Below are 47,349 nucleotides of genomic sequence, written 5' to 3' on the forward strand. Positions count from 1 at the left end.
GCGAACGCGGCCTCACTCCACGGCCACCAGTCGACGGGGTTTCCGGCGTGGGAGCGCAGATAGGGGCTGAGCGCCCCGGCGAGGCGATTCATTCCGCCGTCGACCCGCTACATCCCGCCTCACGAGTCAGGTCCGCCGTCATAGGCTCACCCTATGCCGGGGCTCGCCGTGACCTATCTCGGAGGACCCACGGTTCTTCTCGACTACGCCGGGGTGCGGTTCATCACCGACCCGACCTTCGACGAACCGCGCTCCTACCCCGACCCCGGCGCAACCACCCTGGTCAAGACCCAGGGACCTGCGATCGCTCTCGCTGACCTCGGGACGGTGGATGTCATCCTCCTCAGCCACCACGAACACGAAGACAATCTCGACACCCTCGGCACTCAACTCGTCGCCTCCGGAGTGCCGACCTTCACCACCCCCTACGCAGCTGCGGGGCTCGCACTCCCCCGCGTGCGTGGGCTCGCGACCTGGGAATCGACCACCCACCCGGGCGGCGTCACCGTCACCGCGGCGCCGGCGTTGCACGGCCCTCCCGGCAGCGACGACGTGGTCGGCCCGGTCACCGGCTTCGTGCTGAGCTCACCCGGACAGCCCACCGTCTACGTGAGCGGCGACAATGCGGCGCTTGATCTGGTGCGCGAAATCGCGGCACGGTTCGACATCGACATCGCGGTGCTCTTCGCCGGCGCCGCACGGGTGCCAGAGATTCCGGCGGCGCTCACCCTCACGAGTCGCGATGCGGCCGAAGCCGCGCAGATTTTGGGTGCCTCGCGAGTGATCGGGGTGCACACCGAAGACTGGGAGCACTTCAGCGAGAGCCGTGCCGACCTCGAAGCAGCCTTCACGGCAGCCGGGATCGCCGACCTGCTGGTGGAGACCCCGCGCGGGATCTCCGTCAACGTCGACTAGGTGTTACCGACGGTTACGCGTTACCCACGACGTCGGGATGCCCGCCGACCCGGTTGTCGGCCTCGAGTGCGTCGATAGCCGCCAACTCTTCGCCTGACAGCTCGAAGCCGAACACGTCGAAGTTCTCTCGGATGCGGTCGACCGAGTTCGACTTCGGAAAGACGATGAGCCCCGACTGGAGGTGCCAGCGAATAACGATCTGCGCCGGAGTGACGCCGTGCGCGGTGGCCGCCGCCGTGATCGGGGCGAGCCCGAACAGGTCGTACTTGCCCTGACCGAGCGGACCCCAGGACTCGATGCGCATGTCGTGCTCAACTCCCCACGCGCGAATCTCGCGCTGCTGGAAGGTCGGGTGCAACTCGATCTGGTTAACCGCCGGCACCGTTTCGGTCTCGGCGAGGAGGCGATCGAGGTGCGGAATCTGAAAGTTGGAGACGCCGATCGAGGTGGTCTTACCGTCATCCCGAATCTGTTCCATCGCCTGCCACGACTCGACGTACAGGTCGCGCGCCGGCGTCGGCCAGTGGATGAGGTAGAGGTCGACCTTGTCGAGTTGCAGCTTCGCGAGGCTCAGGTCGATCGCGTCGTGAGCCGATCGCGTGCCCTGGTCGGGGTTGGCGAGTTTCGTGGTGATGAAGAGCTCGTCGCGGGGAATGCCGGATGCCGCGATGGCGCGCCCGACGCCAACCTCGTTGCCGTAGATCGCGGCGGTGTCGATGTGCCGGTAGCCGGCTTCTAGGGCGTCACTGACGATGCGTTCGGCCTCGTCGGGTTGGACTAGGAACACTCCGAATCCGAGCTGCGGGATGGAGTTGCCGTCATTGAGCGGGATGCGAGGTACCTGGGACACACCGTCAGCCTATGGGTTGACGGGTCCAGGCTCCTGCGCTAACGTACAACCAAATGGTTGTAGATACCGAACTCAGCGACGCAGAGGTGGATGCCGTCTTCCACGCTCTCGCCGACCAAACGCGACGCGACATCCTGCGCCGCACCCTGTCGGGCGAGGCGTCGGTCAGCGAACTCGCTCTCAGCTACGCGATGTCGTTTGCGGCGGTGCAGAAACACGTCGCCGTGCTGGAAGGAGCGGGACTCGTGACCAAAGAAAATCGCGGCCGCACGCGCATCGTGCGCGCCGACCCCGAGACGATCGCACGCGCCCAACGCCTGCTCGACAGCTACGCCGACCTCTGGCGCGACCGGATCGGCCGGCTCGACGCCCTGCTTTCCGAAGACGTTTAGAAAGGAATCACCATGCCCGTCACCTCAGTTAGTACCGACGCCGAGGCGCTCACCCTCACGCTGGTCGCCGAATTCCCGGTTCCGGTCGAGAGGCTGTGGGAGGCCTTCGCCGAACCGCGCAAGCTCGAGCGGTTCTGGGGTCCTCCCGGCTATCCGTCGACGTTCGGCGAGTACGACTTCCGCGCAGGCGGCGCCGCTCACTACCGAATGACGAGCCCGGAGGGCGAAGCGTTCTACGGGCTGTGGAAGTTCGGTGCGATTGACGCGCCCCACGCGATCGACCTCGTCGACTGGTTCGCTGACGCCAACGGAGTGGCCGTGCCCGGCATGCCCGCCTCGCGAATGGCACTGCGGTTCGAGACGACGGCCGACGGATGCCGGCTCACGACGGTCACGAACTTCGACACCGCCGCGGACCTCGAGAAGGTCGTCGCCATGGGAGTCATCGAGGGCTCGACTCAGTCGATGGCGCAGCTCGACACCGTGCTCGCCGACCTGCGCGAGTACGCGCTCGGCAAGGGCACCCAGGTCGAACTGATCGACGACGTGCATGTACGGATCACCCGCGCGTTCGAGGCGCCCCGCCACCTGATCTGGCGTGCGCACACCGAACCTGAACTGATGCGGCAGTGGCTGCTGGGACCCGACGGCTGGCAGATGACGGTGTGCGAAATCTCGACTGCTCCCGGTGGCTCGTACCGCTACGCCTGGACCCCCGGCGATCCCGCCCTCGGACCGGGGTTCGGTTTCGAGGGCGAGAACCTCGTCATCGAACCCGAGCGCCGTCTCGTCTCGACCGAGCGCATGACGGGACTCGACGCCCCTGGCACTGTCAACGACCTGTCATTCGCCGAGGACGGCGGCGTGACCCTCCTCACGCTCTACATCACCTACGCCGACCTGGCCCAGCGGGACATGATCCTCGCCACCGGGATGACCGACGGTATGGAGACCAGTTACCAGCGGCTCGAACGGGAGCTGCTGCCGATCGGCTGAGCCATAAGCTGGTCGGCTCATGCCTCATCCCGACCTGAAGATCACCTACCCGCCGGAGCTGCCCGTCAGCGCCATGCGGGACGAGATCGCGCGCACGATTGCCGCCCATCAGGTGGTGATCGTCGCGGGCGAGACCGGGTCGGGTAAGACGACGCAGTTGCCGAAGATCCTCCTCGATCTGGGCCGCGAGAAAATCGGGCACACGCAGCCCCGCCGCATCGCCGCCCGGAGTGTGGCCGAACGGATCGCGTCCGAACTGGGCGTCGAGCTCGGAGGACTTGTCGGCTACCAGGTGCGGTTCGACGACAGGTCTGCGCGCAACACGGTCGTCAAAGTGATGACCGACGGCGTGCTGCTGGCCGAGTTGCAGCGTGACCGCGACCTCAAGCGTTACGACACGATCATCATCGACGAGGCGCATGAGCGGTCGCTGACGATCGACTTTCTGCTCGGGTATCTCGCGCAACTGCTCCCGCGTCGCCCCGAGCTGAAGTTGGTGATCACCTCAGCGACGATCGACCCCGAGTCGTTCGCCCGCCACTTCGCCTCGGCCGACGGCACCCCCGCCCCGATCATTGAGGTGTCGGGCCGCACCTACCCGGTCGAGATCCGCTACCGACCCCTTACCGTCGACAAGATTCAGGATGACGGAGACGATTTCACCGATCCGGCAACTGATTCGTCGTTCCAGCCTGAATCTCAGCGATCTGGAGTCGACGCCGGCGAACCTAAGGACCTGTTCGACGGGATCCGGGATGCACTCGACGAACTCGAACGCGAAGCGGCCGGCGACGTGCTGGTGTTCCTGTCGGGTGAGGCCGAGATCCGCGACGCGCAGGATGCCCTCTCCTCCCGCCCGCACACCGAGGTTGTTCCCTTGTATGGGCGCTTGACTGCGGCCGAGCAGCATCGGGTCTTCGACACCAAACGGGCTCCCGGCATCCGTCGTCGCATCGTGCTCGCCACCAACGTCGCCGAGACGAGCCTCACGGTGCCGGGGATCAAATACGTGGTGGATGCCGGCTCCGCCCGCATTTCGCGGTACAGCCCGCGCTCAAAGGTGCAACGGCTGCCGATCGAGGCGATCAGCCAGGCCTCAGCAAACCAACGTGCGGGTCGCGCGGGGCGAACGAGTGACGGGATCGCGATTCGGCTGTACTCCGAAGACGACTACACGCGGCGGCCGGCGTTCACCGATCCCGAGATTCTGCGCACCGACCTGGCGGCGGTCATCCTGCAGATGATGGCGCTCGGGCTCGGCGAAATCGAGGCGTTCCCGTTCCTCCAGCCGCCCGACAAGCGCGGAGTGCGCGACGGTCTCGATCTGCTGGCCGAACTCGGCGCCGTTGAGGGTGGTCGGCTGACCAATACCGGCCGGATGCTGACGCAGCTTCCGGTCGACGTGCGGTTCGCACGAATGCTCGTTGCCGCGAAGGGCAACGGCGTCGTGCGCGAGGTGGCCGCAATCGTCGCGGGGCTGTCGATCCAGGATCCGCGTGAACGGCCGCTCGAGAAGCGCGGACATGCCGACCAGTTGCACGCGCGCTTCGTCGACCCGACGAGCGACTTCATCACGCTGCTCAACCTCTGGAATCACCTCGAGAAGGAGCAGAAGGACCGCAGCGGCAGCGCATTCCGCCGGATGTGCAAGGCCGAATACCTCAACTACCTGCGGGTGCGCGAGTGGCAAGACCTGTACAGGCAGATCGTCCGCGCCGCCAAGCCCTTGGGGATTGCGCCGGGCGAACAATCGACGGACGCCGACGGCATCCATCGATCGCTCCTCGCCGGACTGCTCAGCCGCCTCGGGATGCGCGACCGCGAGAAACGCGACTACCTCGGTGCTCGCGGGCAGCGTTTCATCGTGTTCCCGGGATCGGCGCTCGCGAAGAAGACCCCAGAGTTCGTGATGGCGGCCGAGCTGGTCGAGACCTCCCGACTGTTCGCCCGCACCGCCGCCGCAATCGATCCGGTCTGGGCCGAGAAGATCGCCGGCGATCTGGTCAAGCGCTCGTTCTCAGAACCGCACTGGGAGAAGAAGCAGGGTTCGGCCGTGGCCTACGAACGCCTGACCCTGTTCGGGCTGACGATCGTCGCGCGCCGCAAAGTGCAGTTGGGCAGGATCGACCCGGTCGAGGCGCGCGAGCTGTTCCTGCGGTACGCGTTGATCGAGGGCGACTGGCCGTTCTCGATCGCGAAGAACGGACTGTACGACTTTGATCGCGCGAACCGGGCGCTACGAGCCGAGCTCGGTGAGGTCGAAGAGCGCACCCGGCGACGCGACATCTTGGTTGACGACGAAGCGGTGGTCGAGTTCTACGACGCCCGCATCCCAAAACCGATCACCGACGTGCGCGGCTTCGAGCGCTGGTGGAAAGACGCCCGGGCAGAGACTCCCGCACTGCTCACGATGACCCGCTCCGACCTTCTCGAGGTGGACGACGACCCGGTCGCCCGTGATCCCGACGCCTTCCCCGACCGGTTGCACGGCTTCGCCCTGACGTATCGCTTCGAACCCGGCGCTGCCGACGACGGCGTCACCGTCGAGATCCCCGTCGAACGGCTCGCCACCGTCGACGCACAACCGTTCGAGTGGCTCGTGCCGGGTCTGCGCGAAGAACTCGTCACCGCGCTGCTGAGGGCGCTCCCGAAGGCGATTCGCAAGAACGTGGTTCCGGCCGCCGATTGGGCGCGGCGGTTACTCCCCGCACTCGATCGCGAACTGCCTCTGCTGCCCGCGCTCGCCGCCGCGATCCGCGCCGCGACGCACGCGGTCGTCGATCCCGCCGCCTTCGAGCTCGACCGGGTGCCGGCGAACTTGGCGATCACCTACGCCGCCGTCGACGGTCGCGGCACGCGGCTGGGCGCGTCGAAAGATCTCGCCGAGTTGAGAACGCGGTTCGCCGAGAAGACCCGTGCGACGGTCGCGAGAGCCGTCGCCGTCGCAACCCCCGGGCGAGAGCTCGAACGCGCCGGGCTGACCACGTGGGACTTCGATGAACTCCCGGCTGTCGTCGAGGCCGGCGGCGTGCGCGGCTACCCCGCCCTCGTCGACGCGGGGTCGTCGGTCGGCATCCGGGTGTTCGCCACAGAAGACGAGGCACTCGCCACTCATCCTCGCGGGGCGCTGCGACTGCTCGCGCTCACGGTGCCAAGCCCCGTCGGCTATGTGCGCGACCACCTCACCGATGCGGAGAAGCTCGCGCTCGCCGCGAGTCCGTACCCCTCGACCGCTGCGCTCTGGGACGACGCCCTGCTCGCGACCCTCGCAGCTGCGGCGGGAGACCGCGCGCCGCGCGACAAACCGGCATTCGAGAGCCTGAGGGCCGAGGTGTCGGCCGGGCTCGTTGACGCGCTGTTCGAGACCGTCGCCGTGATGGCCAAAGTGCTGACCGCGGCGCGCGAGGTCGATCGGGCGATCGCCTCGGCATCCTCGCTCGCCTTCATCGGGCCGCTCAGCGACGCGCGGGCGCAACTCGCGGCACTCGTGCATCCGGGATTCGCCGGGGTGGCCGGCATCCCGCGCCTCCGGCGGATGCCGATCTATCTGCAGGGAATTCTGCACCGCATCGCACGCCTCACCGACAATCCCGGCCGCGACCGGGCCTGGCAGACCGAGGTCGAGCAGGCGACGACGCTCTACCTCGATCACGGGGGCAAGCTGCCGCTCACGCCCGACGCTCCCGCCCGCCGGGCCGAGGTGCGCTGGATGCTCGAGGAGTTGCGGCTGTCGCTGTTCGCCCAGCACCTCGGCACCGCGGGACCGGTCTCGGTGCAGCGCATCCGCAAGGCCCTCGGCGCCTGACTCGCCGCCTTCGACGGCGGTGACGTTCCACCCCCGAGCCACCCCCGAGCCGGGGGCACTCCCACTGGGAGGCGCGGTGGACGGTCCCGCGTGCCTAACCTGACAGCGGAAAGACCGGGGGGCACTTCCATGCGCAACATCCTGCACCGCACCGTTGCGGCCGTCACAGCACTGATCATCGGCGCGGCCGGCCTCGCCGTCGGCGTCGCACCTGCGGCTGCCGACCCGGGAGGCATCCTCTGGATGGGCGGACCGGGAGTGTCGCCGGCCTCGCCGTACGCATCCGATCACGTCACCCTCTCGGTGAACGTACAGGGCCCGAGCGACAGCCCGTGCTCGCCCGCGAACGCGCCCACCCTCAGCTGGGACGACGGCGACGGCCGCGCCGGAACGCTTCCCCCACCTGGTTTCGACGGGATCTCCCTGGTGTACGTCGGAGACCTCGGCACCTTCCCGGCGGGCGATACGACGGTGACCGTCACGGCGAGCGGTGGGTGCGCGCAACCGGCCGACAGCGGGATTCCGCCGACGGTGGCGGTTTACTCCTTCACGGTGATCGCCGACCCACCCTGGCCGCCCGCGAACGATTCGCTCACGATTTCCGGCACCGTGCGGCAGGTGCACGACGGTGTCGCGACCCCGCTCCGCAATACCACCGTTGGGCTCTACTACGCCGGCGTGGGAGCCGCGGCGAGCGAGCCGCTCGGACCTCTGACGACGACCGATTCCGTGGGCCGCTACACGGTCAGCCTCTACGGCGATGTCGGCGGTCCCGATGTCGTTCTCGCGGTCTTCCCCGCCGACAGCGCGCCCGTCTTCTACCGCGCCGGTGCGACCGCCGCGTCGGGTTCGGCGACGACTGACCTCACCGCGACAGTGCTCTCCGCCGCAACGTGGGACACATCGGCGCTCTACGACGTCTACGTCGACTACGGGTACACGCCGGTCGCCGGCGGCTGGCCGTCGATCCCGACCCAACATCTGACGGCGGGCATCACCGAATACGACGAGCGCTTCGTTGCCAGCGGCGACTTCAGGGACTCGAATTGGAATGGCACGATCACTGTCGACGGACTCCCGCCCGGGTTGGATGCCAGGGTGTTGCAGCCGGGCGGAATCGGCACGCCGTTCATCGTGTGGATCACGGGGACACCCCTGCGTGACGGGACGGCGACGGTGCGACTCTCGGGAGTCGAGGTAACAGGCGCAATCCTGTACACCGACGTCGAGTTCGTCGTCGCCGCGCCGGTGTGCTCTCAGGTCTTCGACTCCTACGACCTCTCATTCCACGACACCGCCACGCGTTGGCTCGGGCTCTGCCGCTACGACGCGACGCTCCGTGACGCGCTCGGTCGCAACACCAGCCGGGCATCGGATGCCGTGGGCGCCTTCGCGGGCATGGGCGAGATCCGCGTCAACGGTGCTCGGGTCTGGGCCGAGGCGGCTTCCGACACCTTCGACGATGACGGAGACCGGTGGAGCTTCATCGACTACGACGTCGACGCCGGCCACGCCGGCCTCGTCGATGTCGCCGTCGTGCGGGCGATCAACGGCTCGACCGCTGTCTGGACCGTCACCGCGTATGTCGCCGGCACGTCGTTTGGCACCGTCGCGACCGACGCGTGGATCGAGCTAAGCGGCACGATCGGCTCGAACGGCTCTCCTGCGTGGTTCGCGGCGGGGCCGGCATCGCTGATCTCGACCGACACGCCTGGCTCTGGGCGCCCGGTCATCGTGCACGGCACCAACGGAACGTTCGCGCACGCCGTGACCGGCGACCCCGATCTCACCGTGGCCGGCGACGGATCGCTGACCTACACGGCGGCCATCGTCGACTACAGCGGATGCGCCTACCGCAGCGTTCTTGACACCGTCACGGCGGGGGCTGCGTACATTCTGGACCCGGCGCACGCGGGCCAGGAGTTCAGTCTCGAGGGCGAGGAGTGCGTGCCGATCTGGGACGGCACCGACGTCGTCGCCCACGTCGGTGACACGATCGACGTGACAGTGCGCGCCATCGCCGACGGACCGTTCTGGGACTTCGGTCTCGGGGGCACGAGCACCGCCGACTTCTCCGACGTGACGGGAGGCCTCAACGCGGAACTCGTCGATCAGGGCAGCTACGGCGTCGGACCCGGAGTGCGCATCTGGGGCACCGTCACAGCGGAAGGCGAGTTCGGCATCCCGATCACCGCGACCGACGGCGTCGTCGCATCCGGCGTCACTGCCTGGGTGCATCTGCTGCCGACCCTCCCGGGAGCCGATCCCGAGAAGAGCATGTCGATCGACCTCGACGCGGAGATCGGCGACATCGTCGCGGGCACCGAGGTGAACGTCAACGGCACCGGCCTCGCCGACCCGAGCACCTGGGACATCGTCGTGCACTCGACACCCCAGCTCATCGGCAGCGGATCGGCGGGAGCCGGAGGCACGATCGCGACGGCCGCGACGATTCCCGCTGGCCTCGAGGCCGGCTGGCACTCCGTGACCTTCACGGGCACCTGGTTCGATGCGACCGCGGCGACTGCGGTGCTCTGGTTCCAACTCGACTCGGCCGGCCGTCTCATCGCGACCTCCCGCATCCAGCCCGTGGCGAGCGGGCTAGCAGCGACTGGATCGGTCCAACAGCCGTCCGACGGTCTCCTCGGCCTGCTGCTGCTCGTCGCCGGCCTCGCGATGGTCGCCTCCCAGCGGCGCACCCGTCGCCTGAGACGGATCCGGAAGGCGCTCTCCTAGCCAGCGGGCGGAACGCTGACACGCCATCATGGGAGGGTGAGTGACTTCGCCAACTACAACGACCAGATGATTGCGGAGTTTCGCGCCAACGCGGGGGTCACCGGCCACTTTGGCTCGGGTCTCCTCCTCGTGCACTCCGTCGGCGCAAAGTCCGGCGTCGAGCGCGTCCATCCGCTCGCTGGGATCCCAGACGGCGACGGCTGGTTGATCGCAGCGTCGAAGGGCGGATCCGATGAGAACCCCGCCTGGTACCACAACCTGATCGCGAACCCCGACACGGTCGTCGAGATCCCGGCGGGCGATCATGTCGAGACCGTGCCGGTGCGCGCGAGCGAAGTACCGGTGTCGGAGCACGACGAAGCGTGGGGCAAGTTCACCGCGCGATCGCCGGGGTTCGCGGATTACGCGGAGAAGACGTCACGCCCGCGCATCCCGGTCGTTCGACTCAGCCGACGCTGACCCGACATCTCGCGCCGAGCTAGCGTGGACAGGTGAAGAGACTCGGACTGCTCGGCGGAATGAGCTGGGAATCCACCGCCCTCTACTACCGCGAGATCAACGAAGGCGTCTCGGCCCTTCTGGGAGGGCTGCACTCGGCTGATCTCGTGCTGGCGAGCGTCGACTTCGCGACCATCGAGCGGCTCCAGGTCGCTGGTGATTGGGATGCCGCAGCGGCGATTCTCGCGGCCCGTGCGCACGACCTCGAACTCGCGGGCGCCGAACTGCTTGTGCTTTGCACCAACACCATGCACCGGGTCGCCCCGCAGATCGAGGCGGCCATCGGCACCCGTTGCTGCATATCGCCGACCCGACTGGGGATGCTCTCATCGCCGGCGGCCACCGACGAGTCGGGTTGCTCGGCACCCGGTTCACAATGGAACAGGCGTTTTACCGCGATCGACTCAGCGACCGGTTCGGGCTTGACGTGCTGGTCCCCGAGGCGCCGGACCGCGAGACCGTGCACCGGATCATCTACGACGAGCTGGTGCTCGGCGTCGTGCGCGACGATTCCCGAGGCGCGTATCGGGATGTCATCGATCGGCTGATCGCCGCCGGGGCCGACTCCGTCATCCTGGGGTGCACCGAGATCACGATGCTGATCGGGGCCGAGGATTCCGCGGTGCCCGTGTTCGACACTACGGCTCTCCACGCGCAAGCCGCCGTCACTCACGCCCTCGCCTAAGCCGCCTCAGGACTTCTTGCGCGCGGCCTTCCGGGCGGCGAACTGCGCCTGCCGTTCGGTGCGCTGCCGCTCTCGGTACCCCGGGTCATCGACATGCAGGATGTCGTCGCCGCCCTGCAACTGAAGCACCGTCACGACGACGACTCCCAACGAGAGCACCACGATCGCCACCCAGAACACCCAAACCGGCAGTTCGTAGAGCTCGACCAGCTCCCAGGTCTCCTTCGCCGCGATCAGCGAGGCACCCCCGGAAACGATGAGCCAGCCGCGCGCCTTATTCATAAAGCCGACGACCTGGGAACGCTGATCGGCGGTCATCGTCGCGTACATCGTCTTCTGCTGAGCTTTCGCCCGCCGTCGGTTCTTGACGTAGGCGACCGGCGGCAGGATCCACCACCAGGCCGACACCTTCGGCGGTCCGGGTAACTGCGAGAGTTCGCTAAAGGCTTCCCGATCGATCTCTTCGTCGCGCAGCTCGATCGCCGCCTGCAGCAGTGGCCCGGCGACCAGCAACCACCCGCCGAAGAACCCGGCCCAGTGCAGAAGAGCGTCCATCGGGCGCTACTCCTTCTTGGGCCCCGACGACGCGGAAGCGTTCGACTCATACGAGGTATTCGTCGACTCGAAGAAGTTGACCAACTGCAGGGTGTCGTTCGCCGTCGCCATCCATTTCGCAGGGTTGGTGACGTTGTACTCCGGGTCGAAGCCGAGCTCTTCGAGGCGACGATCGGCCAGGTACTTCACGTACTGGTTGATGTAGTTCGCGTTGAGCCCGAGGATGCCGTTGGGCAGCAGGTCGTGGTTGTACTGCTCCTCCATCTCGACGGCATCGAGGATCATCTGCTTGATCTCGGCCGCGAACTCCGGCGTCTGAAGGTCGGGATTCTCGTCGAGCACGGTGAGGATCAGGTTGATGCCGAACTTCAGGTGCAGGCTCTCGTCGCGAACGACCCAGTCCATGAGGGAGCCGAAGTTGCGCAGCAGGTTCCGTTGCCGGAACGAGAGCGCCACCATGAAGCCCGAGTAGAACCAGATGCCTTCGAGGATGACGTTGTACGCGACCAGGTTGCGCACGAAATCCTGCTTGCCCTTGGTCGTCGTGATGTCGAGGGTCTCTTCGGTCATCCGGCGGATGAACGAGACCTCGAACTCTTCCTTGCGCGCCATCGAGGGCACGTCGACGTGAGCGTTGTACGCCTCGTTGCGGTCGATCGGGAAGGTCTCGAGGACGTACTCGAAGGACATGCAGTGGTTCGCCTCCTCCCACATCTGCTTCGCGAGGTAGAGGTGCGCCTCGGGAGCGTTGATGTAGGGGTAAACCCCGAAGGCGAGAGCCTTGTTGACGAGCAACTCGTTCGGGTTGAAGTACGACATCAGGAAGGTGATCGCGTGGCGCTCTTCATCCGTCATCTTCTTGAAGTCGGCGATATCTTCGCCGAGCTGAATCTCGTTCGGGAACCAGGTGTTCGCGACGGCCTGCTCGTACAGGTCCATCGCCCACTTGTACCTGACGGGCTTGAGGAGGAGCCCCTCGGAGATGCCGGTGCCCAGGATGCCCATGCTCAGTTACCTCCGGTAACGCCTACGGCGTTCACTGGCAGCTCTCGCACTGGAGGTCGTCCATCGGATCGACGGGCACCTCGTAGCCGTTGATCGAGGCCGTGTCGGTAGACACCGCGTAGGTGTCGAACGGGCCGGTCACTTGACGCCGCCGAATCCACGTCGCGCGGGCGCAGCCGTCGAGGGTGCTGGCGTCGAGCCCGTAACAGCGGACTCGGTCACCAGGGCAACCTGATCGAGATCTTCAGACTTGTTGACCTTGACCGTCGACTGCTCGGCCGTGTGGCGCGGCTTCATGTGCAGGTAGTAGGTCGTCTTCACGCCCCGCTCCCAGGCCGCGTAGTAGATGTCCATCATGTCGCCGAGGTCACGCGTCTCGAGGTACATGTTGCGGCTGATCGACTGGTCGATCCACTTCTGCGCGCGGGCCGCGACCTCGAGGAACGAGTACGGCGAGAGCTGGAACGACGTCTTGAACACGGCCTTGACGTCATCCGGAATCGAGTCGATGTTTTGGATGTCTCCCTGCGACCGCAGAATCTGCTCACGAACCGATGCCCACAGCCCGCGGGACTGCAGCGCCTCGACCAGGTTGCGGTTGACCTCGAGGAACTTGCCGTTGCTCGTCGCGCGGCTGAAGATCTGCGAGAACTGCGGGTCAAGACCCGGCGTGGTGCCGGCGACCAGACCAATGGATGCCGTGGGCGCGATCGCCATCAGGGTCGCGTTGCGCATGCCGCCCTTGACCTTCACGCGCAGGGCGTCCCAGTCGAGGCGCGTCGTGCGGTTGACCTTGATGTCGACGCCGCGGTCCTTCTCGGTGATCGCGATCGAGTCGAACGGCACGAGACCCTGCGACCAACCCGAACCCGCGAAGTTGTTGTACGAACCACGCTCGCGGGCCAGGTCGGCCGACTCGTCAATGGCGGCGTACGAGACGTGTTCCATGATCTCGTCCATGAGGTCGTAGGACTCTTCGCTCTCGTACGAGAAGCCCAGCTTCTCGACGACATCCGTGAAGCCCATGACGCCCAGCCCGATCGCGCGGTTCTGCTGGTTGGCGTGGTCGGCTTCCTTGACCGACGACTCGGTGATATCGATGAGGTTGTCGAGTTGACGCACCGCACTGCGGGCACTGGCGTCGACCAGATCCCAGTCGAAGCCCAGTGCACCGTCGGCGCCCACCGTGAGGTGCGTCGTCAGGTTGATCGAGGCGAGGTTGCAGACCGAGATGTTCTCGGCATCCTGCGGGAGGCAGATTTCGGTGCACAGGTTGCTGAGGTGGATCGTGCCCGTGTTGTTGTTGAGGGCACGGTTGTTGATCGTGTCTTTCCAGGTCAGCCACGGGTGGCTGGTGGTCTGCAGCGAGATCAGGATCGACTTGAACTGCTCGCGCGCGCCGATCTTCTTGAACATGTGCAGCTCGCCGGCCTCGGCCATGGCGACGTACTCGGCGTAGCGCTTCGAGAATGCGGCGCCGTAGAGCTCGTTGAGGTCGCTGACCTCGAGCGGATCGAACAGGTACCAGTCGTCGTCGTTCTGAACGCGCTTCATGAACTCGTCGCTGATCCAGACCGCGGTGTTCGCGGTGCGGGTGCGGCGATACGGGTCGCCCGAGTTCTGCCGCAGGTCGAGGAACTCGGGAAAGTCGAGGTGCCAGTTCTCCATGTAGAAGCACAGCGCACCGAACTTCTTGCCGCCGCGACTGACCGCCCGCAGCACGGAGTCGATCGTGTGCATGAACGGGATCGGGCCGGTGCTGGTCGTGTTGTTACTCCGGATGGGAGAACCTTGCGCACGCAGTTTGGTAACACTGAGGCCGATGCCGCCGGTGCCCTTGGTGAGCCACATCACGTCGCCGACCGACTTGGCGATGCTCTCCATGTCGTCCTGCATCTCCATGACGAAGCAGTTGGAGAGCTGCGGGAACGCGGTGCCGGCGTTGACCAGGGTCGATCCGGCCGCGACGTACTCGAGCTTCGACATCTTGTCGTAGAAGCCGATCGCGACCGTGGTGGGGTCGGCTTCGTTGAGCGAGAGGCCCATCGCGATGCGCATCCAGAAGAACTGGGGCACCTCAAGCGGGTCGTTGTTGCGGGCCTTGATGCCGTAGCGGTTGTTGAGGGTGACAACGCCGATGTACTTGAGCAGCTCATCCCGGCTCGGCTCAAGCGCAGCCGCGAGGCGGTCGAGGTCGTACAGGTCGGGGAATCGCGGGTCGAGCAGCTTCTCTTCGACGCCGCGCATGACGCTCGCGCGGAAGTGTTCGGCGTGCAGCGACTTCAGCTCGGCGGCGGTTTCGTAGTCACCGAGCACGCTCTTGTAGATCGTCTTCAAGAGAAGGCGGGCGGCGACGGTGTCGAACTGCGGGTCGTCTTTGACGTTCTGCAGGGCAACCTGGATGACGGCCTCATCCAGCTGCTGAGTCGTGATGCCGTCGAAGAGCGTGAGCTCGAGTTCCGACGCGATCTGAGTCACCCAGGTGATGTCGTCGTCGAGACCCTGGCTCGCGTGTTCGATGGCCAGGTTGATCTTGTTCGCGTCGTAGGGCTCGCGCTCTCCGTTGCGCTTGACGACCGTGATGCTCAACGCCGCTTCTCCATGACTCGTGCTCCTTCTGCGTCCTGAAGGACGCGTCCCCTGCGACCTCGTGAGTCGCTCGCGAATTCGGTTGTACTGATCCGGTGCAATGCCGGACTGTTCCGATCAATGCTGAAAATTCTGCCCAGCCGGCCGGTGTTGCCCTCCCCCTGGCCGGGAGGTTTGATCACTATATATCCGGGTACCGACAGGACTGGAACCACTACATCTAGTGGGCGTGTCGTCCACAGAATGTGGATAAGTCCGCGGACTTGTCCACAGTTTCCACAACCTGACGGGCGCTCGAGCCGCCTGATTTCGCGGTGAGATGGGTAATGTGGCAAGGCCGTGAAGACGTATGGAGAGTTGCTGCGCACGCCGGGGGTCGCCCGGCTTCTTTTTGCACAGCTTCTGGCCCGCTTCCCCGGCGGGATGCTGTCACTGGGCCTTCTGATCCATATCGAGGGGATCTTCCACTCGTATGGCGCCGCCGGTCTGGTACTGGCCAGCCTGAGCGTCGGGCAAGCGGTCGCCGGCCCTCTCACCAGCCGGTGGATGGGCGTGTGGCGGATGCGCCCGGTGCTGATCCTGACCACCTGCGTCAGCGCCTGCGCGCTGCTCACCCTGGCGTTTGCGCCGCTCCCGCTCACCGGCTTCATGGCGATCGCCCTCTTGACCGGGCTGTCGTTCCCGCCCATCCAACCGGCGGTGCGCACGATCTACCCGAAGGTCGTCAACAGCCGCCAGCTCACCCCACTTTTCTCGCTCGACGCCAGCGCGCAAGAAATCATCTGGGTCGCGGGACCCGTCCTGGTGACCTTCACCGCCACCCAGATCTCGTCGACTGCCGGCATCCTGCTCTCCTTCGTGTTTCTGGTCGGCGGCGGCGCGTGGTTCATCTCGAGTCCCGAGCTGGGGCGAGTGCGCATCCCGCGGTCGAAGCGACGGTTCGGGGCCGTCCTGACGCGACCGTCGGTGCTCGTCGTCACGGTCGTCGGGGTTCTGATCGTCGGATCGTTCGCGGCGATCGAAGCCGGAGTCATCGCGACGTTTGGCAACGGAAGTCCGCAGGCGGGAATCGTCCTGGCCTTCTTCGCGCTCTCGTCCCTGGGCGGTGGTCTCGGTTTTGGCCATCGGGCTGGCCGTCCGTGGTCGCTCGCTCTTCGCATGTGCGGCATCCTGATCGGCGCGCTGCTCGCGGCATTTGCGTGGGAGTTCTGGACCCTCTCCGGCGCCCTTTTGATCGCCGGCCTCATGGTCGCCCCGAGCCTCGCGGTCATGTTCGCCGCGGTGTCGTCGAGTGTGCGGTTCAGCGATACCGCTGAGGCCTATGGCTGGGTCGGAACGGGTCAACTGCTCGGTGCCGCCCTGGGTTCAGCCGTTGCGGGCTTTCTCATCGACGCGGCTGGGGCACACGGCGCGTTTTACACCTCGGTCACCCTGGCGGCGCTCGCGGTACTCATCGCCCTGGTGTTTCGTCGCGCCCTGCCTGACCTTCGGGGACGGGATGCGGGCCCCATTCCCGACACTGAGCCGATTCCCACCCAGCCCAGCTAGCGACTACTCCAGAACCGTGGGGTCGGTGGGCCCGGCCTCGGCTATGGGCGGCGCCGCGTCACCGTTGTCAACGTCCTCAGGGTTCGGCAGCCGCGAGATGAATCTGAAAAACAGGATTCCGGCGATCGTGGCCGCCCCGCCCCCGGCGATGAACGGCACCGCCAGGTCGATTCGCCCGAGCAGACCGCCGATCAGCGCACCCAGCGGCATGGAACCCCAGAGCACCGTTCGCCAACTGCCGTGCACTCGGCCGAGCAGTCGACCGGGGATGATGCTCTGCCGCAGGGAGATCACCAGCACATTCCAGGTCGTCACGCCCAGGCTCGAGAAAAAGTACCCCACCGCCGCGACCCAGATCGACGGCAGCAGCCCGATGACGAGGAGCGGCACGATCCCGACGAGATTGGCGACCGCCATCGTGCGGCCACTCCCGAACCGTTTCGCGAGCGGGGCGACCAGCAGTGAGGCTGCCAAACCGCCGAATGCTCCGGTCACCAGGAAAAGTCCGAAGAGCGGCGCGGGCAGCCCGAGATCATCGACCAGGAACAGCACGAACGATGCTGTCGCCGCCGAGAAGCACAGGCCGATGAAGGTGCTGAGGAAGAGCAGGATCACGAGCATCCGTCGGCCGAAGATGAACCGGAAACCCTCCGCCAACTGCTGATGCCAGGGCTCGCGCACCTCGGGTTTGGGTGTCGCAAATTGACGACCGGATGCCACGGCTGGCAGCGCAAGCGCGAGCGCAGCGGCGAGCGCAAACGCCGCCGCATTCACTCCCAACGGGATGAGCACGGTGACCGCGAACAGTGCCGACGTGATCGGAGCTGCCGCGAAATTCTGCACGACCACTTCGGCCGCCTCGATGCGACCGTTCGCCCGGGGCAGCAGCGCCTTCGGCACGATACTCGGCACGACGGCCCTAATCGCCCCGTCGTAGACGGTCTCGCCGACGCCATACAGGAAGATCACGACGTACAGCCAGAGGATCGTGAGAGTGCCGGTAGCTGCGAGCACGAAGAGTCCCACCCCGAGTAGCGCGCGCAGCGTGTTCGCGATCGCCAGGGCTCGCCGCCGGTCGACCGAGTCGACGATGAGCCCCGCCGGAATCGCGAACAGCAGCCACGGCAGCATCTGCAGTGCAGCAATACCGGCGATCAGGAGCGGGTCGCTCGTCAGCTGCACCGCGAGCAGCGGAGCGGCGGTACGGGCGATGCCGTCGGCGAGGCTCGAAGACAGGTTGGCGGTGAAGATATTGCCGAACGCGGCGCCCAACTTTTGCGTCTGGGCCACGGTCAGCCGATCGCCGTCGCGACGACGCGTGCCATGCGCGGCCGGATGACGTGGTCGCCGCCCTGCACGGCGTGGGAGGTGACATTGCGCAGGCCCTCGAGAATGCGCAGACCGGCCGGATGCAGGAACGGGTCGAGCGTGCCGTACACGAGCTGGATGGGGGCGCGCACCGCCACCACATCGCTCACGGTGGACTGCGACTCGATCGCGTTTTCGAGCGACAACGTGAATGCGCGCCAGTTTCGTTCAGACACGTCGAGAAGTCCCTTGATCGGCGACAACCGGGCTATTCCCGCGGCGGCCAGGATCGTGAACTGCTTGTTGGCGCGCAAGAACTCGTAGAGCGAAAGGTAGAGGCCCATCGCCGTTCGGTTGAGCTGCCCGCTCAGTTGAGCTGGCGACAGGTAGACCGGCGGACTCACCAGCACGAGTCGCCTGACCTGACGGGGGTGGGTGGCGGCATAGCGTGCTGCAATCAGGGCACCCATCGAGTGACCGACGAGAACGAACCTTCGCAGCCGCGCGCGCCGCAGGGTGCGGTCGAGGGCCGCGACGTGCTCTTCGATCGTGTAGTTCGCATCCTCGGGCGCTGGAGATTCACCGAATCCGAGCAGATCAACGGATACCGCTCGATGCCGAGCCGTGATCAGGGGGATGACGTTCGCGAAGGTTACCGACGACGAGGCGATCCCGTGCAGAAGCACGACGACTGGGCCATCGCCAACATCCCCCGCAATATGGAGAAGGGGCGGTCTTCGCAAAAGACTGCGAAGCCACCCCATGCCGCCATGCTAGAGCTGGCGGACGACGCGCGAGCTGCGATCAGCTCTCGCGCATGTTCTCCTTGTACTCGTTCTTCGCCTCGACGGCATCGCGGTCCGCGTGTGCCTTCTTAACTTCGGCGTCGGCCTTGACCTCGTCGACCTTGTCGGAGACGCGTTCCTTGGTGTCGTCAACCCACTCCCCGACCTTCTTGGCGGTGGAGTCGGCGGCGTCTTTCGCGCTGTCCATGAGACCCATGATGTTCCTCCTTGTCGAGCTCTTGTGGAGCTCCCTAGCGGGTACTTCGACGGTATTCCGCGACGCCGGGGACGCACAGGGGTTGACACTCTCAAAGCACGGGCGTAGGGGCCGAGTCCAAATCGTGACCCGCTGACGATCGAATCGTGATGAACGTTGTGTGGTGCCGTGGCGCGCGCGACTCTAGCGTTTCCTCTATGAAGCGGATCAGCGTACGCGGCACCATTCTCGGCTCGGGACTCCTGGCAGCGATGTTGCTGCTCGCGGGCTGCAGTGGCGCGGCCGGCGGCAGCACCACCTATGACAGCGGCGTGTCTGCACCCGTGCCAGCTCCCGGTGGGGTGGTCAGCGAAGCAGGCGGCGCCTCCGGCGATCTCGACGTGACGGCCCAGGACCGCTCCGTCATCGTGACCGGCTCGATGACGGTCACCGCCGACGACCCGACGAAGGCGTCACGGGATGCCGTGAAGATCGTCGAAGCCGCCGGCGGACGCATCGACGGCCAGAGCATCTACGCACCGACCAACGGCGACAAGGGTGGCGCACAACTGACGCTGCGCATCCCGGCCGACAAGCTTCAGTCAGTAATAGACCAGTTGAGCGCGCTCGGGCGGGCGGATGAGATCACCACTTCCTCGACCGACGTCACCCTGCAGGTCGCCGACCTCGACTCGCGGATCGCGACTCAGACCGGCATCATCGCCCGGCTCAACGGTCTGCTCGCTCAGGCCACCAGCATCCAGGACCTCATCGACCTCGAGACCCAGATTGCCGAGCATCAGGGCGAGTTGGAGAGCCTCCAGGCGCAACAGCGCGCCACCGCCGATCAGGTTGCGCTCTCGACGCTCTCGCTCTCTCTCCGGTCCGATGCCGACGCGCCCGTTCAGGCACCACTCGACTTCGTGACCGGACTCCAGGCAGGCTGGGGTGCCTTCGTCGGCTTCTTCTCCGGGCTGCTCGTCGCGCTCGGAGTGCTGCTGCCCTGGCTGATCACCGCCGGTCTGATGGTCGTCCTGACCGTCTGGATCGTGCGCCGTCGCCGCCGTCGCGACACCCCCAGTTCGGCCAGTTGAGTCTCTGTCGAGGGCGCTCTGCTACGGTTGGACCACTGGCTTCGTTGAATTCTGCGGTGCCTGCGTCGTAGACGCTCCTCTCCTTTGGTTTCAAATCAAGGTCGATGACTCTCTTACGGCGAACGGATGTGCCGCACTCGGCGCCTTCGCCATTTCAATCGATCACGCCCGTGCGAAAATCTCGCGCGTGATCGCGGAAAGTATCCCCACTCATGACTACCCAAACTTTTAGCGCGCTCGGCGTGCCCTTCCCCCTTACCGAGATCCTGACGCGTCAGGGTCTGACCGAGGCCTTCCCGATCCAGGTCGCGACGTTGCCCGACACTCTCGCCGGTCGGGATGTTCTCGGGCGCGGACGCACCGGATCCGGCAAGACGCTGGCCTTCGGCATCCCGCTGGTCGCCCGCCTCGGCACCCGACTCTCCGGCGGATCCCGCCGCGCGGGTCGCCCGCTTGCGCTGGTGCTCGCCCCGACGCGTGAACTCGCCACTCAGATCGACGCGACCATCGCGCCGCTCGCAGCCGCCTACGGCCTCACCACGACCACGATCTTCGGCGGTGTCTCGCAGCAGAAGCAGGTCGCCGCGCTCCGTGCCGGCGTCGACATCGTTGTGGCCTGCCCCGGCCGCCTCGAAGACCTCATGAAGCAGAAGCTGGTGAGCCTCGACGCGATCGAAATCACCGTTCTCGACGAGGCCGACCACATGGCTGACCTCGGCTTCCTGCCCGGCGTCACCCGCATCATGTCGGCCACACCGGCCGATGGACAGCGGATGCTGTTCAGCGCCACGCTCGATAACGGCGTCGACAAACTGGTCACCCGGTTCCTGCACGACCCGCGTCGTCACGGCGCCGCCGACTCCGAGGTTCCGCAGGGCGTGATGGAGCACCACGTCCTCGCGACCTCCGACGCGTCGTCGAAGAAAGACCTCGTGATCGCTCTTGCCTCGGGCACGGGCCGTCGAATCATGTTCACCCGCACCAAGCACGTCGCCAAGCGCTGGGCCCGCGACCTGACGGCCGCCGGCATCCCCGCCGCTGACCTGCACGGAAACCTGAGCCAGCCGCAGCGCGATCGCAACCTCGCGTCGTTCGCCGACGGCTCCACCCGGGTGCTCGTCGCAACCGATATCGCCGCCCGCGGTGTGCACGTCGACGACATTGAGCTGGTCGTGCACATCGACCCGCCGGCCGAGCACAAGGCGTACCTGCACCGCTCAGGCCGCACCGCCCGCGCGGGCAAAGAGGGCGCTGTCGTCACGATCGTTCTGCCCGAGCAGCGTAAAGATCTCGAACTGCTGATGCGCAAGGCCGGCATCCAGGCGACCCCGCAGCCCGTCACCGCGACGTCGGCGATCGTCGGCGAACTGGTCGGCGAGGTTGCCGCCTACGTCAAGCCGGCTCCGCTCGCGCCCAAGCAGCAGCAGGGTCCGCGCAAGCCGCGTCCGGCGGGGGAAGGCAACCGACAGTCGTCGGGTGGCCGTACCGGCCAGGCACGCTCCGGCGGCCAGGCTCGCACCGGGGGCCAGGCTCGCACCGGCGGACAGTCCCGTGGCGCCGGTCAGGGTCAGCGGACCGGTCAAGCGACCTTCCGCACCGAGACTCCGCGTACGTCGTCGGGACAGCAGCAGCGCCCCGCCGCACAGGGTCAGGGTGGCGCCCCGCGCTACACCTCGTCGACTCCGTCTAACGGACAGGCCGCGGCTCCCGGCGGTCAGCGTCGCAACCGTCGGGCCTCGGCCGGCGGAGCATCGTCCTCGGGCGAACGTCGCTACTGAGCTTCAGCCGACTGCTTTAGTCACCCGCGATAACGACGTCGGCCGCCCGGTCGGGTTCATACCCGGCCCGGTAGCCGACGTCGTTGCGTGACCACAGGTCCCAGTGCCCTTCGTTCTCGTTCCCGGCGTCGCGGGCTCGTCCACGTTCTCGCGCGACGGCGACCGGCGTCTCAACCCAGATCGAGTAGTCCCAGTGCTCGCGCAGTTCGGGATGCAGCGTCGTGATCCCTTCGACGATCACGAAATCGGCCCGGGGAACCTGGATCGACGCGCCGAGGGTATTCGTCGCCCAGTCGAGTCGCTGAAAGGCTGCCTGCCGACCGGCGACTAGCGGCTCGAGCACCTGCTCCCGCAGCCGCGCGCGATCCCAGGCGAACTCCCACGAGTCGTCGAGCACGTGCTCTTTCACGATGAAGTCGTCGAGCGCGATCACTTCAGCGCTGCCCAGTTGGTCGGCGAGCACTCGGGCCAGCGTCGACTTGCCCGCCCCACCGAATCCGTCGAGCGCGATCAGCACCGCACGGTGCGAACCGCTCAGAGCCCGCACGGCCTCGGCGGCCCCGTTCACGTCCATCGCGCTGGCGAGCCTACGCGCGATCGGGCCGCGCGTAGCGGTCAGCGCCGGCGACTCTTCTCCCCGACGAGGCGGCTGGATGCCGTGGATGTCGACCCGCTTCGCGACGCCGCCTCGCCTGCCAGCAACAGGTACGCGCTCGCGGTCCACGAGTAGGCGCGATCCCGCAGGCCCTCCCCCGTGACGGCGTCGAAGTTCTCGGCGAATCCCGACCGCTCGCACAGCGCCCGAAATCGGCGGCTGATGTCGTCGGCAAGTTCGGTGTACCCGCTCGAGCGCAGACCGGACTCGATCAGCACCGTCGAGGGCGCCCAGATCGGTCCGCGCCAGTAGCCGTCAGATTCGTAGTGCTGCGAGCCCGGGATCTCCGTGGCGAGACCCCACTCGGTGAGGTGCTCAGCGATCCGGGTGGCGAGACGGTCGCGCATCTCCTTCGGCAGCCGCTTCGCCGCGAGAATCGGCAGCAGGTTGAGCAGGCTGGTCGCGGTACTCGGCTGGCGCGAGTCGGCGCCGATCGCGACGAGGTCGGTGCCATCCCACAGCTCCGTCAGCAATGCGGCGAGGACGGCATCCCGATCGGTCGCCCAACCGGGTGCCTCACCGTTGCCGAGCTCGCGCGCGATGCCGCTCAGCACGTCGAGCTGTACGACCAGGAATGCGGCGAGATCAGGCGACTCGATCAGGCGGTCGCGGTCGAACGTCGTTGAGTTGTCCCAGCCGCTGTCGTTGCCGTGCTGGTAGTACGGCAACACGTGCCCGGCGACGCGGCGGTGATCCAGCCAGAAGCGAGTCCAACGGCTCAGTCGTCCGTAGACCTCGACGAGTTGATCGGGTCGCAACCCGTTGGGCGTGCGTTCTCGCAATTTCGCGAGCGCCCAGCCGTGGATCGGCGGTTTCACGTAGTTGTAAAGAATCTCGGAATGGGTGACCGAATCCGGCGGCGCCCCCGCCGCATCCTGATGATCGAACGGGGCGAGAAACTGGTCGAGCGCGACGGCGGGGAGACCCGGTGCCAAGGCGAGGGCGTTGAAGCAGTGGTCCCAGCTCCAGACCTTGTCCATCCAGTGCTTCGACATCAAAATCGACTCGCGCCCGAGGAAGCCGAGCGGGCTGACCGTCGCCGACCACAGCACGTACGCCGCGAGCGGAGCGGCGGGGGTCGCGGCGCTGCGCCAGGGCGCGAGAGCGTCGAGGTAGGCGGTGAACTCGGCCGCGTTCTCGGCGACGATCTCGTCGAAAGACCTCGTTGCCCGATACGGCGTGCGAGCCGCCGTGAATTCTTCGACAACGAGCTCCCAGCGATCACCGTCGATCGAAACCGACCGACCCGCGGCGCCGAGTGCGCCGTCGCCGTCGACCAGCAGCGAACCGGTGAGCGGCGTAATCCGGTAGCGGCGGCCGGTCTCGTACGAGGTGAAGACGGCCGCCTTCGTGCCCGGCTCGGTGAAGAGATAGGTGCCGGTGAACGGCGTGAGGCCGCCAGCCGCATCGGCCAACTTCAGCCCGAGATCGGTGCCGCGGAACCGCACCGCGTCGATGCCGTCGAAGGTCGCCTCGATCCGGCCGGCGGCGTGGCGCCACCGCAACACTGACGGCGTCGCGGCGAGTTCGGTCTCGGTGCGCGCGCCCGCAACCTGGGGCACCAGAGCAAGCACCGCGTGCATCCCGGTCTGATGCGAGACCAGATGGATGTCGTCCGCCCGGGTGTGTAGCCCGACCACCGGCGAGAGGTCGAGCCACGAACCGCGCGCGCTAAACGGAATCTCTGCAACGTCGAAACGGGGAGAGTCAGATACGGCGGGTGGCATGGTCGTCCTTCTACAAAAGGGGTGGAGCGGCGATCAGTCTTTGACGGCGCCGGCGGTGACACCCGCGGCGACGTAGCGTTGCGCGACAACCAGGAGCACCGTCGCCGGAATGGACGCGACGACGGCGGTGGCCATGATCGCGTTCCAGTCCTGGGTGTTGTTGCCGATATAGCGGTAGATGCCCATCGTGATCGGCTGAAGATCTCCGCCGCGGTCCAGGGTCGAGGCGAACAAGAAGTCTGACCACGACCAGAGGAACGCGAACAGCGACACCGTGACGATCGAGTTTCGGCTGATCGGAACGACGATCGAACGGAAGGTACGCCAGGGACCGGCGCCGTCGATCTTCGCCGCCGACATCAACTCGTCGGGGATTCCTGACATGAATGCCGTGAAAATCAGCACCCCGAACGGCACTGCCAGGGTCGAGTCGGCGAGGATCAAACCGGGGACGGTGTCGAGCAGGCCCCAGTTGTTGAAGATCAGATAGAACCCCATCGCCATGATGATGCCGGGGATCATCTGCGCCGTGAGCAGCACGAAACTCACCACGTTGCCGCCGAACGGCTGCAGTTTCGCGAGCGCGTACGCGGCCGGTGCGGAGAGCGCAAGGGTGAGAGCCACGGTCCCCAGGCCGACAATGAGGCTGGTGCCGAGGTACGGAAGCTGCTGGCTAATTACTGTCGTGTACCCGTCGAAGGTGGCGTCGAACGGGAACAGGTTCGGCGGATCCTTGCGCAGCTCGTTGTGCGGCGTCAGCGAGACGTTGACCATCCAATACAACGGAAACAGCATGATCGCGGTGAACACGACACCGATCACCGTGGCTCCGAGCGAGCGGCGGGCCTTCACGAGTTCGCCGCTCGGCGCTGGGTGCGGATGTAAATCAGACCGAAGGCAAACGCCACCAGGATCAGCAGGTTGCCGACCGCGGCCGCGGGACTCAGTTGCGGTGAGCCACTGCCAAAACCGAGCTGGTAGGACCAAATCGCGAACGTCGTCGACGCGTTGGCCGGACCCCCGCGCGTCATGATCCAGATGATGTCGAAGACCTTGAGCGTGTACACCAGCCCGAGCAACAGCGTGATGGCCGACACGGGCCTCAGCAGCGGGAAGGTGATGCGCCAGAATTTCTGCCAGCCCGAGGCACCGTCGAGCGCGGCCGCCTCGTAGATCTCGGTCGGGATGTTCTGCAGCCCGCTGTAAAGAATCACCAGGTTGAACGGGATGCCGATCCAGATGTTCGCGATCAGCACCGACACCATCGACCACTGCGGCGACGTGAGCCAGTTGATCTGCGGAACGCCCACCAACTGCAGCGTGGCGTTGACGATGCCCGAGTCGCTATTCAGCATCCAGGCCCAGGTAGACGCCGACACCAGGAGCGGGAGAAGCCACGGCACCAGAAAAAGTGCACGCAAGGTCGAGGCGAGAGGGAACTTGCGGAAGAAGAAGATGGCCAGCGCGAGACCGATCGCGAACTGGAAGCCGATCGACACGAAGGTGAAGACGGCGGTGTTAGTGAGGGCCGGCAAGAACGTGGAGTCCCGGATGACCTTCACGTAGTTGTCAAGGCCGACAAAGTCTGCGGTGCCGTCGATGAACGACCGAAGTGTGTAGTGGCGCAGGCTCAGGTCGATGTTGCGGTACAGCGGGTAGGCGTAGAAAACGAGCAGGTAGATCGCGACCGGGGCGATGAACCCCCACGCGACGAGGCCGCCGCGCAGCCGCATCCGGCGGCGCGTCTTGAGGCGCTCGGGGGTGAAGGGGGCGGCGGATCCCGCCGCCCCCTTCTGGCGACGACGAAGGGCGGGCGAACCCGGCAGCTTCGTCGTCGTCATGATGTGTCCTCGTAGGTAGTCGTCGGGAGAACCCGTGACTACTTGAGGTTCTCCAGCGCCTTGGCCTGAGCCGCCGCGAGTGCGTCGGCCGGGCTCATCGCGCCACTCAGGGCACTCTGCACCGCAGTGTAGAGCTGCTCGGAGATGACGCTGTACTTGATCCCGAGGTTGTCGGCGGTGCGAGGCTTCGCATCCCCAACGGCACCCGCCCAGAACTTCAGCGTCGGGTCAGCCGTGAGCTGAGCATCGATGCCGGCCTGGGTCGGAGCGATGTAGCCCAGCGCGGTCGCGCCTGCGCTGCCCTCAGTGAGGCACTTCACGATCTTCACCGACGTGGCGTAGCGCGAGGTGTCCTTCTGAACCGGGATGCTGATGAACTCGCCACCGGTCGGAGCAGGTGCGACTCCCCCGGCGATGCCGGGAACCTGGATCGACTTGTAGCCGGCGGTGTCCGCGGCGCCCTTGAACCAGGAGCCGTTTTCGGCGAAGCCGAAGTCACCGGTCAGGAACTCGTCCCAGCTGGTGCCCTGCGTGTTCGCGAGGACCGAGTTCGGGGCGAGCCCGTCCTTGACCCATCCGGTCCACAGTTCAAGAGCCGAGACCGCCTGAGGCGAGTCGAGCTTCGTGAGGTCGGCTCCGGCGCCCCAGAACCACGGAAGGAACTGGAAGGATCCCTCCTCGGTTCCGACCGCCGAGAACGTGATGCCCTTCTTGCCGGCAGCGACGATCTTCTGCAGAGCAGCGGTCAGCGACGGGTAGTCCTTGACGCTGGCGATGTCGACCCCGGCCGCGGCGAGCACGGTCGGGTTGTAGTACAGGCCGAGCGTGTTGGCGCCGACCGGTACTCCGTAGACGTCGCCGTTGATCTCACCGGCGCTGAGGATGTTGGGCGAGATGTCAGAGACATCCAGGCCGTTGTCCTTCGCGGTGGTGAGGAGGCCGGCGTCCGCGAGGGTCGAGACCTTCGGGTTGTCGACCATGGCGATGTCGGGGAGGTTGGACGCCGCGGTGGTGAGGTCCTTCACGGTGTCGCCGGTGTTGCCCGAGTTGCGCTCGATCGTGATGCCGAGGTCGGTGGCGCAGGCGTTGATCGCCATCGCCCACGTCGACGTGGCGTCACGGTCGGGGTACGGGTCCCACAGGCTGTAGGTGCCGCCACCGGTGCTCGATGGGGCTGGGGTGGAGCATGCGGCCAGGGCAGTGACGAGCGCTGCCGTCACCGCTAGCGTCACGCCGAAGCGAGCCGCGTTGTTGCGAGTGATCACGATATTCCTCTCTGAATACTGCGTGGGGTGCTTTCGAACCGGTTCGACAATAGTCCTCGCAAAGCCCGCGGGAAGCGGGCCTGGTTTAGGCCGTGCTTCCGCGGTCCCTCAATTCCGGTGCGATCAGATGCACGACGGCCGGACCTGCGTGGCCCGGGTCGTTGATCCGACGAACCAGTTGCTCGACCGCCAAGCGACCGAGCACGTCGGGCGAACTCTCGACTGCTGTGTAGGGCAGCGAGAAGATCCGACCGAAGTCTGTGGAGTACAGGCTGACCACGGAGAGGTCCTCAGGGACCTTCACTCCGCGCGCCATCAGGACGAGCGGCAGCGCCGCGATCGTCGCATCGTTGTGCACGACCAGCGCCGTCGCCGTCGGGCGGGCGTCGAGGATCGAGTTGATGTTGGTACCGATCGCTGGCTGCTGCGACTCGCCGTAGTACGTGTGGATGCGCATCCCGTAGCCGCCCGCGCGTTCGACCGCGGCATCCCGGAAGCGCCAGCCGTACGCCCCGCCACGTTCGAAGACATGCTCAGGGGGGCTGATCAGCACGACCTCTTTGTGGCCGAGACCGTACAGGTGGTCAATGATCAGGCGGGCAGACTCGGCAAAGTCGAGGTCGAAAATGTCGAGACCCTCAACGTCGCCAGGAAGTCCGACGGTCGCGCCGGGTTGACGCGCGGCGCGCAGCAGTCCCAGGCGGGGGTCGGCGTGCGTGACGTCGAGCAGGACGACCCCGTCGACCATGTTCGACGAGGTGATGCGCTTGACCGCGGCGGCGCCGTCGGTGTCGGTCACGAAGAGCACGTCGTAACCGAGTTCGCGAGCGGCGTCCGACACGGACCGGATGTACTGCAGCATGGCGGGCGCGAACTCGTCTTGGTGAAACTGCGAGAGCAGCGCGATCGACATCGTCTGCGAGGTCGCGAGTGCGCGGGCGCCGGCATTGACCGTGAAACCCAGGTCGGCGATCGCGGCCTCAATGCGGTCCTGCGTCGCTCGGGAGATCGAGCGCTTACCGGAGAGGGCGTACGAGACAGTGCTCCGTGAGACGCCAGCGACACGTGCAACGTCTTCGATGGTTGCCATGTCGCCTCCTTGCGCACGCTGGGAGCGGATTCGTCGAACCGCTTCGTCGAACCGCTTCGATGAAAGTAGCAAGGTGCGCGCCGTTCGGCAAGTACTAGCCTGACGCGGGTGAGCGATCCCGCCCGGCGTACGCCGAATATGTACGACGTCGCGCAGTTGGCGGGCGTGTCCCACCAGACGGTTTCGCGCGTCCTGAACGGCGCCGGCGGGGTGCGTCCGACGACGACCGAGCGCGTGCTCGAGGCGATCCGCGAACTCGGTTTTCGCCCCAACCGGGCTGCCCGTACCCTGGCCACCCGTCGAAGTCGGGCGATCGGCGTTCTGGCTCCGGCGAGCGCCGAGTTCGGCCCGATGAGCAGTCTGCACGCGATCGAACACGCGACTCGGGATGCCGGCTATCGCCCGCTGATCACGAGCGCGCCGGCCGATCCGGTGGCGATTCGCGAGAGTTTGGAGTTCTTGCTCGATCAGTCGATCGAAGCTCTCGTCGTGATCGCCCCCTATGCCTCGATGCTCGGCGAACTCATGCTCGGCGACGAACTTCCGCTCGTGGTTCTCAACACCGGCGAGACCCCCACGGGCACCGCGGTCACCGTTGATCAGGCGGCCGGGGCGCGACTGCTCGCTCGTCACCTGCTCGACCTCGGGCACCGCCGCATCCAACAGGTTGCCGGTCCGATGGACTTCTTCGACGCCGTCGTGCGTCGTCGCGCGGTCGATGATCTTCTGCGGGCCGAGGGGCTGCCGGTATTGCCCGCACTGTCGGGCGACTGGACCGCCGACTCCGGGTATGCCGCCGCGGCAGCTCTCGACCCAACGGCTACCGCGATCGTCTGCGGCAACGACCAGATGGCGTTGGGTCTGATCCACGGGCTTTCCGACCTCGGGCGGCGCGTACCCGCAGAGGTCAGTGTCGTCGGGTTTGACGACATCCCCGAGTCGGCGCACAGCCTTCCGCCGCTCACGACGGTGCACCAGGATTTCGCCGAGGTCGGGCGACGTGCTGTCGCCCTGCTCGTGGGTCGACTCGACGGGACTGCAGCGGAGGGCGTCGACCCGTCCGTGGAACCGTGGCTGGTCGTTCGCCATTCGACGGCGCCGCCCCGCAGCGAAGGCGCCGCTAGCGCGGCGGGGATGTGAGCGGTAACATCACTGAACCTACGTCGAGGAGGACGAGCATGACCGACCAGCGAGCCACCATCACCGAGGGGCGCGCGACGATCGGCATCGAGCTCGGCTCAACGCGGATCAAGGCCTGCCTGATCGGCGACGAGCTCACCGAGGTGCTCGCCAGCGGCGTTCACGAGTGGGAGAACCAACTCGTGGACGGGCTCTGGACTTACTCGATCGACGAGATCTGGAGCGGGCTCCAGGCCGCCTACGCCGACCTCGCGGCCGACGTCGAACGGCGTTTCGGGGTTTCCCTCACCGCGGTCCGCGCGCTCGGGGTCTCGGCGATGATGCACGGCTACCTGGCGTTGGACGCCGCAGGTGAGGTGCTCGTGCCATTCCGAACCTGGCGCAACACCAATACCGGCGATGCCGCGGCTGAGCTCACCGACCTATTCGGGGTCAACATCCCGTTGCGCTGGTCGATTGCCCACCTGCATCAGGCAGTACGGGATGCCGAGCCGCACCTGCCGGCGATCGCGAGCATCACCACTCTCGCCGGCTACGTTCACGAACGGCTGACCGGTCGCCGGGTATTGGGCGTCGGAGATGCGTCGGGAATGTTCCCGATCGATCCCGCGACCCGCGACTACGACGCCGAGCTGCTCGCCCGGTATGACCGACTCGCCGCGGGTTCGCTCCCGCCCCTGCGCGAACTCCTGCCCGAGGTTCTCGTCGCGGGGGTTTCCGCGGGAGAACTCACCGCAGACGGCGCGGCACTTCTTGACCCGACGGGCACCCTGCACCCCGGGGCCATCCTCGCGCCGCCCGAAGGAGACGCGGGCACCGGCATGGTCGCCACGAGCGCCGTCGCGCCGCGCACCGGCAACGTGAGCGCCGGCACGAGCATCTTCGCGATGGTCGTGCTCGAGCGGCCGCTCGCCGAGGTGCACCACGAACTGGATGTCGTCACGACTCCGGCAGGCGACCCGGTCGCGATGGTTCATTGCAACAACGGCGCGAGCGAACTCGCCGCCTGGGCCTCGATGTTCACCCGCTTCGCCGCGGCATCCGGTACTCCCGCAGAAGCCGACGACGTCTACGCGACGCTGTTTCGCGAAGCCCTCGACGGCGAACCCGATGCCGGGGGGTTGCTCTCTTACAACCATCTCGCGGGCGAACCAATCGCCGGTCTCTCCGAGGGCCGACCGCTCTTCGTGCGCACCCCCGACAGCAGGTTCACCCTCGCCAACGCGATCCGCTCGCAGTTGTACGGGGTGTTCGCGACCCTGAGCCTCGGCATGCGCGTGCTCGCCGACGAGGGCGTGCAGCTCGACCGGATGTACGCGCACGGCGGGATGTTTCGCACCGCCGGGGTCGCCCAACGCTTCCTGGCGGCGGCGCTCGACGCTCCCGTCACTGTCGCCGAAACCGCCTCCGAGGGCGGAGCGTGGGGAGCCGCGGTGCTCGCCGCCTACGCCGCCGATCCGGGTGACCTCGACCTCGCGACCTACCTTCAGGAGCGGGTTTTCGCCGGCTCCGGGGCGCAGGCCGTCGAACCCGACCGGGCGGATGTCGCGGGCTTCGCCGACTACCTGACGCGCTACCGTGCCGGCCTGGCAATCGAACGGACGGCCGTCGAGGTGCTGAAGCCGACGTCATCGCTAACCCCCGCGCTAACCCCCGCGATAACCCCCGCAACGACTCCCGAACTCGAGGATGCGATCCACGCCACCCGCGAGAAGGTCGCGCGCCTGCACGCCGAACTGGTGAAGTACGGCCTGGTGATCTGGACCGGTGGCAACATCTCCGAACGCGTCCCTGGGGCCGACCTGTTCGTGATCAAACCGTCGGGCGTCGGGTACGACGAGCTGACTGCCGAGAACCAGATCCTCTGCGATCTCGACGGTAACGTCATCGCGGGCTCCCCCGGCAGCGACCGTTCGCCGTCGAGCGACACCGCCGCGCACGCCTACGTGTACCGCAACCTGCCGCACGTCGGCGGCGTCGTGCACACCCACTCCACCTACGCGACGGCCTGGGCCGCGCGCGGCGAAAGCATCCCGTGCGTGATCACGGCCATGGCCGACGAGTTCGGCGGCGACATCCCGGTCGGACCGTTCGCGATCATCGGCGACGATTCGATCGGTCGCGGCATCGTCGAAACACTCGACGGTCACCGGTCGCGGGCCGTGCTGATGCAGAACCACGGGGTCTTCACGATCGGCAAGGACGCGACGGATGCCGTCAAGGCCGCCGTGATGTGCGAAGACGTCGCGCGCACCATCCACCTCGCCCGCCAACTCGGACCCGTCATTCCGATCCCGCAGGATCGCATCGACGCCCTCTTCGACCGCTACCAAAATGTCTATGGCCAGAAGCCTCAAGGAGACCCCGCATGACCACTCGCAGCATCGTTCCTGACCTGAAGCAGAAGCAGGTCTGGTTCCTCACCGGCAGCCAGGGTCTCTACGGCGAGGAGACCCTCAAGCAGGTCGCGACCCAGTCCCAGGCCGTCGCGGCGGGTCTGCAGGGCTCAGCCGACATCCCGGTCACCGTCGTCTGGAAGCCCGTGCTGACCGACAGCGACAGCATCCGGCGGTTGATGCTGGAGGTTAATGCGAACGACGATGTGATCGGCGTCATTGCCTGGATGCACACCTTCTCGCCCGCGAAAATGTGGATCGCCGGGCTCGACGCTCTCGCCAAACCGCTGCTGCATCTGCACACCCAGGCCAACGTCGACCTCCCCTGGGGCGAGATCGACTTCGACTTCATGAACCTCAACCAGGCCGCGCACGGCGACCGCGAGTTCGGCTACATCGAGAGCCGGATGGCGATCCCCCGCACGACCGTCGTTGGGCACGTGTCTGACGCCGCGGTAACCACCCGGGTCGGTGTCTGGACCCGTGCTGCCGCAGGGCGCGCGGCCACCCGCGGGATGCGGCTCGCCCGATTCGGCGACAACATGCGCTACGTCGCCGTCACCGAGGGCGACAAGACCGAAGCGGAAATCCGCCTCGGCGTTCAAGTCAACACCTGGGGCGTGAACGATCTCGTCGCGGCGATCGCGGCAGTTTCCGAAGCGCAGGTCGATGAGTTGGTCGCCGAGTACCTCGACAGCTACGACGTCGTTCCGGAATTGGTACCGGGAGGCGACCGACACGAGTCTCTTCGAGAAGGCGCCCGCATCGAGGCCGGCCTCCGCGGCTTCCTTGAAGAGGGCGGCTTTCACGCCTTCACCGACTCCTTCGAAGACCTCGGCGACCTGAAGCAGTTGCCGGGACTCGCGGTGCAGCGCCTGATGGCCGACGGCTACGGTTTCGGCGCCGAGGGCGACTGGAAGACCGCCGTGCTGGTGCGCACCGCCGCCGTCATGGGCGCCGGCCTTCCCGGCGGCGCTTCGCTGATGGAGGACTACACGTACCACCTCGAGCCCGGGAACGAACTCATCCTCGGTGCCCACATGCTCGAAGTTTCGCCCGCGCTGTCGTCGAAGAAGGCGACGCTCGAGATCCATCCGCTCGGCATCGGCGGCAAAGACGACCCGGTGCGACTCGTCTTCACCGCCGATCCGGGACCTGCGCTGGTCGTCGCGCTCTCCGACATGCGCGAGCGGTTCCGGTTGGTGGCCAACGTCGTCGACAACGTCGAGTTGCCGCATCCGATGCCGAAGTTGCCGGTCGGCCGCGCGATCTGGAAGCCGCGCCCCGACTTCCGCACCTCGGCGACCGCCTGGCTGACCGCCGGTGCGGCCCACCACACCGTGATGACCACACAGGTCGGCATCGAGGTTTTCAAGGACTTCGCGCTGATGTCCGGTGTCGAGTTACTCGTCATCGACGAGAACACCACAACGGATGCCTTCCAGCAGCAGCTGCGTTGGAACGCGGCGTACTACCGTCTCGCACAGGGTCTGTAGGGCCCGTCCTTAGCGCGGAGAGCGATCACATCGCGTCCGCTGCAGGGCTGCTGTGATGAGCGTTCACATTTTGTTCGACGAGTTGGCGTCCCGTCACGCGACCGATCCGGCGAGCGCCATGGGGGTATCTCGTTGTGGCAAAATACCTGATCAACGTGCTATTGACGCGTTCAACGCGAGGTGCCCAGCGAGGGAGAGCTCGAGCGTCGTTACGCAATCGTGATCAAATCAGGGTTGGCGCTGGACCAATTGTGAAGGCTAACATTTCGACCAAAGCCGCACCGCACAGAGGCGACCGCGGTTGTACTCCCCCCCACCCGATGACGGGTGAACCAGAACAGAGAGGTTTTGGATATGAAGAAAATCCTTAGCGGACTCGTAGTGGCTGGGGCTTTCGCCCTCGCCCTGACGGGTTGCTCAACTCCTGCCGGCGGCGGTGCCGACGACGGCATCATCACGGTCGGTTTCGCCCAGACGGGTTCTGAGAGCGGATGGCGCTCCGCCAACACCGACTCGATGAAGGCGGCGTTCTCGGAAGCGAACGGCTTCAAGCTCGTGTTCAACGCAGCCGACAACAAGCCCGAGGCGCAGATCGCCGCGGTGCGTAGCTTCATCAACCAGGGCGTCGACGCGATCGTTATCGCGCCGATCGTCACCGACGGCTGGGACGACGTCCTCAAAGAAGCACAGGCCGCCAACATCCCGGTCATCCTCGAAGACCGCACCCTGAGCTCGAGTGACTCCCTCTACGCGAGCTGGGTCGGCCTCGACTTCAACCGCGAGGGCGAGCGCGCTGGCGAATGGGTCAAGCAGAACTTCGACGGGAAGGCCGCCAACCTGGTCATCCTCGAGGGCACGACCGGCTCGTCGGCAGCGAAGGACCGTTCGGCTGGATTCACCAGCGCGATCGCGGGCACCGACATCAACGTGCTCGACTCGCAGACCGGTAACTTCACCCGCGCCGAAGGCAAGACCGTCATGGAGGGCTTCCTCCAGAAGTACGGCAACACCATCAACGTGCTGTTCGCGCAGAACGACGACATGGGCCTCGGAGCGCTCGACGCGATCAAGGCGGCCGGTCTCAAGCCGGGCGTCGACATCCAGATCGTGACGATCGACGCGGTTCATGACGGCATGCAGGCTCTCGCCAACGGTGAGTTCAACTACATCGTCGAGTGCAACCCGCTCCTCGGCGAGAAGGTTGCTGCCCTCGTGAAGTCGGTCCTGGCCGGCACCAAGGTCGACAAGGCGACCATCGTCGAAGACGGCGCGTTCACCAAGGACGACGCCATCAAGCTGCTCCCGACGCGCCCTTATTGATCCACCTGACGTGAGCCGATAACTTCGGCAGACGTCACCTGATGGGGACCGGTGTTCGCACCGGTCCCCATCACCCCCTCGAACGAAAGCAGTCGCACCATGCCCGCGGAGCCCCTAGCCCCCTCGGTCGTTGAGATGCGCGGAATCACGATCCGGTTTCCCGGCGTGCTCGCCCTCGACGGCGTTGACTTCACCCTCCGTGCTGGCGAAGTGCACTCGCTCATGGGCGAGAACGGTGCGGGCAAGTCGACCCTCATCAAGGCCCTGACCGGCGAATACCCGATCGACGAAGGCAGCATCACCGTCGGCGGTGCCGCCCGAATCTTCCGCGGAACGGCTGACGCCCAGAACGCTGGCATCGCCACCGTCTATCAAGAGGTCAACCTCTGCGCGAACCTGTCAGTGGGCGAGAACGTCATGCTCGGTCACGAGCCGCGCCGCCGCGGTTTGATCAACTGGAAAGCCGCCCACGCGGAAGCCGCCCGCCACCTCGCAAACCTCGGCGTTTATATCGACCCTCGCTCAAGCCTCGCCAGCCACTCCATCGCCGTCCAGCAACTGGTTGCGATCAGCCGCGCGATGGTCATCGACGCCAAAGCGCTCATCCTCGACGAGCCCACCTCCAGCCTCGACCGCGGCGAGGTCGAGCAACTGTTCACGGTGATCCGGTCCCTCCGCGAAAGCGGCGTCGCCGTTCTCTTCGTCTCTCACTTCCTCGACCAAGTGTTCGAGATCTCTGACCGCCTGACCGTTTTACGCAACGGCAAACTGGTTGGCGAATACGCCGCCGCTCACGTGACCCGCGCCGAAGTCGTCTCGGCCATGATCGGCCGCGAACTCGACGAACTCACCGCCATCTCCTCCAGCGCCGAGCGCACGATCGACCGCGACGCAGCCCCCGTGCTGCGGGCCACCGACCTGAGCCGCAAGGGCGCCCTCGAACCGGTGGATGTCGACGTCTACGACGGCGAAGTCGTCGGGATCGCCGGCCTTTTGGGCTCGGGCCGCACCGAGCTCGCCAGGCTGCTCTACGGAGCGGATCGCGCCGACACCGGCAGCATCCAAATGCATGGCACCGCGAAGCGGGTGACGAGTCCGCACAACGCAATCGAGAATCACATCGCGTTCTCTTCTGAGGATCGTCGCGCGGAAGGAATCGTCGGCGACCTGACTGTCGCCGAGAACATCGTGCTCGGCATCCAGGCTCGTCGCGGCTGGTTGCGCAAGGTCAGTCGCACCGAACGCGATGCCGTGGTCGCCGAATACATGACGGCGCTCGGCGTTCGCCCCGCCGACCCGAACGCGTTGACGCGCAACCTCTCCGGCGGCAACCAGCAGAAGGTGCTGCTCGCCCGGTGGTTGGCGACAGCACCCGAACTGCTCATCCTCGACGAGCCGACCCGCGGCATCGACATCGGAGCTAAAGCCGACATCCAGCGCAAGGTCGCCGAACTGTCGGACCGCGGATTGTCCGTCATTTTCATCTCGTCGGAACTCGAGGAAGTGCTGCGCCTCGCCCAGCGCGTCGTCGTGCTGCGCGATCGTCGTAAGATCGGCGAACTCACCTCGCACGACACCGACGTCGACGCCCTCATCGCCTTCATCGCCGAAGGCAACCCCGCAGTTCAGGAGAACGTGGCATGATGCGCATCCTCAAACATCGGCTCACCTGGCCGATCGCGGCCCTGCTGGTACTGGTGCTGATCAACACGCTCTCGCGGGCGTCGTTCCTTCAGGTCACGACCCTGAATGGGGAGTTCCACGGCTCACTGATCGACATCCTGCGCAACAGCGCCATGCTGATGCTGGTCGCTCTCGGAATGACCGTCGTCATCGCGACTCGCGGAATCGACCTCTCGGTCGGCGCGATCATGGCCGTTTCGGGAGCTGTAGCCCTCACCTTCATCGAGAGTTCCCCCACACCCGGTGACCTCAGCACTGTCGCAATCGGCATTGTGCTGGGAACACTGGTCGCCCTGGTGCTCGGCGCCTGGAACGGATTCCTGGTAGCTGTGCTCGGCATCCAACCGATCATCGCCACCCTGGTGCTCATGCTCGCCGGACGCGGGATCGCGCTGCTCATCACCAGCGGAAAAATCACCACCATCAACAGTCCCCCGTATCGCTTCATGGCGCAGGGCTACGTGTTCGGACTGCCCTTCGCCTTCTACGTCTCGATCGCCGCGGTCGTCATCATCGTGCTCCTCGAGCGGCGCACCGCGCTCGGCGTCCTCACCGAAGCCGTCGGCATCAACCCGGTGGCCAGTCGGCTGGCCGGAGTGCGATCGCGCGGGATCATCTGGGGCGCCTACATCGCCAGTGGCGCGCTCGCGGGTATCGCCGGCATCCTCTACAGCTCCAACATCATGGCCGCTGACGCCAACAACGCCGGCCTGTTCATCGAGTTGGATGCCATCCTCGCCGTCGTGCTCGGCGGCACCTCGCTCGCTGGTGGCAAGTTCAGCCTCGCCGGTACCGTGATCGGCGTCTTCACGATCCAGACCCTTAAGACGACGATCACCTTCATCGGTGTGCCGCCAGCTATCACCCCCGTGTTCATGGCCGTGGTCGTGATGATCGTCGTCCTCGTGCAGTCGAGGCGGTTGCGCTCGGGCGTCGCTCGACTGGTGCGCTCCGTCCGACCAACGCCCCCCGCGCGTCCCGATCTGGAGGTAACCCCGTGATTGGGATCCTGAGCAATGTTGTGAGCGGGATCCTGACCAAAGTTTCTGGGTTCTTCGGGAGGCGTTCCGCCTGGATCCCCGTGTTCGCCGCCCTCGGGATTCTGGTGGTGATGATGGTCGGGGCACAGGTGCGCTTCGGCAACTTCCTCACCCCACGCCTGGTGTCCTCGCTCCTGCTCGACAACGCCTACCTGATGATCCTCGCCGTCGGGATGACCTTTGTGATCCTGACCGGCGGCATCGACTTGTCGGTAGGGTCCGTGCTCGCCTTCACCGGCATCCTCGGTGCGCGGATGCTCGTTGAGGGCGCGCCCGTCGCCGTCGTCATCCCGGTCATGATCGTGGGTGGCTCGCTGGTCGGACTGCTGATCGGCGTTCTCGTGCAGTTCTTCGACGTCCAACCATTTATCGCCTCGCTGGCCGGACTGTTCCTGGCGCGCGGGCTCGCCTTCGTCGTCAGCCTGTCGTCGATTCCCGTCGTCGAGCCGAGCATCGTGTGGTTGCAGTCGACGAGGTTCTCATTCGGCGGCTGGTACATCACCCCGACCGGCATCATCGCGATCCTGGTAGTGGTGGCTGCGGCCCTGGTGCTGGGCTACACCCGGTTCGGTCGCACGATCTACGCGATCGGCGGCAGCGAGCAGTCGGCACGGCTCATGGGCCTGCCCGTGATGCGCACCCGGTTGCTCGCCTACGTCGTCAGCGGCACCTGCGCGGGACTCGCCGGCGTCGTGTTCGCGGCGTCCGTCGGTGCCTACCCGCTGAACGGAGTCGGCACGGAGCTCGACACCATCGCGGCCGTGGTCATCGGTGGCACCCTCCTCAGCGGCGGGAGCGGCTTTGTCGTCGGCTCGATGATCGGCGTGTTGGTCTACGGCACGATCAAGGGCATCATCTCGTTCCTCGGTGCCGAGTCGTCGTGGGCACGAATCACGGTCGGTGCGTTGCTGCTGACCTTCGTTGTTGTGCAGCGGGCAATCGTCGCGCGCTCCACACGACGGCGATGACAGCGCGCAGTAGTCATCCCCATGGTGACGAGACGGCTCCAATCGTGATGAGAAGCCCAACGTCCACCACAATGTGAGCATGAACGGCAACGACGAAGTGCCCGTCGTCGAAGTCGAACGCGCGACGAAGCGCTTCGGCAGCGAGTTCGCTCTCGACGGCGTGAACTTTCGCCTGTTCCCCGGCGAAGTGCACTCGCTCATGGGCGAGAACGGCGCGGGCAAGTCGACGCTCATCAAAGGGATCACCGGAGCGCTGCACCTGGATTCCGGGTCGGTGCGAGTCGATGGCCGCGAGGTACATTTCGCCACCCCCGCCGACGCTCAGCAGGCCGGCATCCGTGCCGTCTATCAAGAGATCGACCTGCTGCCCAACCTGACGGTGGCGGAGAACATCCTGCTCGGTGACGAGCCGCGACGGTTCGGCGGGATCGATTGGCGGGCACTGCGCGCCCGGGCGGCAGAGATCCTCGCCGAGCTGGGGCTCAACATCGACCCGGCATCCCAACTCTCAGCCCACCCTTTGGCCATCCAGCAACTCGTCGCGATCGCCCGCGCGATCTCGAGCGACGTCCGCGTCCTGGTGCTCGACGAACCGACCTCGAGCCTCGACCTCGACGAGGTCGCAGAATTGTTTCGAGTGATCCGCGAGTTGAAAGATCGCGGCGTCGCCATCCTGTTCATCTCGCACTTTCTCGATCAGGTCTACGAAATCTGCGACCGCATCACGGTTCTGCGCAACGGCATGCTGGTCGGCGAGTACCTCACGACCGAGCTGCTCCGCATCGATCTCGTTCACAAGATGCTCGGGCGCGACGCCGAGGAGCTTGCGACACGACCGCCGGTCGGTGATCACGCCGACCACGCCACGCCTCTTCTTGAGGCGCGCGGCCTAAGCGCGGGGCGGGTATCAGATATCACCCTCGTGTTGGGCGAGGGTGAAGTGCTCGGTCTCGCGGGTTTGCTCGGCTCCGGACGCACGGAGGTCGCGCGCGCGCTCACCGGCATCGACACCCTCACCGCGGGGATGATCGTGCTCGACGGCACCACGATCATCCCCGGCAACCCCCGCCGCGCGATCGGGCTGGGCTTGACCTATTCGTCCGAGAACCGCAGGGCCGAAGGCATCATCGGCGAACTCACGGTGCGCGAGAACATCGTCCTCGCCCTCCAGGCTCAACGCGGAGTGCTTCGACGAATAGGGCTCTCGCGCCAACGGGAACTGGCCGCGAGCTGGATCGAAGCGCTCAGCATCCGCCCAGCATCTGCCGAACAACTCGCCGGTGTACTGTCGGGAGGCAACCAGCAGAAAGTTCTGCTTGCCCGGTTGCTGGCCCTTTCGCCCCGCGTTCTCGTGCTCGATGAGCCGACGCGCGGCATCGATATCGGGGCCAAGGTCGAGGTACAGCGCCTGGTTCGGGAGCTGGCAGAGAACGGGATGTCGGTGGTCTTCATCTCTGCCGAACTCGAAGAGGTGCTGCGCGTCTCGGCACGCGTCACGCTGCTCCGCGATGGGCGCGTGATTGCCACCCATGACGCCGATGCCCTGACCGTCGACTCTCTTCTTGCCTTGATCGCGCAACCCGATGTCGACTGAAACTGACGGCCGCGGCGGCTCCGACGAAAAGTCCCGCCGCGCGGCCAACATCTTCGATGTCGCGCGGCTCGCCGGCGTCTCCCATCAGACGGTGTCCCGCGTTCTCAACGATCTGCCGAACGTCCGGACGGCGACCCGACTGCGAGTCGAACAGGCGATTGCCCAGCTGCGGTACAGCCCCTCCCCTGCCGCGCGCGCTCTCGTCACGCGCCGCACCCGTACGATCGGCCTGATCGTGCCCGGGACCTCGGATTACGGTCCCAACTCAACGGCTCTGCATTTCAATTTCGCGGCCCGCGCCGCCAGGTTCAGCGTCGACACGGTGAGCGCCCTCGACGCCGATCCCGTCGGCATCCGAGCCGCGATCGATTCGCTGTTGCGCCAACGGGTTGACGCGATTGTCCTGGTCGTCACCGATGTCTCGGTGCTCGAGACGGTACTCGGGCTCGACATGAGCGTTCCCCTCGTCGCGGTGGCCGCATCCGCTCGCCCCTCGTCGGCGTTGGTGTCGTTCGACCAATACCGAGGAGCTCGGGCCGCCGTGCGCCATCTGATTGAGCTCGGCCACACCCGAATCCTGCACGTCGCGGGGCCCGCGGAAGCACCTGACGCGATCGAGCGGATGCGCGGCTGGCGCGACGAATTGGCGACGAACCGACTCGCGATCGCCGAGGTCATGCACGCCGACTGGACGGCCGCAGACGGCTACCAGGTTGGCACCGATCTCGCCGCCGCGGTGCCCGGAACCGCCATCTTTGCCGCCAACGACCACATAGCCCTGGGGATCGTCTCTGCCTTGACCAACCGCGGGATGCGGGTTCCCGACGACGTCAGCATTGTCGGATTCGGCGACGTACCGGAAGCGGGATACCTGGCACCGCCCCTCACAACGGTGCGGCAGGACTACGCAGCACTAGGCGGTCTGATCATGCAAAAGGTCCTCATCGCGATCGAGGAGCCGGATGCCGCCAGCGTCAGCACCCCCCTCGCGACGCACCTCGTGGTGCGTGCCTCGACAGCTCCGCCAAACGCGACTGCCCGGTAGTTCGGAGTGGACTAGGTCGGTGCGAACTAGCTCAGAGCGAACTAATTCGCACCGAACCGCTCCCGCAACTCAAGTTTGCGAATCTTGCCCGAAGCCGTGCGCGGCAGCTCCTCGACAACCACGACGTTCTTGGGGATCTTGTAGCGGGCGAGGCGCCCATCGAGATGGGCCGCGAGGCGCTCCGTCGACAGATCGGTACCCGGTCGCAGGGTGACGATCGCCCACGGCGTCTCGCCCCAGCGCTCATCCGGGATGCCAATCACGGCCGCGCCGGTGACGTCAGCCAGCCCGAGAATGAGGTCTTCGACTTCAGCGGGATAGATGTTCTCGCCGCCCGAGATGATCATGTCTTTGAGCCGGTCGGCCACAAACAGATAGCCCTCGTCGTCGAGGGAGCCCAGGTCGCCGGAGCGGAACCAACCGTCCGACGTGAGGGCCTCCGCCGTTGCCTCAGGGTTGCCGTGATAGCCGCGGGTGACATTCGGGCCGCGCACCTGAATCTCGCCAACTGTCGCATCACCCTCGGACCGACCAACGATCGGTTCGCCGTCCTGGCCGATGACGCGCACCTCGGTGAAGAAGTGCGGGATCCCCGCCGACCCCATCTTGGCTCGGGTCTGCGCAGCCGGGAGGTAGGTGGCTCCGGGTGAGGCTTCGGTCATCCCGTAGCCCTGCGAGAACGACAGCCCACGCGCCTCGTACGCTTCGAGCACCCGGGTCGGTACCGGTGACCCGCCGCAGGTCAGCTTGGCGAGCGAACTCAGGTCGGTGTCATCCCAATCGGGATGCTCGGCCATGAACTGGTAGGTCGTGGGCACACCGCTCAGCATCGTGACCCGGTGTCGCTCGATGAGGCTCAGGGCGCGACCGGGGTCGAAGGCCCGCTCGAGCACCGCCGTTGCCCCCTTGAGCAGCACCGGAAGCAGCCCCATCCCGAGGGATGCGGCGTGGAAGAGCGGAGAGATGATCAGCGCCACATCGGTCGAGACGAGGTCGACGTCGACGAGCACATTGAAGCTGTTCCAGGTCAGGTTGCCATGGCTGAGAACCGCACCCTTGGGCCGTCCGGTGGTGCCCGACGTGTAGAGGATCACTGCCGGGTCGTCGAGCTCCACGCCGGGTGCCGGCGGAATCGGAGCTACTGCTGCAACGGCCAGGTCGGCGGAGCCGCCGATCTCAAGTGTCGCGATTGAGCCACCAGCCGCGGCCGGTGCCACGGCCGCCTGCACTACCGCTGCTTCGACGACCGCAACCGAACGCGCGTCGTGCACGACGAGTCGCGCCCCGCTATCGGCGAGGATGTAAGCGACTTCGGGCGCGGTCAGGCGGGTGTTGATCGGCACGAACACGACGCCCACCCGCGCCGCCCCGAACAGTACTTCCACAAACGCCGGCTGGTTCTCACCGAGAAACGCGACGCGGTCGCCGGCCGCAATGCCGTGCTGAGCCAACACCGCCGACCATCGTGCAGACTGTTCGGCCAACTGGGCGTACGTGACGGTCTCGCCGTCGCCGTGGATGAGGGCTACCGACGTTGGCGACGTGCGAGCTCGCGCGGTCAGCCAGGCGCCGATCCCGCGATTCTGCATGGAGGCCTCCTCGTCGAGGTGCTGGTCAGGCGTAGAAACGGTACAGCCCGCGAGCGACGACTGCTGGCTTCTGGCCGCCCTCGATCTCGATTGTCTGGTCGACCGTGAGCTGGTAGCCGCCCGGGAACTCGTCAACCTCGACGATGACGGCCTTCATTCGGATGCGGGAGCCCGCGGGGACGGGAGCAGGAAAACGCACCTTGTCGAGCCCGTAGTTGACCTTCGTTCCGACCCCGGTCACGTCGAGCAGTTCGGTCCAGAACGGCACCGCGAGCGACAAGGTCAGAAAGCCGTGGGCGATCGGAGCGCCGAACGGGCCGTCCTTCGCACGCTCCGGGTCGACGTGGATCCACTGGTGGTCATCGGCGGCATCCGCAAAGGTGTCGATGCGCTGCTGCGTCACCTCCCGGTACTCGGTGTAGCCGAGGTCGCGGCCGGCGACAGTCGCCAGTTCGGAGTAGTCGATCGTGGTCATGGGGTGGTCTCCTTCGGATCGGGGTCGGCCAGCCGGAGCAGGCGCAGCGCGTTGTCGCGCAGGATCTTGCGTTCGACCGTGGCGTCGAGCCCATAGGCCGAAAAGTCGGTGCGCCAGCGAGTCGGATGAAGCATCGGAAAGTCCGAGCCGAACAGCACGCGGTCTTGGAGGTAGCTACGAGCGGCGCGCACCAGGTTGTCGGAGAAGTACTTGGGCGACCATCCGGAGAGGTCGATCCAGACGTTGGACTTGTGCGTCGCGATCGAGAGCGCTTCGTCTTGCCAGGGCACCGAGGGATGCGCGAACACGATGTCGAGATCGGGAAAGTCTGCCGCGACACCGTCCAGCAGCATCGGGTTGGAGTAGCTGAGCCGAAAACCAGCACCGCCGCGGAGGCCGGCACCGATGCCGGTCTGGCCGGTGTGCACGAGCATCGGCACGCCGAGTCGGGAAAACTCGGCGTACAGCGGGTAGTAGGCCTCGTCGGATGGATCGAACCCCTGCACGGTGGGGTGCACCTTGAAGCCGCGCACGCCGGACTCTTCGCCCAGCCGGCGGGCGAGTTCGACGGCGGCGGCGCCGGTGCGCGGGTCGACCGACCCGAACGGAATTAGCACGTCGGCATGCCGAGCTGCACCGCTCGCGATCTCCGCACTGTCGAGCGGAGGGTGACCGAGTTGGGTGCGGGCATCCACCGTGAAGACGACCGCCGCCATCCGCAGGCTTCGGTAAAGGTCGGCGATCGCATCGATCGTCGGACGCTCATCAGAGGTGAAGTAGGCGGATGCCGCTTCGGCGAGCGCGGGAGGCAACGCCGTGCGCCCCGCGGCGTCGATCTCGATGTGCACGTGCACGTCGAGCGCCTCGATCGCGTCGAGGTCGAGGTGCGGCTCATACCGAGTCGTCATGACGCTGCAGGGTCCCTGCGCAACTCGTCGGGCAGCGGCGGGAAGGCCTCGCCGACACTCTGCAGGCGGCCGCCGAAGAGCTCACCGAACGACTCCTCGAGCGCGTCGAACGTCCAGCCGCCCTCGCGGTATTCGGTGATCACAGCCTCGGGGTGGCTCCACAACTGCAGGCGGTCCCCCCCGATTCCGATCGCCTGGCCGGTGACCCCCGCGGCGTCATCTGAGGCGAGGTACGCGATCAGTCCCGCGACGTCATCGGCGGTACCGAAGCCGAGGTCGTGCCGGAAGAACGCGGGCATCTGGTCGCCTGCAGCATCCGCTTCGACGGCCGCCGCGAAGTACGGAACGGTCGCGGTCATCGCCGTCGCAGCGACCGGGATGACCGCGTTGACCGTCACCTCGGCCTTCTTCAACTCCATCGCCCAGGTGCGCACCATGCCGACGATTCCGGCCTTTGCGGCGCCGTAGTTGGTCTGACCGAAGTTGCCGCGCTGGCCGGTGGGCGAGCCGATGCAGATGATTCGCCCCGCGGTCTGCGTCTTCCGAAAGTGGATGGCGGCCTCGCGCACGCAGGTGAAAGTTCCGCGCAGGTGCACGCCGATGACGGCATCGAAGTCGTCGTCGCTCATTTTCCACAGCACGGTGTCGCGCAAAATGCCGGCGTTCGTGACCAGGATGTCGAGGCGACCGTAGGTCTCGACCGCGGTGCGGACCAGTTCTCGTGCCGTGTCGCTCGGGCCGACCGGCGCGACGACCGCGACTGCACGGCCGCCCTCGGCGGTGATCGCATCCACGGCGGCCCGCGCCGCGTCGGCGGAGACGTCGTTGATGACGACCGCCGCCCCCTGACGGGCGAGTTCGTGAGCGTAGGCGAGGCCCAGCCCCTGACCGCTGCCGGTGACAATTGCCACCTTTCCGTCGAGTGTCATGACTCCCCCTTTGTGGATGCCGCGGGCCCGCGCTTGGCAATCTGGATCTGTTGGTAAACGCGCGTGCGCAACTCCGCGAACCGCGGGTCGGCGCGCGTGCCGAGTTGGTCACGCACAGCGGGGAGGTCGATCTCGACGACCTCCTGCACGAAGGTCGGTGCGCTGGAGAGCACCAGAACGCGCTCCCCCAGATACACCGACTCGTCGATGTCGTGGGTGACGAACAGCACGGTCACTCCGAGTGACGACCACAGTTCGCGCACAAGGTCTTCAAGGTCGGCACGGGTCTGCGCGTCGACGGCGGCGAACGGCTCGTCCATGACCAGGATTTCGGGGTCGTAGGCGACGGCGCGGGCGATCGCGACGCGCTGCTGCATCCCGCCCGACAGTTGCCACGGGTACTTCCCACCTTGACCTTCGAGGCCGACGGTCGCGAGCATCCGTTCGACGGTGGCGGCTCGGACGTCGCGCGGGACGCGGCGATTACGCAGCGGGAGACCGACGTTGGCCGCGACGGTGAGCCACGGGAAGAGGCTGCGCCCGTACTCCTGAAACACGAGGGCCATGCGCTTCGGCGGGCCCGTGACGACCACACCGTCGAGTTCGACCGTGCCAGAGGTCGGCGTCAACAAGCCCGCGATGCACTTCAGGAGGGTGGTCTTTCCCGCACCCGACGGCCCGACGATGCAGACGAGTTCACCGGCACGGACTTCGAAACTCAGATCGCCAATCGCCTCGACCCGACCCTGCGCGGTTTCGTAAACCTTCTTGAGATGCTCGACTCGGAGCAGTACGGGAGCACGTTCAGGCACGCTCGACCTCCTTCAATCCGTGGTACCAGTTCAGGATGAATCGCTCGGCGACCTGGAAGATCAACGACAACGCGATGCCGATCAGACCGAGCAACACGATGCCGCTCCACATCTCGGCGATGAGGTAGTTGGTCTGGAAGTACGAGATGCGGTATCCCAGGCCCGACGACGATCCGGTCTTCGCCATCTCGGAAATGACCATCAGAATCAACGCCACCGACAGACACTGCCGAATACCGGTCATGATCTGAGGCGCGGCCGCGGGTAACACCAGCCGCGTCAGGCGGTCTCGGCGGCCGATCCGGTAAGACTGAGCGGTTTCGCGCATCACCGGGTCGACGGCACGAACGCCTTCGATCGTGTTCAGCAGAACGGGCCAGACCGATCCCGACACGATGACCGCGATCTTCATCTCATCGGTGATGCCCATCAAGAGCAGCAACACCGGGATGAGGACGGGTGGCGGGATCGCGCGGAAGAATTCCAGCACGGGCTCGAGGAGCGATCGGAGCGGACGGAACGACCCGATCAGGATGCCGAGCGCGATCCCGAGGACGATCGAAACGATGATGCCGATCGCGAGACGCGTCAGGCTCGGGACGACATCGACCAGGAAACTCTGGTTGAGCCAGGTCGCAACGAAGGCATTGAGCACCTTCGACAGCGGCGGGAAGAACCTGTTGCCGGTGAAGAGCGGCACGATCGCCCAAGCGATAAGAAGAACGATCGGCAGGCCGATCCCCGAGAGGGTCGACAGCGCGATCCGGCGCAGCCTGGTCACTAGAGGACCTCCGTCCGAACGCTGTGGTGCCAGGAGAGCACGCGCCGCTCGAGCGCGCGGAGTACGAGGTTAATGATCAGGCCGAGCATCCCGGCGATGACCACGAGGGCGTAGAGGGTGGTCTGTGCGCCGATTCCAGACTGCGCCAGAGTGATCAGGCGACCGAGCCCGGGATTACCGATGACCAGCTCCGCGGTGACCGCGAGGACGAGGGCAACGGTGCCGCCCAGGCGCACCCCGGTCGACAGGTAGGGCAGTGCCGTCGGCAGCACGACGTACCGCAACCGGGCAACGGTGCCCAGCCCGAAACTGCGAGCGGTGTCGCGCGCGACAGGATCGACATCCGCGACGCCGTAGAGCACCTGGATGAAGATCTGCCAGAACGTCGCCCAGATGACGATCACAAGCGCGGCTTCACGTTGCAGGCCGTAGGTCAAAATGGCGAGCGGGATGAGCGCGACTGACGGGATCGGACGCAGAAACTCGATGGTCGTGCGGGTCGCGCGGCGAACGGCCGGCATGAGCCCGACCACTGTTCCGACGATGATCGCCGCGATGAGGGAGATCACCAGCCCAATGATCCAGGTGAGCAAAGTGTTGCCGAGCGCCGCCCAGAACACCGGGTCACCGAGGACGATGACGATTGCTCCCGCGACCGCGGTCGGCGGGGGCAGATATTCAGCCTTGACCAATCCGAGCGTCGGGACGGCCTGCCAGAGCGCCAAGAAAAGCGCGATTCCCAGCACACCGAGCACGGCGGCGTTGAGTTTGCGGCGGGACGGCACGATGCTCTCTCGGTCGTTGCGGGAAGGGTAGAGGCGGGAAGGGTCGCGGCCGGACCCGGAGAGGTCCGGCCGCGA

40 protein-coding genes and 2 pseudogenes (1 of these 42 cut by a window edge) are annotated in these 47,349 nt (G+C 66.2%); 20 read left to right on the forward strand and 22 right to left on the reverse strand.

The features are described 5' to 3' along the window. Positions 1-92, reverse strand: the 5' portion of a protein-coding gene (locus ABIR17_RS01875; RefSeq protein WP_348002660.1) for a DUF255 domain-containing protein. It extends 1,723 nt beyond the left edge of the window; the window shows 92 of its 1,815 coding nt (coding positions 1-92); it begins with the start codon at positions 90-92; its stop codon lies beyond the left edge, outside the window. Positions 93-153: 61 nt separating this feature from the next. On the opposite strand from ABIR17_RS01875, the gene ABIR17_RS01880 reads away from it, so the two are divergent. Continuing rightward, on the forward strand, positions 154-915 hold the full coding sequence (locus ABIR17_RS01880) for an MBL fold metallo-hydrolase (protein ID WP_348002661.1): 762 nt from the start codon (positions 154-156) through the stop codon (positions 913-915). 13 nt (positions 916-928) lie between these two features. Here the strand turns inward: ABIR17_RS01880 and ABIR17_RS01885 are convergent, their stop codons facing one another. Beyond that, positions 929-1,765 carry an aldo/keto reductase gene (locus tag ABIR17_RS01885; protein ID WP_348002662.1) on the reverse strand — a complete coding sequence of 279 codons (837 nt, stop codon included), beginning with the start codon at positions 1,763-1,765 and terminating at the stop codon, positions 929-931. Between the two features lie 53 nt (positions 1,766-1,818). Here ABIR17_RS01885 and ABIR17_RS01890 point away from each other — a divergent pair, with 53 nt between their 5' ends. The 6 genes and pseudogenes from ABIR17_RS01890 to ABIR17_RS01915 all read left to right on the forward strand — a co-directional run bounded on the left by ABIR17_RS01890 (position 1,819) and on the right by ABIR17_RS01915 (position 10,877). Further along, positions 1,819-2,157, forward strand: coding sequence for a metalloregulator ArsR/SmtB family transcription factor (locus ABIR17_RS01890; protein ID WP_348002663.1), 339 nt, complete (start codon positions 1,819-1,821; stop codon positions 2,155-2,157). A 12-nt stretch (positions 2,158-2,169) separates the two neighbouring features. Next, positions 2,170-3,153, forward strand: a complete 984-nt coding sequence (locus tag ABIR17_RS01895; RefSeq protein ID WP_348002664.1) for an SRPBCC family protein — start codon at positions 2,170-2,172, stop codon at positions 3,151-3,153. Between the two features lie 19 nt (positions 3,154-3,172). Further along, complete coding sequence (gene hrpA / locus ABIR17_RS01900; protein WP_348002665.1) at positions 3,173-6,958, forward strand: ATP-dependent RNA helicase HrpA; 3,786 nt, start codon at positions 3,173-3,175, stop codon at positions 6,956-6,958. Positions 6,959-7,087: 129 nt separating this feature from the next. Next, positions 7,088-9,694 carry a hypothetical protein gene (locus tag ABIR17_RS01905; protein ID WP_348002666.1) on the forward strand — a complete coding sequence of 869 codons (2,607 nt, stop codon included), beginning with the start codon at positions 7,088-7,090 and terminating at the stop codon, positions 9,692-9,694. Positions 9,695-9,730: 36 nt separating this feature from the next. Further along, the gene (locus ABIR17_RS01910) at positions 9,731-10,153 is read left to right on the forward strand and encodes a nitroreductase/quinone reductase family protein (RefSeq protein WP_348002667.1); all 423 of its coding nucleotides are present in this window, start codon (positions 9,731-9,733) and stop codon (positions 10,151-10,153) included. A 59-nt stretch (positions 10,154-10,212) separates the two neighbouring features. Continuing rightward, positions 10,213-10,877, forward strand: a pseudogene (locus ABIR17_RS01915) (aspartate/glutamate racemase family protein). Positions 10,878-10,883: 6 nt separating this feature from the next. Here the strand turns inward: ABIR17_RS01915 and ABIR17_RS01920 are convergent. Genes ABIR17_RS01920 through ABIR17_RS01935 form a run of 4 tightly spaced genes read right to left on the reverse strand, consistent with a single transcriptional unit; the run spans position 10,884 to position 15,026 of the window. Next, positions 10,884-11,432: a hypothetical protein gene (locus tag ABIR17_RS01920; protein WP_348002668.1), complete on the reverse strand. Its 549-nt coding sequence runs from the start codon at positions 11,430-11,432 to the stop codon at positions 10,884-10,886. A gap of 6 nt (positions 11,433-11,438) precedes the next feature. After that, entirely contained in the window at positions 11,439-12,437 is a 999-nt protein-coding gene (locus ABIR17_RS01925; RefSeq protein WP_348002669.1) for a ribonucleotide-diphosphate reductase subunit beta, read from the reverse strand. Positions 12,438-12,468: 31 nt separating this feature from the next. After that, positions 12,469-12,579: a ribonucleotide-diphosphate reductase subunit beta gene (locus ABIR17_RS01930; RefSeq protein WP_348002670.1), complete on the reverse strand. Its 111-nt coding sequence runs from the start codon at positions 12,577-12,579 to the stop codon at positions 12,469-12,471. Then, entirely contained in the window at positions 12,576-15,026 is a 2,451-nt protein-coding gene (locus tag ABIR17_RS01935) for a ribonucleoside-diphosphate reductase subunit alpha (RefSeq protein WP_348002671.1), read from the reverse strand. The genes ABIR17_RS01930 and ABIR17_RS01935 overlap by 4 nt, the downstream gene beginning before the upstream one ends. A 339-nt stretch (positions 15,027-15,365) precedes the next feature. Here ABIR17_RS01935 and ABIR17_RS01940 point away from each other — a divergent pair, with 339 nt between their 5' ends. Beyond that, positions 15,366-16,574, forward strand: a complete 1,209-nt coding sequence (locus ABIR17_RS01940; protein ID WP_348002672.1) for an MFS transporter — start codon at positions 15,366-15,368, stop codon at positions 16,572-16,574. 3 nt (positions 16,575-16,577) lie between these two features. Here ABIR17_RS01940 and ABIR17_RS01945 read toward each other — a convergent pair whose 3' ends face one another. Genes ABIR17_RS01945 through ABIR17_RS01955 form a run of 3 tightly spaced genes read right to left on the reverse strand, consistent with a single transcriptional unit; the run spans position 16,578 to position 18,884 of the window. Further along, positions 16,578-17,864 carry an MFS transporter gene (locus ABIR17_RS01945; protein WP_348002673.1) on the reverse strand — a complete coding sequence of 429 codons (1,287 nt, stop codon included), beginning with the start codon at positions 17,862-17,864 and terminating at the stop codon, positions 16,578-16,580. 2 nt (positions 17,865-17,866) lie between these two features. Continuing rightward, a complete protein-coding gene (locus ABIR17_RS01950) occupies positions 17,867-18,646 on the reverse strand; it encodes an alpha/beta fold hydrolase (protein WP_348002674.1) in 780 nt (259 codons plus the stop codon). Positions 18,647-18,686: 40 nt separating this feature from the next. After that, positions 18,687-18,884, reverse strand: a complete 198-nt coding sequence (locus tag ABIR17_RS01955) for a hypothetical protein (protein WP_348002675.1) — start codon at positions 18,882-18,884, stop codon at positions 18,687-18,689. A 197-nt stretch (positions 18,885-19,081) separates the two neighbouring features. On the opposite strand from ABIR17_RS01955, the gene ABIR17_RS01960 reads away from it, so the two are divergent. Together ABIR17_RS01960 and ABIR17_RS01965 are read left to right on the forward strand one after the other, a co-directional pair. After that, a complete protein-coding gene (locus ABIR17_RS01960) occupies positions 19,082-19,957 on the forward strand; it encodes a DUF4349 domain-containing protein (protein ID WP_348002676.1) in 876 nt (291 codons plus the stop codon). A 212-nt stretch (positions 19,958-20,169) separates the two neighbouring features. After that, positions 20,170-21,735 carry a DEAD/DEAH box helicase gene (locus ABIR17_RS01965; RefSeq protein ID WP_348002677.1) on the forward strand — a complete coding sequence of 522 codons (1,566 nt, stop codon included), beginning with the start codon at positions 20,170-20,172 and terminating at the stop codon, positions 21,733-21,735. Between the two features lie 16 nt (positions 21,736-21,751). Here the strand turns inward: ABIR17_RS01965 and ABIR17_RS01970 are convergent, their stop codons facing one another. The 6 genes from ABIR17_RS01970 to ABIR17_RS01995 form a co-directional block, all read right to left on the reverse strand. After that, on the reverse strand, positions 21,752-22,309 hold the full coding sequence (locus tag ABIR17_RS01970) for a hypothetical protein (protein ID WP_348002678.1): 558 nt from the start codon (positions 22,307-22,309) through the stop codon (positions 21,752-21,754). A 41-nt stretch (positions 22,310-22,350) separates the two neighbouring features. After that, complete coding sequence (locus ABIR17_RS01975) at positions 22,351-24,117, reverse strand: glycogen debranching protein (protein WP_348002679.1); 1,767 nt, start codon at positions 24,115-24,117, stop codon at positions 22,351-22,353. Between the two features lie 33 nt (positions 24,118-24,150). After that, a complete protein-coding gene (locus tag ABIR17_RS01980; RefSeq protein ID WP_348002702.1) occupies positions 24,151-24,912 on the reverse strand; it encodes a carbohydrate ABC transporter permease in 762 nt (253 codons plus the stop codon). A 53-nt stretch (positions 24,913-24,965) separates the two neighbouring features. Then, a complete protein-coding gene (locus tag ABIR17_RS01985) occupies positions 24,966-25,958 on the reverse strand; it encodes a sugar ABC transporter permease (RefSeq protein ID WP_348002680.1) in 993 nt (330 codons plus the stop codon). 38 nt (positions 25,959-25,996) lie between these two features. Continuing rightward, complete coding sequence (locus ABIR17_RS01990; RefSeq protein ID WP_348002681.1) at positions 25,997-27,223, reverse strand: extracellular solute-binding protein; 1,227 nt, start codon at positions 27,221-27,223, stop codon at positions 25,997-25,999. A gap of 85 nt (positions 27,224-27,308) precedes the next feature. Next, positions 27,309-28,313, reverse strand: coding sequence for a LacI family DNA-binding transcriptional regulator (locus ABIR17_RS01995; protein ID WP_348002682.1), 1,005 nt, complete (start codon positions 28,311-28,313; stop codon positions 27,309-27,311). Positions 28,314-28,421: 108 nt separating this feature from the next. Between ABIR17_RS01995 and ABIR17_RS02000 the strand changes: the two genes are divergently transcribed. The 10 genes and pseudogenes from ABIR17_RS02000 to ABIR17_RS02045 all read left to right on the forward strand — a co-directional run bounded on the left by ABIR17_RS02000 (position 28,422) and on the right by ABIR17_RS02045 (position 40,995). Continuing rightward, a complete protein-coding gene (locus tag ABIR17_RS02000; protein WP_348002683.1) occupies positions 28,422-29,453 on the forward strand; it encodes a LacI family DNA-binding transcriptional regulator in 1,032 nt (343 codons plus the stop codon). A gap of 38 nt (positions 29,454-29,491) precedes the next feature. Then, positions 29,492-31,072, forward strand: a pseudogene (locus tag ABIR17_RS02005) (FGGY-family carbohydrate kinase); the annotation flags it as partial. Positions 31,073-31,111: 39 nt separating this feature from the next. Next, the gene (locus ABIR17_RS02010; RefSeq protein ID WP_348002703.1) at positions 31,112-31,825 is read left to right on the forward strand and encodes an L-ribulose-5-phosphate 4-epimerase; all 714 of its coding nucleotides are present in this window, start codon (positions 31,112-31,114) and stop codon (positions 31,823-31,825) included. Continuing rightward, the gene (gene araA, locus ABIR17_RS02015; protein WP_348002684.1) at positions 31,822-33,345 is read left to right on the forward strand and encodes an L-arabinose isomerase; all 1,524 of its coding nucleotides are present in this window, start codon (positions 31,822-31,824) and stop codon (positions 33,343-33,345) included. Before ABIR17_RS02010 ends, araA begins: the two co-directional genes overlap by 4 nt. A gap of 354 nt (positions 33,346-33,699) precedes the next feature. Beyond that, positions 33,700-34,665, forward strand: a complete 966-nt coding sequence (locus tag ABIR17_RS02020) for an ABC transporter substrate-binding protein (protein ID WP_348002685.1) — start codon at positions 33,700-33,702, stop codon at positions 34,663-34,665. 99 nt (positions 34,666-34,764) lie between these two features. Beyond that, on the forward strand, positions 34,765-36,309 hold the full coding sequence (locus ABIR17_RS02025) for a sugar ABC transporter ATP-binding protein (RefSeq protein WP_348002686.1): 1,545 nt from the start codon (positions 34,765-34,767) through the stop codon (positions 36,307-36,309). Then, complete coding sequence (locus ABIR17_RS02030; RefSeq protein WP_348002687.1) at positions 36,309-37,349, forward strand: ABC transporter permease; 1,041 nt, start codon at positions 36,309-36,311, stop codon at positions 37,347-37,349. Before ABIR17_RS02025 ends, ABIR17_RS02030 begins: the two co-directional genes overlap by 1 nt. Continuing rightward, entirely contained in the window at positions 37,346-38,356 is a 1,011-nt protein-coding gene (locus tag ABIR17_RS02035) for a sugar ABC transporter permease YjfF (protein WP_348002688.1), read from the forward strand. Before ABIR17_RS02030 ends, ABIR17_RS02035 begins: the two co-directional genes overlap by 4 nt. Before the next feature lie 79 nt (positions 38,357-38,435). Further along, positions 38,436-39,950 carry a sugar ABC transporter ATP-binding protein gene (locus ABIR17_RS02040; RefSeq protein WP_348002689.1) on the forward strand — a complete coding sequence of 505 codons (1,515 nt, stop codon included), beginning with the start codon at positions 38,436-38,438 and terminating at the stop codon, positions 39,948-39,950. Then, complete coding sequence (locus tag ABIR17_RS02045) at positions 39,940-40,995, forward strand: LacI family DNA-binding transcriptional regulator (RefSeq protein ID WP_348002690.1); 1,056 nt, start codon at positions 39,940-39,942, stop codon at positions 40,993-40,995. The genes ABIR17_RS02040 and ABIR17_RS02045 overlap by 11 nt, the downstream gene beginning before the upstream one ends. Before the next feature lie 41 nt (positions 40,996-41,036). Here ABIR17_RS02045 and ABIR17_RS02050 read toward each other — a convergent pair whose 3' ends face one another. The 7 genes from ABIR17_RS02050 to ABIR17_RS02080 all read right to left on the reverse strand — a co-directional run. Continuing rightward, on the reverse strand, positions 41,037-42,584 hold the full coding sequence (locus tag ABIR17_RS02050) for a long-chain fatty acid--CoA ligase (protein WP_348002691.1): 1,548 nt from the start codon (positions 42,582-42,584) through the stop codon (positions 41,037-41,039). Positions 42,585-42,609: 25 nt separating this feature from the next. Then, positions 42,610-43,059 carry a MaoC family dehydratase gene (locus ABIR17_RS02055; RefSeq protein ID WP_348002692.1) on the reverse strand — a complete coding sequence of 150 codons (450 nt, stop codon included), beginning with the start codon at positions 43,057-43,059 and terminating at the stop codon, positions 42,610-42,612. Beyond that, positions 43,056-43,967, reverse strand: a complete 912-nt coding sequence (locus tag ABIR17_RS02060) for an amidohydrolase family protein (RefSeq protein WP_348002693.1) — start codon at positions 43,965-43,967, stop codon at positions 43,056-43,058. Before ABIR17_RS02060 ends, ABIR17_RS02055 begins: the two co-directional genes overlap by 4 nt. Beyond that, positions 43,964-44,896 (reverse strand): SDR family NAD(P)-dependent oxidoreductase, encoded by a 933-nt coding sequence (locus ABIR17_RS02065; RefSeq protein WP_348002694.1) that lies wholly within the window; start codon positions 44,894-44,896, stop codon positions 43,964-43,966. Before ABIR17_RS02065 ends, ABIR17_RS02060 begins: the two co-directional genes overlap by 4 nt. Then, complete coding sequence (locus ABIR17_RS02070) at positions 44,893-45,708, reverse strand: ABC transporter ATP-binding protein (protein ID WP_348002695.1); 816 nt, start codon at positions 45,706-45,708, stop codon at positions 44,893-44,895. Before ABIR17_RS02070 ends, ABIR17_RS02065 begins: the two co-directional genes overlap by 4 nt. Beyond that, complete coding sequence (locus ABIR17_RS02075) at positions 45,701-46,489, reverse strand: ABC transporter permease (protein ID WP_348002696.1); 789 nt, start codon at positions 46,487-46,489, stop codon at positions 45,701-45,703. Before ABIR17_RS02075 ends, ABIR17_RS02070 begins: the two co-directional genes overlap by 8 nt. Next, positions 46,489-47,349, reverse strand: an 861-nt coding sequence (locus ABIR17_RS02080) for an ABC transporter permease (protein WP_348002697.1), incomplete at its 5' end; no start/stop codon positions are given. The genes ABIR17_RS02080 and ABIR17_RS02075, both read right to left, overlap by 1 nt.

The sequence above is a fragment of the Pseudolysinimonas sp. genome, from assembly GCF_039912695.1.
In the GTDB taxonomy this organism is placed as follows: domain Bacteria; phylum Actinomycetota; class Actinomycetes; order Actinomycetales; family Microbacteriaceae; genus Pseudolysinimonas_A.

Coding starts and splice junctions, on each gene's coding strand:
- ABIR17_RS01880 (WP_348002661.1), top strand. CDS start 154: ATGCCGGGGCTCGCCGTGACCTATCTCGGAGGACCCACGGTTCTTCTC.
- ABIR17_RS01890 (WP_348002663.1), top strand. CDS start 1,819: ATGGTTGTAGATACCGAACTCAGCGACGCAGAGGTGGATGCCGTCTTC.
- ABIR17_RS01895 (WP_348002664.1), top strand. CDS start 2,170: ATGCCCGTCACCTCAGTTAGTACCGACGCCGAGGCGCTCACCCTCACG.
- hrpA (WP_348002665.1), top strand. CDS start 3,173: ATGCCTCATCCCGACCTGAAGATCACCTACCCGCCGGAGCTGCCCGTC.
- ABIR17_RS01905 (WP_348002666.1), top strand. CDS start 7,088: ATGCGCAACATCCTGCACCGCACCGTTGCGGCCGTCACAGCACTGATC.
- ABIR17_RS01920 (WP_348002668.1), bottom strand. CDS start 11,432: ATGGACGCTCTTCTGCACTGGGCCGGGTTCTTCGGCGGGTGGTTGCTG.
- ABIR17_RS01925 (WP_348002669.1), bottom strand. CDS start 12,437: ATGGGCATCCTGGGCACCGGCATCTCCGAGGGGCTCCTCCTCAAGCCC.
- ABIR17_RS01950 (WP_348002674.1), bottom strand. CDS start 18,646: ATGGGGTGGCTTCGCAGTCTTTTGCGAAGACCGCCCCTTCTCCATATT.
- ABIR17_RS01955 (WP_348002675.1), bottom strand. CDS start 18,884: ATGGGTCTCATGGACAGCGCGAAAGACGCCGCCGACTCCACCGCCAAG.
- ABIR17_RS01960 (WP_348002676.1), top strand. CDS start 19,082: ATGAAGCGGATCAGCGTACGCGGCACCATTCTCGGCTCGGGACTCCTG.
- ABIR17_RS01965 (WP_348002677.1), top strand. CDS start 20,170: ATGACTACCCAAACTTTTAGCGCGCTCGGCGTGCCCTTCCCCCTTACC.
- ABIR17_RS01970 (WP_348002678.1), bottom strand. CDS start 22,309: ATGGACGTGAACGGGGCCGCCGAGGCCGTGCGGGCTCTGAGCGGTTCG.
- ABIR17_RS01975 (WP_348002679.1), bottom strand. CDS start 24,117: ATGCCACCCGCCGTATCTGACTCTCCCCGTTTCGACGTTGCAGAGATT.
- ABIR17_RS01980 (WP_348002702.1), bottom strand. CDS start 24,912: ATGCTGTTTCCGTTGTATTGGATGGTCAACGTCTCGCTGACGCCGCAC.
- ABIR17_RS01985 (WP_348002680.1), bottom strand. CDS start 25,958: ATGACGACGACGAAGCTGCCGGGTTCGCCCGCCCTTCGTCGTCGCCAG.
- ABIR17_RS01995 (WP_348002682.1), bottom strand. CDS start 28,313: ATGGCAACCATCGAAGACGTTGCACGTGTCGCTGGCGTCTCACGGAGC.
- araA (WP_348002684.1), top strand. CDS start 31,822: ATGACCACTCGCAGCATCGTTCCTGACCTGAAGCAGAAGCAGGTCTGG.
- ABIR17_RS02020 (WP_348002685.1), top strand. CDS start 33,700: ATGAAGAAAATCCTTAGCGGACTCGTAGTGGCTGGGGCTTTCGCCCTC.
- ABIR17_RS02025 (WP_348002686.1), top strand. CDS start 34,765: ATGCCCGCGGAGCCCCTAGCCCCCTCGGTCGTTGAGATGCGCGGAATC.
- ABIR17_RS02030 (WP_348002687.1), top strand. CDS start 36,309: ATGCGCATCCTCAAACATCGGCTCACCTGGCCGATCGCGGCCCTGCTG.
- ABIR17_RS02040 (WP_348002689.1), top strand. CDS start 38,436: ATGAACGGCAACGACGAAGTGCCCGTCGTCGAAGTCGAACGCGCGACG.
- ABIR17_RS02045 (WP_348002690.1), top strand. CDS start 39,940: ATGTCGACTGAAACTGACGGCCGCGGCGGCTCCGACGAAAAGTCCCGC.
- ABIR17_RS02050 (WP_348002691.1), bottom strand. CDS start 42,584: ATGCAGAATCGCGGGATCGGCGCCTGGCTGACCGCGCGAGCTCGCACG.
- ABIR17_RS02055 (WP_348002692.1), bottom strand. CDS start 43,059: ATGACCACGATCGACTACTCCGAACTGGCGACTGTCGCCGGCCGCGAC.
- ABIR17_RS02060 (WP_348002693.1), bottom strand. CDS start 43,967: ATGACGACTCGGTATGAGCCGCACCTCGACCTCGACGCGATCGAGGCG.
- ABIR17_RS02065 (WP_348002694.1), bottom strand. CDS start 44,896: ATGACACTCGACGGAAAGGTGGCAATTGTCACCGGCAGCGGTCAGGGG.